The 40,620-nt window shown below is 56.3% G+C and carries 43 protein-coding genes, 2 tRNA genes and 3 pseudogenes; 15 read left to right on the forward strand and 33 right to left on the reverse strand.

The genetic code is table 11. The features are described from left to right. Positions 1-514, reverse strand: a pseudogene (locus Q0X47_RS06815) (tRNA 2-thiouridine(34) synthase MnmA); the annotation flags it as partial. A 100-nt stretch (positions 515-614) separates the two neighbouring features. Between Q0X47_RS06815 and Q0X47_RS06820 the strand changes: the two are divergent. From Q0X47_RS06820 to Q0X47_RS06855, 8 genes are all read left to right on the forward strand, one after another. Continuing rightward, positions 615-1,754, forward strand: a complete 1,140-nt coding sequence (locus Q0X47_RS06820; RefSeq protein WP_297724182.1) for a site-specific integrase — start codon at positions 615-617, stop codon at positions 1,752-1,754. 306 nt (positions 1,755-2,060) lie between these two features. Then, the gene (locus tag Q0X47_RS06825; protein WP_297724184.1) at positions 2,061-2,387 is read left to right on the forward strand and encodes a hypothetical protein; all 327 of its coding nucleotides are present in this window, start codon (positions 2,061-2,063) and stop codon (positions 2,385-2,387) included. Positions 2,388-2,479: 92 nt separating this feature from the next. Next, on the forward strand, positions 2,480-3,685 hold the full coding sequence (locus Q0X47_RS06830) for a pyridoxal phosphate-dependent aminotransferase (protein ID WP_297724186.1): 1,206 nt from the start codon (positions 2,480-2,482) through the stop codon (positions 3,683-3,685). 159 nt (positions 3,686-3,844) lie between these two features. Next, positions 3,845-3,920: transfer RNA gene (locus Q0X47_RS06835), tRNA-Trp, on the forward strand. Between the two features lie 38 nt (positions 3,921-3,958). Next, positions 3,959-5,215, forward strand: coding sequence for a CapA family protein (locus Q0X47_RS06840; protein ID WP_297724188.1), 1,257 nt, complete (start codon positions 3,959-3,961; stop codon positions 5,213-5,215). Between the two features lie 188 nt (positions 5,216-5,403). After that, positions 5,404-5,664 (forward strand): preprotein translocase subunit SecE, encoded by a 261-nt coding sequence (secE, locus tag Q0X47_RS06845; protein WP_297724190.1) that lies wholly within the window; start codon positions 5,404-5,406, stop codon positions 5,662-5,664. A gap of 47 nt (positions 5,665-5,711) precedes the next feature. Beyond that, entirely contained in the window at positions 5,712-6,554 is an 843-nt protein-coding gene (gene nusG / locus Q0X47_RS06850; protein WP_297724192.1) for a transcription termination/antitermination protein NusG, read from the forward strand. A gap of 391 nt (positions 6,555-6,945) precedes the next feature. Next, complete coding sequence (locus Q0X47_RS06855) at positions 6,946-7,740, forward strand: tyrosine-type recombinase/integrase (protein WP_297724194.1); 795 nt, start codon at positions 6,946-6,948, stop codon at positions 7,738-7,740. Here the strand turns inward: Q0X47_RS06855 and Q0X47_RS06860 are convergent. The 20 genes from Q0X47_RS06860 to Q0X47_RS06950 form a co-directional block, all read right to left on the reverse strand. Further along, positions 7,737-8,009 (reverse strand): flagellar motor protein, encoded by a 273-nt coding sequence (locus tag Q0X47_RS06860; protein WP_297724196.1) that lies wholly within the window; start codon positions 8,007-8,009, stop codon positions 7,737-7,739. The genes Q0X47_RS06855 and Q0X47_RS06860 overlap by 4 nt on opposite strands. Then, positions 8,009-8,239, reverse strand: a complete 231-nt coding sequence (locus Q0X47_RS06865; protein ID WP_297724198.1) for a hypothetical protein — start codon at positions 8,237-8,239, stop codon at positions 8,009-8,011. The genes Q0X47_RS06860 and Q0X47_RS06865 overlap by 1 nt, the downstream gene beginning before the upstream one ends. 14 nt (positions 8,240-8,253) lie before the next feature. After that, a complete protein-coding gene (locus tag Q0X47_RS06870; RefSeq protein ID WP_297724200.1) occupies positions 8,254-9,078 on the reverse strand; it encodes a CHAP domain-containing protein in 825 nt (274 codons plus the stop codon). 2 nt (positions 9,079-9,080) lie between these two features. Further along, a complete protein-coding gene (locus Q0X47_RS06875; protein WP_297724202.1) occupies positions 9,081-9,761 on the reverse strand; it encodes a hypothetical protein in 681 nt (226 codons plus the stop codon). Positions 9,762-9,764: 3 nt separating this feature from the next. Then, entirely contained in the window at positions 9,765-10,178 is a 414-nt protein-coding gene (locus tag Q0X47_RS06880) for a hypothetical protein (protein ID WP_297724204.1), read from the reverse strand. Beyond that, the gene (locus Q0X47_RS06885; RefSeq protein ID WP_297724206.1) at positions 10,159-10,380 is read right to left on the reverse strand and encodes a hypothetical protein; all 222 of its coding nucleotides are present in this window, start codon (positions 10,378-10,380) and stop codon (positions 10,159-10,161) included. Before Q0X47_RS06885 ends, Q0X47_RS06880 begins: the two co-directional genes overlap by 20 nt. Further along, a complete protein-coding gene (locus Q0X47_RS06890; protein ID WP_297724208.1) occupies positions 10,373-12,274 on the reverse strand; it encodes a hypothetical protein in 1,902 nt (633 codons plus the stop codon). Before Q0X47_RS06890 ends, Q0X47_RS06885 begins: the two co-directional genes overlap by 8 nt. Further along, entirely contained in the window at positions 12,271-14,619 is a 2,349-nt protein-coding gene (locus Q0X47_RS06895) for a hypothetical protein (protein WP_297724210.1), read from the reverse strand. Before Q0X47_RS06895 ends, Q0X47_RS06890 begins: the two co-directional genes overlap by 4 nt. Before the next feature lie 51 nt (positions 14,620-14,670). Further along, positions 14,671-15,057 carry a hypothetical protein gene (locus Q0X47_RS06900; protein WP_297724212.1) on the reverse strand — a complete coding sequence of 129 codons (387 nt, stop codon included), beginning with the start codon at positions 15,055-15,057 and terminating at the stop codon, positions 14,671-14,673. 3 nt (positions 15,058-15,060) lie between these two features. After that, positions 15,061-15,459, reverse strand: coding sequence for an HK97-gp10 family putative phage morphogenesis protein (locus Q0X47_RS06905; RefSeq protein ID WP_297724214.1), 399 nt, complete (start codon positions 15,457-15,459; stop codon positions 15,061-15,063). Next, positions 15,459-15,968: a hypothetical protein gene (locus Q0X47_RS06910; protein ID WP_297724216.1), complete on the reverse strand. Its 510-nt coding sequence runs from the start codon at positions 15,966-15,968 to the stop codon at positions 15,459-15,461. The genes Q0X47_RS06905 and Q0X47_RS06910 overlap by 1 nt, the downstream gene beginning before the upstream one ends. Continuing rightward, complete coding sequence (locus Q0X47_RS06915) at positions 15,958-16,338, reverse strand: hypothetical protein (RefSeq protein WP_297724258.1); 381 nt, start codon at positions 16,336-16,338, stop codon at positions 15,958-15,960. The genes Q0X47_RS06910 and Q0X47_RS06915 overlap by 11 nt, the downstream gene beginning before the upstream one ends. Further along, on the reverse strand, positions 16,338-16,676 hold the full coding sequence (locus Q0X47_RS06920) for a hypothetical protein (protein ID WP_297724218.1): 339 nt from the start codon (positions 16,674-16,676) through the stop codon (positions 16,338-16,340). The genes Q0X47_RS06915 and Q0X47_RS06920 overlap by 1 nt, the downstream gene beginning before the upstream one ends. After that, positions 16,676-18,247, reverse strand: coding sequence for an HK97 family phage prohead protease (locus tag Q0X47_RS06925; protein ID WP_297724220.1), 1,572 nt, complete (start codon positions 18,245-18,247; stop codon positions 16,676-16,678). The genes Q0X47_RS06920 and Q0X47_RS06925 overlap by 1 nt, the downstream gene beginning before the upstream one ends. Next, the gene (locus Q0X47_RS06930; RefSeq protein WP_297724222.1) at positions 18,240-19,328 is read right to left on the reverse strand and encodes a phage portal protein; all 1,089 of its coding nucleotides are present in this window, start codon (positions 19,326-19,328) and stop codon (positions 18,240-18,242) included. Before Q0X47_RS06930 ends, Q0X47_RS06925 begins: the two co-directional genes overlap by 8 nt. 267 nt (positions 19,329-19,595) lie before the next feature. Further along, positions 19,596-21,017, reverse strand: a complete 1,422-nt coding sequence (locus Q0X47_RS06935) for a phage terminase large subunit family protein (protein WP_297724224.1) — start codon at positions 21,015-21,017, stop codon at positions 19,596-19,598. Beyond that, the gene (locus Q0X47_RS06940; RefSeq protein ID WP_297346182.1) at positions 21,007-21,363 is read right to left on the reverse strand and encodes a hypothetical protein; all 357 of its coding nucleotides are present in this window, start codon (positions 21,361-21,363) and stop codon (positions 21,007-21,009) included. Before Q0X47_RS06940 ends, Q0X47_RS06935 begins: the two co-directional genes overlap by 11 nt. An 80-nt stretch (positions 21,364-21,443) precedes the next feature. After that, positions 21,444-21,776, reverse strand: coding sequence for an HNH endonuclease (locus Q0X47_RS08680; protein ID WP_367178290.1), 333 nt, complete (start codon positions 21,774-21,776; stop codon positions 21,444-21,446). Continuing rightward, a complete protein-coding gene (locus tag Q0X47_RS06945) occupies positions 21,773-22,639 on the reverse strand; it encodes a hypothetical protein (RefSeq protein ID WP_297724226.1) in 867 nt (288 codons plus the stop codon). The genes Q0X47_RS08680 and Q0X47_RS06945 overlap by 4 nt, the downstream gene beginning before the upstream one ends. Further along, entirely contained in the window at positions 22,636-22,974 is a 339-nt protein-coding gene (locus Q0X47_RS06950) for a helix-turn-helix transcriptional regulator (RefSeq protein ID WP_297724228.1), read from the reverse strand. Before Q0X47_RS06950 ends, Q0X47_RS06945 begins: the two co-directional genes overlap by 4 nt. 66 nt (positions 22,975-23,040) lie before the next feature. On the opposite strand from Q0X47_RS06950, the gene Q0X47_RS06955 reads away from it, so the two are divergent. Then, positions 23,041-23,406: a hypothetical protein gene (locus tag Q0X47_RS06955; protein WP_297724231.1), complete on the forward strand. Its 366-nt coding sequence runs from the start codon at positions 23,041-23,043 to the stop codon at positions 23,404-23,406. Positions 23,407-23,607: 201 nt separating this feature from the next. Here the strand turns inward: Q0X47_RS06955 and Q0X47_RS06960 are convergent, their stop codons facing one another. Together Q0X47_RS06960 and Q0X47_RS06965 are read right to left on the reverse strand one after the other, a co-directional pair. Beyond that, positions 23,608-23,829 carry a hypothetical protein gene (locus Q0X47_RS06960; RefSeq protein ID WP_297724233.1) on the reverse strand — a complete coding sequence of 74 codons (222 nt, stop codon included), beginning with the start codon at positions 23,827-23,829 and terminating at the stop codon, positions 23,608-23,610. Then, positions 23,826-24,047: a hypothetical protein gene (locus Q0X47_RS06965; RefSeq protein ID WP_279107058.1), complete on the reverse strand. Its 222-nt coding sequence runs from the start codon at positions 24,045-24,047 to the stop codon at positions 23,826-23,828. The genes Q0X47_RS06960 and Q0X47_RS06965 overlap by 4 nt, the downstream gene beginning before the upstream one ends. Before the next feature lie 103 nt (positions 24,048-24,150). On the opposite strand from Q0X47_RS06965, the gene Q0X47_RS06970 reads away from it, so the two are divergent. Then, positions 24,151-24,516 carry a helix-turn-helix transcriptional regulator gene (locus tag Q0X47_RS06970; RefSeq protein WP_297724260.1) on the forward strand — a complete coding sequence of 122 codons (366 nt, stop codon included), beginning with the start codon at positions 24,151-24,153 and terminating at the stop codon, positions 24,514-24,516. Here the strand turns inward: Q0X47_RS06970 and Q0X47_RS06975 are convergent. Beyond that, a tRNA-Lys gene (locus Q0X47_RS06975) sits at positions 24,478-24,550 on the reverse strand. The two genes, Q0X47_RS06970 and Q0X47_RS06975, sit on opposite strands and share 39 nt — an antisense overlap. Positions 24,551-24,682: 132 nt before the next feature. After that, a complete protein-coding gene (locus Q0X47_RS06980; protein WP_297724238.1) occupies positions 24,683-25,123 on the reverse strand; it encodes an HIT family protein in 441 nt (146 codons plus the stop codon). Positions 25,124-25,270: 147 nt separating this feature from the next. On the opposite strand from Q0X47_RS06980, the gene holA reads away from it, so the two are divergent. Continuing rightward, a complete protein-coding gene (gene holA / locus Q0X47_RS06985) occupies positions 25,271-26,359 on the forward strand; it encodes a DNA polymerase III subunit delta (RefSeq protein WP_297724240.1) in 1,089 nt (362 codons plus the stop codon). Between the two features lie 43 nt (positions 26,360-26,402). Here holA and Q0X47_RS08685 read toward each other — a convergent pair. Together Q0X47_RS08685 and Q0X47_RS06995 are read right to left on the reverse strand one after the other, a co-directional pair. Next, positions 26,403-27,977 (reverse strand): annotated as a pseudogene (locus Q0X47_RS08685) (ComEC/Rec2 family competence protein); the annotation flags it as partial. A gap of 9 nt (positions 27,978-27,986) precedes the next feature. Beyond that, positions 27,987-28,994 (reverse strand): ComEA family DNA-binding protein, encoded by a 1,008-nt coding sequence (locus tag Q0X47_RS06995; RefSeq protein ID WP_297724242.1) that lies wholly within the window; start codon positions 28,992-28,994, stop codon positions 27,987-27,989. 180 nt (positions 28,995-29,174) lie between these two features. Here Q0X47_RS06995 and Q0X47_RS07000 point away from each other — a divergent pair, with 180 nt between their 5' ends. Beyond that, a complete protein-coding gene (locus Q0X47_RS07000) occupies positions 29,175-30,650 on the forward strand; it encodes a hypothetical protein (protein WP_297724244.1) in 1,476 nt (491 codons plus the stop codon). A 212-nt stretch (positions 30,651-30,862) separates the two neighbouring features. Further along, on the forward strand, positions 30,863-32,626 hold the full coding sequence (locus Q0X47_RS07005) for a helicase HerA-like domain-containing protein (protein WP_297724246.1): 1,764 nt from the start codon (positions 30,863-30,865) through the stop codon (positions 32,624-32,626). Between the two features lie 167 nt (positions 32,627-32,793). Here Q0X47_RS07005 and Q0X47_RS07010 read toward each other — a convergent pair. Next, positions 32,794-33,192: pseudogene (locus Q0X47_RS07010) on the reverse strand (class I tRNA ligase family protein); the annotation flags it as partial. Between Q0X47_RS07010 and Q0X47_RS07015 the strand changes: the two are divergent. Beyond that, positions 33,155-33,391 carry a hypothetical protein gene (locus Q0X47_RS07015; RefSeq protein ID WP_297724263.1) on the forward strand — a complete coding sequence of 79 codons (237 nt, stop codon included), beginning with the start codon at positions 33,155-33,157 and terminating at the stop codon, positions 33,389-33,391. The pseudogene Q0X47_RS07010 and the gene Q0X47_RS07015 overlap by 38 nt on opposite strands. Positions 33,392-33,400: 9 nt before the next feature. On the opposite strand, the gene Q0X47_RS07020 is transcribed toward Q0X47_RS07015, so the two are convergent. From Q0X47_RS07020 to Q0X47_RS07035, 4 genes are all read right to left on the reverse strand, one after another. Beyond that, a complete protein-coding gene (locus Q0X47_RS07020; protein WP_297724248.1) occupies positions 33,401-34,294 on the reverse strand; it encodes a metal ABC transporter permease in 894 nt (297 codons plus the stop codon). Beyond that, positions 34,291-35,097, reverse strand: coding sequence for a metal ABC transporter ATP-binding protein (locus tag Q0X47_RS07025; protein ID WP_297724250.1), 807 nt, complete (start codon positions 35,095-35,097; stop codon positions 34,291-34,293). Before Q0X47_RS07025 ends, Q0X47_RS07020 begins: the two co-directional genes overlap by 4 nt. Beyond that, positions 35,094-36,032, reverse strand: coding sequence for a metal ABC transporter substrate-binding protein (locus tag Q0X47_RS07030; protein WP_297724252.1), 939 nt, complete (start codon positions 36,030-36,032; stop codon positions 35,094-35,096). Before Q0X47_RS07030 ends, Q0X47_RS07025 begins: the two co-directional genes overlap by 4 nt. An 89-nt stretch (positions 36,033-36,121) precedes the next feature. Continuing rightward, positions 36,122-39,043: a leucine--tRNA ligase gene (locus tag Q0X47_RS07035; RefSeq protein ID WP_297724254.1), complete on the reverse strand. Its 2,922-nt coding sequence runs from the start codon at positions 39,041-39,043 to the stop codon at positions 36,122-36,124. Between the two features lie 215 nt (positions 39,044-39,258). Between Q0X47_RS07035 and Q0X47_RS07040 the strand changes: the two genes are divergently transcribed. Continuing rightward, entirely contained in the window at positions 39,259-39,735 is a 477-nt protein-coding gene (locus Q0X47_RS07040) for a hypothetical protein (protein WP_297724256.1), read from the forward strand. 378 nt (positions 39,736-40,113) lie between these two features. Here the strand turns inward: Q0X47_RS07040 and rpsT are convergent, their stop codons facing one another. Continuing rightward, the gene (gene rpsT, locus Q0X47_RS07045) at positions 40,114-40,377 is read right to left on the reverse strand and encodes a 30S ribosomal protein S20 (protein ID WP_296181906.1); all 264 of its coding nucleotides are present in this window, start codon (positions 40,375-40,377) and stop codon (positions 40,114-40,116) included. Positions 40,378-40,620: the final 243 nt, after the last annotated feature.

The raw sequence follows: 40,620 nt of genomic DNA on the forward strand, positions 1-40,620 counted from the left end.
AAACGTAACTTTGGTCCTTGCCCATCGCCGACCCGCGCAGCAGGGCAAAGTCCGGAAACACGCCGTCCGCACCGGTCTGGGGAACACTCGACGGAATCAACCCCGCCTGGCCGGGACGCCAGAGTCGGGCATAGTGGCCGGTCGCGACATAATCGAAACCCTCCCGCAGGGCGCGTTCGATGACGTAACCGAACTTGATGAAACGGTTGCAATGCACGCAGGGGTTCGGGGTCAAACCGTCGCGATAAGCCTGTACAAACGAATCCATCACGACCCGGTTGAAACGCTCGGCCAAGTCCCACACCTGCAGTTCTACCCCCAAGAAATCCGCGACCCGATGCGCGTCAGCCAGGGCGTCCACCGGATTGGCGGAGGTGACAGGCCGCGACCACGGACGGGAGGGGGATTCCAACTGCATAAAGAACCCCGAAACCTCGTGACCGGCCGCTTGCAAGCGGGCGGTCGCCACGGCCGAATCCACCCCGCCGGATAATCCCACTAATATTTTCGCCAAGTTACTCCTCCTCAGTGACCTCACATTCTACCGTTTCCCATTGAGCTGGCTCTCGCCGGCCCCGACACCTCGGGAAGATACCTATCTGAAAGGGAAAACCATGGAAAATCTGTTACATACCGACCCGTGCGCCGACTTCGAACCGCACACTTTCGCTGATTTTGGCCGGATTTGGTTGGAAAGCCGGGTCGATCTCAAGCCGACCACCCGGGCTTGTTACCGTTCGATGCTGAATACGGTCAACCTGGAATTTGGGGGTCAGCCCCCGAAACAGGTCAGCTATCTGCAGGTGGTTTCCTGGGTCGCGAAGCTCGCTGAGCAGGGCGTTAGTCCCACCGGCGTGCGTCAGGCCTATCAAATCGTGGGGCAGGTGCTGGCGTTGGCTAACCGTTTGGGGGCCATCGAGAGCAACGCGGCGGCCGGGGTGCCGCTGCCGACGGTGTGCCGGGTCGGACGTCACCGCTATTTGACTGTGCTGCAGCTGGAATCCCTGGCGTTAGAGATTGGGTGGTGGCGTTTGACCCGCGAACCGTCGGGGGTCATTTTTCCCGGTGTTTCGGGGCAAATGTTTTTGCGCAAGAAGGGTCGTGGCGGGTATCTGACTCGGCGCAAGACCCGGGCGGGGGCGATTGACGTGGGGTTTGCTTCGCTGCCTCGGTCGCGCGGTGGGCAGAGCCCCGCGCTGGGCGGTAACCGGTTGGAGATTTTGGTGCGTTTGCTGGGGTACACCGGGTTGCGTATCGGAGAAGCCCTGGCGTTGACTCCCGCTGCGGTTGACCTGGAACGCCGCGTGATCCGGATTGAACGCGCGGTGTCGGAGGTGTCGGGGCGCCAAGTGTTCGGCACTCCCAAGAACGGTCGCACCAGAGTCGTGCCGATACCGGATTTCTTGCGTCGCGACTTGCGGGTGTTGACCCGGGCGGCGTGTGGAGGTGACGAATTCCTGTTTGCGACGAAACACGGCACCCCGCTGCGGGCGTCCAATCTGCGCCTACACTTCGACATGGCGGCGTTGGCGGTCGGACAGGGTGGGCTGCACATTCACGACCTGCGCCACACAGCCGCCACTTTGGCCGTCTCGGCCGGAGCGAACGTGAAAGCGGTGCAACGAATGCTGGGGCATTCCTCGGCTTCACTGACCCTCGATGTCTATGCCGATTTGTTTGAACCAGATTTGGGCGATGTCGCCGGGGCGCTGAGCCGAATGCGGCAAACGACCCTGCGCCGAGCCGCCGCCTAGCGCGAATGAGTTATACACACGGCCTGTGGAAAAAATGTGGATTGCGGGATTCTCAACAGAAAAGTGCAGGTAAAGTCCAGGTTAATAAAAGGGTGGAAAAATGGCGTGATATCAGGAAAAAATTAGCGAAAGCCCAGTTCAGAGTGGTGACGGTGGCGAGGTATTTGTTAATACAAACAGATTCACAATTTCCCCGATAAACTCCGCAAAACTGTCCCCAGCGCTTGTGGATAACCTGTGGAAACCGTGCGAACGGGGACGGACTTTCGTCCCGTTCCCGTTCGCCGGTTTTGATAGGCTGGATTCATGAGCGAAATTTTGGCGGGAACCAGCGGACTGCCCGACGATCAGCCGGCGACCGGCGAGCCTGACGAAACCACTGCCTGCAGCCCGGAGTGCCGGCCCCACAGCACTCGTGAAGAGTACAACCGTGTCGTCTTTCTGGCGCGGGTGGTGCTGGGGTTCACGGTGGTGGCGGCGGTGACGCTGACAGTCATTGCCCTTACGGCGCACCGGGACTATCCCTCCATCGTGGTCAGCATCGTGATGGTGGCGGCGGCTGTGTTCTATTACGTCAGGACGACCCGCGCGGTGAAGCGGGATTTCGATAGTCGCCCTGAACTGCAGAAATAGGGGTTTTTCGCGGCCGCGGCCGACCTCGGATCAACCGGCCGGTTCGGACGAAAATGGTGCACCGCCCTTGTGAAAAGTGCAAGAATGGGGGCATGAGTAAAAATCGTGTTTCTGCGCGCCTTGCCGCCATTGCCCCGTCCGCGACCCTCGCCGTCGATAGTAAAGCTAAAGAACTGAAAGCTGCCGGAAAGCCGGTCATCGGTTTCGGTGCTGGTGAGCCGGATTTCCCGACCCCCGATTACATCGTGGAAGCCGCCGTGGCGGCCTGTAAAGACCCCGCCAACCACCATTACACCCAAGGCAAAGGGATGCTGGTCACTCGCGAAGCCATCGCTGCCAAGACCTTGCGCGACTCCGGCTACGAAATCGACCCGAACAACGTCATTGTCACCAACGGTGGGAAACAATCCGTGTTTCAGTCTTTTGCCGCCACCGTTGACCCCGGCGACGAAGTGCTGCTGCCCGCGCCCTACTGGACCACCTATCCCGAGGCGATTCGCCTAGCTGGCGGCACTCCGGTGGAAGTTTTCGCCGGTGCTGACCAGGACTACAAAGTCACGCCCGAGGACCTGGAGGCGAAACGCACGGAGCGGACCAAAGTCCTGCTGATGTGCTCGCCGTCCAACCCGACCGGCACGGTTTACACCCCCGAGGAACTGACCGCTATCGGCCAGTGGGCTGTGGAAAAGGGTGTGTGGGTCATCAGCGATGAAATCTATGAACACCTGCTCTATGACGATGCTAAGCCCGCCCACATTCTGAAACTGGTTCCGGAACTGGCGGACACCTGCGTCATTGTCAACGGCGTGGCGAAGTCCTACGCCATGACCGGGTGGCGTCTGGGCTGGATGCACGGCCCGACCGACATCATCAAGGCCGCCACGAACCTCCAATCCCACCTGACCTCTAACGTGTGCAACATTGCCCAGCGGGCCGCCATCGCGGCGTTGAACGGTCCGTTGGACGCGGTGGAACAGATGCGTCAAGCCTTTGACAAGCGTCGTCAGACCATCGTGCGGATGCTGCGCGAAATTGACGGCTTGCAGGTACCCGTGCCGCGCGGTGCGTTCTATGTGTATCCCGATGTCACGGGGTTGTTTGGGCGTAGCTTGGACGGGGAGCGCATCGAGTCCTCCTCCCAGCTGGCGGCCATGATTTTGGACAAGGCCGAGGTCGCGGTCGTTCCCGGTGAAGCCTTCGGTCCCAGCGGGTTCATCCGTATGTCCTACGCCCTGTCCGACGCTGACCTGGTCGAAGGGGTGGGCCGGGTACAGGATTTGCTGGCAAAAGTGAAGTAGATTTTCAGATTTCATCGGGGGCGGCGTGTGGGTGCGTTGCCCCCGCTGAGATTTATGTGTCCGCGGCGCCATGGGCGCGCTTGAAAGTTAGGGCGGCTTTGCTTTATCATTGAGGACGCTGCGTTTTTCGCTTCTGCCCGGCGGGGCGAGCGCAAAACTAGGGAAGTGGCGCAATTGGTAGCGCAACGGTCTCCAAAACCGTAGGTTGCAGGTTCGAGTCCTGTCTTCCCTGCCACTTGGCTCAAACAGTTTCCAATGTTTTCGGGAGTGCCAGTGTACCGAAGCCGACCCAGTACCGCCCTGTTCCTGCTGATGTTCCTGGCGGGGATTGTCGCGCTAGTCGCTGCCGCGGCGGGTCTCAGAACGGTTAGCCAAAACCCCACGCCGGCCTCAGCGACCCAGGCCGCGACCCGCTCTGTTGCGTCAGCTGCGCCAACCACCCTGACCGTGGCGATGACCGGGGACATTTTGAGCCACAGCTGGGTCACGGCCGCGTCTCGAGAGGCGGACGGACAGTATCACTTAGAGAAACTGCTGGCAGAGGTGAAACCCTACCTGGAACGTGCCGACCTGGCCTTGTGCCATCAAGAAATTCCCTACGGAAAACCCGGGCAAGCCCCCCACGGCTACCCGGTTTTCAACGCCCCGATGGATTGGGCGAACGGCCTGGTTCAGGTCGGTTATGACGGCTGTTCCACGGCGTCAAACCACAGTTGGGACCAGGAAACCGAGGGCATTACCCACACTTTGGAAGTGCTGCAAAACGCCGGGCTGGGAACCGCCGGGACCCGCGCGAATGCCGAGCAAACCCCTTGGCAAATGTATGAAATCCGTAAGGGAGGCCGCACCGTACACGTGGCGCACCTGTCGTTTACTTACGGGCTGAATTTTGAATCCGTGCCGGAAGTGGATCGCCACCCTTACCTGGTGGAAATCAACGATGTGGAGCAAATCATCGACTACGCCCGGCAAGCACGTCAGGCCGGGGCCGACATTGTGATTGTCAGCCCTCACGGCGGCAGCGAATATGTTTATGAACCCCAGCCCCAACAGCGGCAATGGGCGCAGGCGTTGGCGCAATCCGGGGTCGTTGACGCCTATGTTGGCCACCACGCCCACGTTCCCCAGCCGATTACGCTCACACCCGGGGGAGTGAACGGCGCCGGCATGTGGACGTATTTCGGTACCGGAAACCTGCTGACCAGCCAAAACCCCGAGATGGGAATCGGCACTCAGATTGAGTCGATCGCGTGGCTGAGCTTTGACATCTCCGGGCCGGCGAAACACCCGCGGGTCACTCTCAGCAACGCCGCGTGGGTGCCGGTAGTGCTGGACCGCAGCCGACTTCACGCGGTTCCCGTCCACGATTTCGATGACGGAACCATCCCGCCCGGCTCGCGTCTCGATGCCGCTACCGTCCAGCGCTACCATGAGGAACTGGTGAAAGTGATGGGAACTGAGGCGACAGAACTGCAGTCCCCGCCTCCGGCCCCGGCTGAGCCTGCTGTCGTGACGGTTTTGCCGCGTTAGACGCCGGGCCGGTCTCGGACAGCTCCGTACACGGGCCTCGCAAGAGCGACGTACCAGCCGCGTACCAACCCCGCACGATTGGCTTTAGGTACGGTTTTCTACTATGATTTGACACATCCCCCCGTTAATTTGTTTAGGGTGAAGTGTGCCCGCGGCGGGGAAAGAATTGCCTATAGGAGGAACAGATAATGGCAGAAACCGAAGGTGCCATTCAGCCGGTGAAGAAAGCCGAGCCGACCCCTAGCGCTGATCAGAAACTTGGTTTTTTTGCGCGTATCATGCAGTTTTTCCGCCAAGTCGTGGATGAGATGAAAAAGGTCGTCTATCCCACCAGCGAAGAACTGTGGCGCTACTTCTTGGTCGTGATTGTTTTCGTGGCAATCATCATGACCGCGGTCGGATTGATGGATCTGGGCTTCGGAGCCTTCACCGACCTCATCTTTAGCTAGACCCGTTTGGTCTTTTCAACACCATTGCCCCACGAGGAATATCAGTAATGTCAGACGAAAACGAATTGCAAGAAAACGCTGTTGTGGCTGAGGAAACCCAGCCGGAACCGAACCAGGCCGCCGAGTCCGGCCAACCCGCCGAGGACGCTTCTGCGGCTGAACAGAACCTAGAGGAAGTCCCCGCCAACGTGAACCCCGAAACTGGTGAAATCATCGAGGACACCGGGAAAACCGAGGACGCCGCGGAAACCGAAACGGAGGAACTTGACCCGAAGCAGGCCCTCGAAGTCGAGCTGCGCGCTTTGCCGGGCCGGTGGTACGTGGTACACACGTACTCTTCCTACGAAAAGCGCGTGAAACAGAACATCGAACAGCGCGTGGCGAATAATCCCGGCATGGAAGATTACGTCTACCAGGTCGAGATTCCGATGGAAGAACATGTCGAAGTCAAGGCCAAGAGCCGCAAGGTGGTGCAGCGTCCGCGCATTCCCGGCTACGTTTTGGTGCGCATGGACATGGATGAGAACTCGTGGCGTCTGGTGAAAGACACCCCGGCCGTGACCGGTTTTGTGGGCAACCAGCAAGATCCGTTGCCGTTGACGTTGGCGGAAGTGGTCAATATGCTGGCCCCGACCGCCAAGGAGGCCGCGAAAGTGGCGGTGGAAGACGGTCAGGTCGAGATTTCACAAGCGACGCAGCGGACTGCTCCGGTGGCGACCGATTTCGAGGTGGGCCAGTCGGTCACTATTACGTCCGGTCCGTTCGAGACACTTTCCGCGACCATTGCCGAGGTCAACGCCGAAACTCAGAAGCTGACCGTGTTGGTCACTATCTTCGAGCGCGAGACCCCGGTGGAGTTGAACTTCAACCAGGTCACCAAAATCGACTGATTTTTGAGGCTTGACGGCGGGCGCGGGACTTCCATCCTGCGCCCGCCGGGGTTTTTAGGGCTTGTTTGGAAGCAGGGCTGGGTCATCTCATCAGCAGCCACAGTTAAACTTGGCTTATCGTCCAGCTGGCGATGCGGAACTGAACTCTCAAAGGTGGAGAGGAAGGCTTGCTGATTGCGCAGGGAATCCACGAGGGGGCGCGAGGGTGTGGAGGACGCGCTTAGTCTCTGATTTTGCGCGCGATTGAACGGGATAAAATACCGGAAACTAACGAGAGAAATTGTTGAAATCGCAATGTTCTGAGTGGTACACCACCAGGGACTCGAACCCTGAACCCACTGATTACGGATTTACTCAGTTCAAGGTAGTTTTAGCCGCGTAGTCTCGGACTATGAAATCAAACGATTGGACTACCTGCATTAACGCCTATCTACTGTCTCTGAAAGCGTCTGGAAGATCAAGCGGAACAATCGGCCTCCATCGACATTATTTAGCAAGACTACGCACGATTTCCCCATGCCCCGCCCTAGTCACACAAGCCCGACTAGAGCAATGGCTTGCTAACCATGATTGGAAAGCTGAGACCCGCCGTAGCGCGCAAGCGGTAGCCAAGGGGTTCTTTTCCTACCTCGAAAACTGCGAGGTATTAGCGAAAAATCCGGCAAAGCTATTAGCCCCTATTCACGTACCTGACGGGATACCCCGCCCCGCAACCGAAACACAAGTCAAACGCGCCCTTTCCGAGGCTGACCACCGTACCGCCTTAATGATTAAATTTGCGGCGCTTTGCGGTTTGCGGTCATGTGAAATAGCCACAATAGCGGGTAGAGACTGGAACGGCGAGGTATTGCGCGTCATGGGCAAAGGTGGCAGAGTTCGGGTTATTCCGGTGCAGGATTCCACGCTGATTTACAGCTTAGAGAGCTGTCCAGGTTGGCTATTCCCCGGGCGCATTGACGGGCATCTATCCGCTAAGTGGGTGCAAAAACTGCTTAGCCGCGCCATGCCCCGCGGCGTAACCGGCCATATGCTACGCCACCGGTTCGGAACTGTCGCGTACCGCGCAACCCACGATTTACTAGCGGTAGGGGCTGTAATGGGTCATGTAAAGACTGACACCACTAAGCGTTATATTAAGCTTGATTTGGATCCGCTGACACGGGCGGTACAGGCCGCCCAGATTTAGCGTTGGATTTTTTCGAGTTCTTTCCATAGGCGGGCGTGGGTGTCGCGGGCGTCTGTCATGAGGCTTTGTAGGTCGTCGTGTAGTTCTCCTTGACGGTGTCCGAGGCTTTTTATCCGGTCGTCCATTATGTTCACGATGTCGCGCATTGATGAGCCGTGATTTGGTTTCATTTCTTTCGAGGCTGAGCGGGCGTATATGGCGGCGATGATGGCGGCGATACCGCTGAGGATTGCGCCGATGCCTTGTAGGTCGGTGAGCCAGGTGGGCATTATTTCGCCTCCTTGGGTTGCCTGGTGGGTCGGTAGGCTAGGGCTGTGCTGGTTGCGAGGATTGCACCGGCTAGGGCGATCCATAGGGGCGCGGTTTGGTCGCTGATTACACCGTAGGCGCTTAGTAGCGGGATTAGCGCGGTTGCGATTCCGTAGAGCCAGGACCGCACGGGCGGCGGGATAAGTTCTGTAAGGGTTTCAGTTTCGGGGGTTTCTTCGTGGTTTCCCATGGGGTTGTTCCTTTCTAGTGGTTGTTTAGCCAGGTTTGCCAGGCCGTCATTGTTTGTGTTCCGGCGTAGCCGTCTGCTGGCACGCCTAAGAATTGTTGGGTTTTCGTGACTGTTTCGCGCCCGAAGTATCCGTCTGGAACCGCTCCTACATGCTTTTGCCATGCTCTTATACAGGTTGAGCCTTTCGCGCCGTGGGCGACCCATTCCCAACCGGATCCCGCGTTAGGCAAGTACGGTTTGTTCACGGCGGGTTGCGAGGAAATGACCCCATCAGCAGGAGTTCCTAGCCTGGTTTGCAGGGCGCGGATTGATTCGGGGCCAAAATATCCGTCTATGGCTATTATTTTGCGGGTTTGCGCTACGGGCGGGGCGCTGTCGTAGCGTGGCCGAAACACATTACAAACGACATTGAAAGAGCGGGTGCGTCTGCCTACCCCGCCCGATTTCCACGCGACTGTAGTGTTTCCCTCGATAGTCTGCAAGGCATTTCCGAGGTTGCGTTCCACGATTCCAACATGGTCGGAAACTCCGCCGTCCCAGTCGAAAAACACGATGTCCCCCGGTTGGGCGTTGCGTTTATTGACTTCCAGGCCGAGCTTTTTCATTGCCTTTATACCGGTAGGGCAATAGGCAAAGTCGCCGCCGGGTGGGAGTGCCCCGCATTGGCGGAATACCCACGTTATGAACATAGCGCAGTAGGGGACGCCGCTGGTGCCGTAATAGTTGCCATGCCGGCCGGCATAGTCACGCCCGTACTTGGTTCCAGGTTGCGGGTCGGTCCAACGGCTGTAGCCGATTTCAGCGGTGGCGGTCTTGATGATGTCTTTTTGGTTCAGCATGGTTAGATGTCCTTTTCAAGAATGAAAATAGGAGGTTTCTTCGGGTCAATCGGGTTTCCATCGCTCCAAATAAGTTGGCGCATGGTTGGTTCATTAGGTACTGATGACACGTATAAATTGGCAACTTTATCTAGCATATTGCTGTTCGGATATCGTTTATTAGCCAACTTGACATTGACAATATATCCGTAACCTGAACCGGTATAAACTTTATCATACCCTTCCGAACCGCTCATGGTAGTAGAAAAGTTATCTTTTATAGCACGTAAAGGCAAGCGGATGGATGAAAACAATCTACCATCATAACTAGGAATCAATACTGAAACCATTTTATAACTTGCATAAGCATATGTTATAACGGCAACATCACTAAAACTTATCGGGACGCTGTCCTTTTTTACAAGGTTTTCAAATGCCCTACGTTCCTGGGTTGCCTCGCCACCGGGGCTGTTTGCGGCGGTTTGCAAAACAGTTCCGGGGATTGCTTCAATGCTTGTTGTCCAACCTGGAAAATTAATGGCGGTTCCATTTACCACTTGCGCTCTGGCTTCACAATCAGCGATGCTACTAACATAGCCGCCTAGCTTGGTTTGCTCTGCCGTCAAGTCCATAGCACCTGAACCATTAACAAGGAATTGATTTATCTGTTCAGCGGTCAAAATTTGCCCATCAGTAAAAATCATTATTTACCCCTTAATCCGAAAATACACATCTGTTTTAAAAGGCCAATCGTTTACAATGGAATTTGTGGCGGGTATCTTAAGTTTGTTTCCACTTATAATGGTATTTGTGTTGTTAACTGTATAGCCAGGCGTGACGGCTACATATACAATTTCAATTGCATCATCAAAAATGGCCGTCCAATCTCTCAAAGAGGGTTTGGATCCCCGGTTATAGTCGTCAAAGCTGAACCGGTAAAGTTTGGCTTTGTCTTTCACGCTTGGCAAGGTTGATTGGGCGGCTTCAATCCGGGCAATCAGCGCTTGGAACTGTTCCACTATCGCGGTTGCCCCGGCATCGGGTGTGTCATCGTTCACAAGGTATTGGTTGACATCTTGGGCGGTCAACAGTTCCCCGGGTCTAAATTGCTTCGTAGTCATAAACGGGCCTTCCTCCCTTGGTGAAAATTTCGGTTGCGTTGATGGCATGGTTTAGATCAGCCATCTTGGTTTCGATTTGTTCATAAATCGGCGCCAACTGTGTTTCCAACGCGGCTTTCTTTTTCGCGTCATTATTGACCAAGTAGTTATTGATGGCTTCGGCGGTCAGAATGTCGCCGGGCTTGAAAACTGGTTTACTCATGGGCGGTTATCCTTTCTTTCGCTTCGGTTAGATACAGTCTTTGAAACCAGGTGAAGGGGGTTAGCTGGTTTTGGGTTGCGTAAACAAGGTGGTTTGTCTGTTTTTCTCGGAAAACAAGTTGGCAATAGTCGAAAAGGTCAAGGCGGGTTAACCGTTGATGATAGGTCATGGCATCGAACCTCACGGATGAAACTTGCAGGGCTGATTCTCCCGCCATTAATGGCCGCGCCAAATAGTAATCCGCCAACCGTTGCGCCCCGGTGTCGCTGGATGCAAAGGCTTTGACTGTTTTCCTCGATGTGCCATAGGCGGCAGCAATGTCCTTGTTGGTAGCGGTGAAAGTCTTGGTGTGATCACTCCAACCGTTTTCATCGCGGGTGGCAGTGTGATTTTCCACGGCAACTTCATTGAGTATTTCGGCGGAATCAAAGCCCGGTTCAAGGTCTACATAGTACATGGCACGCGGGTCGGTACTGTACCGGTCGGTAAAAAGTGGCGGGCCTTGGATTTCCGGCAAAGCAAAACCGGTTTGCGTGGTGAAATTCGAGATTAGCGCGTAATCAAGGCGGGATTGCCCAATAATAAATTGCTTATCTGTTGCCGGGTCAGCGGCGGCGGCCCCGATGTTGCCCGCGTCAAGCGGGGTTTGGCCGATAATAAACGGGTTTTCAACCTGGGCGGGTGGCTCATTTGTTGTGTCTTGAAAGTGCTGGGCACCATCGGGTGCGAGTTTCCCGCCGTCAAGCGGGGTTTTACCGATGATGAACCAAGGGATTTGGTGGAAAATTTCTACCTCATTGTTCGGATTGAAAATAACCTTGCCTTTATGGTCAACCCACCATGCCGCGCCAACGGTTGCGCAAGTCATGTCCAGGTATTCGGTCAAGGTGGCTTCAGTAACGCACGGGCCAAGACTGATGTCCAGGGCGGGCGCGATGTCCTCAATCTGATAATCCACGCCTTGCCCGTCCAAAAGCCGGGCGATTCGGGCGTTGAAAGATTCCGGGGCGTCAAGCCTTACCCCGTAACGCTTTTTGGCCGAAAGGATGCCCACGGCGTCCACAAACTCCAAGGTGGCAATATCATGTTCACCTTCGGTTTTGGCCGGTTCAAGTGAGAATGATTCCAGGGTGCCAGTAAACAGGATTTGGCGGGTCAACCGGTCATAGATTCGCGCTTTCAATCCGCGCCGAAGGTTGGCAAGGCGCGGGTCAAAGTCTTTGATTTTGATTTCGGCGGTGCCAACTTGCGCCACGGGCAACAGGGATGAACCCCCATTAGCGCCTTGCCGGAAAGCCAAGGATAAGCCCGGCCCCAAGATGTCTTTCCACACATATTCCGGGGTTGGCACCTCCAAAAAGTCCACGTCAAGGCGGGATTCACCGATGGTGAACCCGCCCGATGTGAGCGCGAAACCGCCAAGCGGGGCGGCGCCGATGTGCGATTTACCGATAATAAACCCAGGTCGGACTGTAGGGGTGAGCATATCAAAACCGATAAGGTCATAAGGGTAAGGTTTCGAGCGGTCGGGGAACCTTATTTGCAACTCAAACCCGATGACTTTGACCCGGGCGGCGCCTGTGATGGTAAGGATTGGGTCAACCGGCAAAGTGGATTCCAGGATGATTACCGCACCCCCTTCGGGGATGGCTTCGTGTTTTTCGGCAAAACTGATGGCGGGGGTTTCCCCTTCCTTGGCGGTGACATCAAGGGTGGCTTTCAGCCGGTTCACTACACCGGGGCGCAAGGGTGCAAGGTCAATCAGGATTCCGCCGGTTTCAACCGGTTCAACAATAATGTAGCCTTCAACGGTGGCGGCCCATGATGCCACGCCTTGCCATTCGGCCAAGGGCGGAAATGTCACATTGAGCCAGTCCATGTGTGTTGCCATCATGCGCCCCTCCCATTCGCTTCGGTGTAGCGTTCGAGCGCCTCAGCGACAACACGGCCTACTTCCATGGTGGGTGTGAGCGCGTTAACAGTGATGTGGATCTCAGGCTGGTGGTTTTTCTGCATGGAGTAAGACCCGCGCAAGGCTCCGAGCTCGAAACCGGGGGATTTGAACGTATTGCTTGAAATGTCGTTTGACAGGCTGTTTAACTGGTTTCGCAGGGTGACACGTTTTGATTCGATGCCGTTCATGAGGCCGTCCATGATGGCTTTGCCCGCCGGTTCGAGCAGCACCCGATCGTATTCGATTGGTCCCTTATGGCTGGCAATCCAACCGGCGAAACCGGATACTTTTTTCTTTACCGCTTCCCATCCTTTGGCAATTCCCCTCAGGAACCCGTCAAGCAGGGCTTTGCCCGGTCCAAGCAAGAGGTTGCCAAGGTTTCCTATGGCGGACCTGACGCGTCTTCCTAGACCGGATACCCATTTGACTGCATTATTAATACCTGTACGTATGGACTTGACTACAGCATTCCATGCGTCAGTTACTATCTTTTTAGCGGTATTCCAGGCTCCTTTGAAAAACGCTACAATCTTGCTCATTGTGGTTTTTACCAAGTTCCTCATAGTATTCATTACGCTGGTAAAAACTTGTTTCATGGTGTTCCATGCGGTAATAAAGAAGTTCTTGATGGCGTTCCATGTTTTTTCCCAGAACGCTTGGGTGGCTTTCATCCAATTCATGAAGAATTTTTTAATAGCATTCCAGACAGATATCGCGAAAGACTTGATAGCGTTCCAAACAGCCGTAAAGAGTGCCTTGATAGCGTTCCAGGTTTTTTTCCACAAGTTATTTAAGAAGTTTAAGAATACGCTGAAACCGGTTTTAAATAGATTCCAAGCTGTTGTTGCGAAGGCCTTTATTGCATTCCAGGTGACAGTGAAAACTGTTTGGATGATTGTCCAGACGGTCTTCCAATAGTTAACAATGAACGTCAAATAGCCTATGAAAATGGCCTTGATAATGTTCCAAACAGCAGTAAAGAAGTCTTTTATCGCGTTCCACACAGTGATGGTGGCAGATTTGATTGCGTTCCACGCGCCGATTAAGGTATCTCGGAAGGTTTTGCAGTTGTTCCAGGCATAGATAAACGCAGCCACCAGCGCGGCTATTGCTACTACTACAATCATGATTGGGTTAGCGCTCATGACCGCGTTGAGGATACCTTGAACTACTGAATAGGCCTTGGCCGCTATGGATGCGGCTTTTAGCCCCTTTGAAAATAGTGCTATACCGCCAGCAACCGCCGTGACTGCTGTGGCTATCGTGGCGAAAAGCGCGGGATGTCCAGCGATGATATTACCGAGGGCTTTCAATGCTGGGACCGCCACTGTAGATATTTGCTGTATTACAGGGGCGGTGGCTCTCCCAATCTGTACAACTATCGGGAACAGCGCGCTTAAGGTGGGGAATACGCTGGTAGCGAGAAAAGCGCCTACCTTTTCCAAGGCGGGACCTAGCTTTTTCCCAGAGGTTTCAGCCCAGCGGTCAAAAGCTGGCATAACCTTAGCATTTATAAAACTTGCTAGTTTATCCACCAGCGGGACTAACTGTTGTCCTAGCTTTTCCTTGACTTGGCTCCAAGCTACCTTCATTTTGTCGGTGCCGTTTGCTGTAGCGAGAGCTACGCCTCCTACCTGTTTCTCGATAGCAGATAGAACCAGGCCTTGTGCCTCGTGCATTTTGTTAGATTCGACAAGAGTTTTAATTTTGTCCTTTTCGGCTTGTGTGAAGGTCACACCCGACCTAGCGAGGGCGGTAATGCCTTTTATAGGGTCATTCAGGGCTTTACCGAGCTGAACCGCATTTTGTTCAGCTGTGCCAAAACCGGCTGCCCCCATGTCCACGGCAGCTTTTGTGGCGCGGTCAAAGTGGTCTCCGACTTTCCCGGCGGTAATGGCTAATTCTTTGAAGGACATTAGCTTTGCCTGGGTGAGTTTGATCTGGTTTTGGTCTACGCCCGTTTGCCTTGCTGTGACGTTAGCGAGTTTCACTAGCCTGTCAGTTACCTGTTGCGTCTGGTTGCCGAACAGCCCCATTGATTTAGCGACTTGCCCAATACGGGCGTTTGAGGTTCCGGCGGTTTCTCCTGATGTCACGAGGGTTTTAGTTAGGGCTACCGCGCCCGCTGTAGCCCCAAGCATGGCTACACCTAGCCCTTTGGCTACACCGGATATTTTTGAGAATTTGCTTTGGATTTGCCCGTGAAGTTTATCGATTTCTTTCCGAGCTTTTCCGGCGTTAGCCAAAATATCGAGTGTGATTTTAGGTCTGGAGTTCCCCGCCATTGTTTCACCTCTTTTCTGCTAATTTGATGATCTCGTTGCGTTCAGAAATAGTTAGCGAGTAATAGGTTTCGGGGCTAAATCCGAAGCTAGCGGCAAATCCTGCATAGTCTGCGTTATAGCCCCGCTGGATTCCCCCGCTGCCTCACTGTCTACTGGTGGCAAGCTGGCTACTATTGCTTCTACTACTTCAGAACGCCTAGCGATGTGCGTAGTCGGTTTCTCCAGCAGAGCAGCGATTTCTTCCATCGTCAGCTGTTCAATATCTTCTATCTTTGCTTCCGGGAAACCTCCGCGCTTAGCAAACACCAGGGCTAGCGCAATCATCATTCGAGTATCGACTTCTTCGTCTTCAGCAGCTGCCGTAATTTCACTAATTTTTCGACCAGCGTATTTTTCAATGGCAGCAATTTCGCCTATAGTCAAATTCTCAATATCCATGGCTTACTCCATTCCGTACTGTTTGAGTTTCTTCTTGATCTCTTTATTGAATACTTTTTGCGCATAAGGATATGCGGCGTTCTTAGCTTTAGTTACGAACCGTTGCGGGCGCTGATATTTTGTTCCATAGTTCACAAACGGCGCATAAAAATACTTTTTTGTACCGATTGATACACTCGCTTTTCGTGCACGCTTCAAGGTTTTTACTGTTCCCTTGAGGTGTCCCGTTCGTACTGGAACGCGTGCCTGTAATTCTCGCGCTCCATACTCAGCGATTTTACGGAGAGCGGGTTGCAGGTCTTCGAGCGAGCCAACAGCCTTTTTCATTTGGCTCATGGCTTTTCCAAGCCCGTGTACTGTGCAACCCGTCTCCGCTATCGAGGTACGGTTACCGTTACGCATTACTTACCCGTACTAGGGGAATTAGTACCGCTTCCGGCTGGCGTTGATTGCTTTCCGGCTTCCATGCCCGCGCCTTCAACGGCTCCTCCGGTGGTTACCTTGGTGGGTGTGGCGGTGCAAGGAATCTCTGTTTCGAAATCGTAGGCGCTAGAGCCAGCTCCACCGCCCAGGCCTTCACGGTTTTCGATTTTGACCTTACCGGTAAAATGCGGTTTCGCAGGGGAAGGTGTGGCGTTGCCATGTGGGGCATAGACATATTCGAGTTCTTCGCCCGTATGGTCCCAAATCCAAGACCAGAACGACGTTGGATCTGTGGATTGCACAGCGCTGATAGCGAAGTACCATTCTTGGCCTGCGTCTCCGTTAGCGGCATCAGCAAACGTGGTGGTTCCTTTGTCTGCTTTGCGGGTTTTCAGCTCGCATTTAGTGCAGTCAGCCCAATGGTCTTTGCCTCCAATTTTCAGGAGTAGACCGGTTCCATAGATACGGTCAGATGATTTATAACTCATTGTTGTTTTCCTTTCGGTAGTCAGTTGTTGCGGTTAGTTCGTAGGCTAAGAATTGTTGTCCGTCAGCCCCTTGGGCAATGAAGTGGCTCCCGGCTGATATTTCACAGGTATCTAACGTGGCTAAGAGCCTGGAAATCATGGCGTCGAGGTTATCTACTTCGATTTCGGTATCGCCCGCAGATGCAGCGATTACCACGATTTTGAAACCGATTTTGTACGTCGCGTAGGTATCTCCTGTTTCCACTATCGGGGCGGTGTCGATGATGATAGCGGGACCTTCGAGCCTGTCAGGCGGGAAGGAATACACCTGTGCGAACGGGAACCCTCCTTGAAGGGCTTCGCGTAGGTCTTTACGGGCTTTCGCTATCATCACGCCACCGCCATTTTCAGGAAAGGTGCGAGAGTAGCGCGGGCTTGTGCGAGCGGGTCGAGCCGTAGTCTTACGGTTTGCCCTCCGTCAAGGTCTGCGTAGGATTTCACACCGTTAGGGGCTGCTTTGCGTGCATAGAGATCGGCGGCAGTGTCCAACACCGCACGTTTCACGATAGCGGGCGGTGGTGGTGTGGTTTCCCTCGCGTCTACCACCAGGGTTGCCACGAGTGCCACGGCCTCATCGATGCACGCCTGTAGCGCCTGGGCGGTGGCAGTAGTACCTCCCAGGTGCTCGGATAGCTCCGACGGGCTAGGGGTTGGGATTTCAGCGCTCACTATCCGGCCAATCCAGTCACGGGTACCAGTGCTTCGGGCATTTCCGGGGCAAAAGCCGCGTAGAAATACACCGAGAAGTCTTTGCTTAGATTCAAGATGTTTTCATCTTGCAAACGAACCAAGGAAGATAGATAGCTACGGATTGCGAGGCTATTTTGGAATACGGCGCTGGCAGTTGTAGCGTCGGTGTCCAAAACTACGGGAATGTTGAGCAGTGCGCCTTTCAAGCCGGAAACGGTAACGGTTCCCAGGGTGTTTGCCCCGCCATCGTGCACAGTGAGTAGCGGTCGGCCGTCTTTGCCTTCCATCTTTGCTAAATGTTTGAATACCGTCTTGTCCACGATTAGGTTATCGATGGTCAAGCCTTGCTGCTCGAACATTAGCGCCGCTTCCACTACGGTGTCTACCCAATCGCCCCAGGCCATAGTGGCTAGGGATTTGCCGGTCAGTTTCTGGGTCGCCGCTTTCACGGTGGTGTCATAGGTCTCATGGAAAGACTGGCGGGCGGTTTGCCCGGCTGCAATCGCCATAGCCCGTAGGTGGTGGTCAAGGATACGAACATGGCCGCGTTCGATTTCTTGGCGGGATAGGGTGGTCGCGCCGCCGAAGGTCTCAATCTGGGCGGTTTTGGTTTCCACCTTGACGTTGCCCATGGCCAGGTTATCGCCTTCCTTGGCCTGTTTAGCAACCGTGACCGTATTGGTCTTGAGCTGCGCATATTCCAGGGTGAAGCCCTCGGAGGGAAGGTTCCCGGTTGCAAACAAGGAGCGGATTCCAGCGCCTTGGTCTACCAGGCGGGTCAGGTCTCCTACCCATTGCGGGGTCAGCACGGTATCGGCGCTGGTTCCACCGCTGTAGGCACGCTCATTAACACCTTTTAGGATTTCCAAATCGGCTTCGTTTCCGCTGATGGCAGATTTCAGGAAATCGGCGGCGCTACGCTGGTCTGGCGTGGCATTCGATGCCTCCCAGGGCGGCGTGGTTTTCAGGATTTCCACGGCGCGGGTCAGGTCTTCAACGTTAGCGCGAAGATCTCGCAGGTTATCGGTCTCCACGGGCACGGCCTGGGATTCTTTGGTTTCGTTGTGCATTGTTTCCTCTTTCTCTTGTTTTTGTCGGACTTTTTCTACAGTGGCGTTTTCATAAGCCGGAAAAGGCGTTAGGGACACTTCCATGACGAGCGCTTTCGTGATGGTTCGGTGGTAGCCGTCTTCTTTTTCGATTTCGTCGTATTCGAGGGCGTTGAAACCGATTGATAGGCCGGTGTACACCCCGGCGCGTGCGAGTTCTAGGGCTTCATCCCCGGCGGTAGTTTTCGCGACTTTCCCGCAGATTTCCCACCCTCGCTCAGTATCGCGCCCGGTCAGGATCCCAATAGGTTTGCGGTGTTCGGCAAGCAGTTTGCACCCGGCCTTTGGCACAGTGATAGCGCCGGGTGCTACACGTTCAAAGAATCCTGCCAAAATCTCAGTTTCATCATTGAACGGCACCCCGATGCCTGTTATTTCGCGGGCTTCGAGATTGGTAGCTCCCAGCGTGGCTGTACGGTATTCCAATTCTGTGTTAGACATTAGCGGGTTCACTTTCTGTTAGCGGTGGTAGTCCTTCGATGGCTCGGACTTCATTGGTGGTTAAGAATCCGGCGTTTATCCCGATTTGGTGCGCCTGGTATCGGCTCAGGGTGTCGGTGCGTAGCAGTGCGTCGAGATTGAAGCGGGCGGTTTGCCCGTGAGGCAGAATGTCCGTCAGAGCCGTCTCAATCTCGCGCAGATAGTCCATGAGTGTCCATTTCACGAACTGCAAATCTTCCTGCTGCGCGTTAGCATACGTTGTAGAGCTACCCTCTACAGGTGCGAGCATGAGCCGCGCTGGGATGCCGAACAGACGCGCGATTTGGGTCACATTGAAGTTTTGTGTTTCGAGAAATTGAATCTCCTCAGGTTTCAGCGAAAGCACCTGGAATTTCGTGCCTTTACCAAGTACCGCTATCCCCTTACCGATTCCCTGGGTGGCGTTCCATTCGTCACGGGTCTCTTTCGCCAAAGACGGTGAAATGGCTTGATCTGAGGTGAGGATACCCGTGGGTATCCCACCACCGTTTACCAGGCTAGAGGCATAGCCCGCGAGGTCTAACGCACCTGCTAGGCTCTGTCTCGCTGCCTGAATAGGGCCTAGTCCCTCGACTTGCCCCGCTACCGTCAGGAGCTTCAGGTGGCACATATCGCGCCGGGTGTAAAGCTTGCCTTGATAGGTATAATCAATGATTTTAGTTTGCGGGTCTTGCTTGGGCGTGACTTCCAGAGGCGGTAAAACATCCAAGGTCAGGATTTGTTCATTTGGTCCACGTGTAATAAGCCAGTAGGCATTTCCCCGTTGCGCTAGAGACGCGACTGTATCCACAATGAAACGGGACTGAGTGGAACCTATATTAGGGCGGCGAACGATAGAAGGCACGGGGTCGAGTAGGTCTTTACCCCGCCAGGCATCAATAGTGAGCTGCTTAGCGGCGGTTTCCAAGATAGAGAGCGCACGGTACACGGCTTCCAAGCCCATCGCGTTTCGCGGGGAAAGTCCTAGATATGCCTCGCGTGACGGCGGCAGCACAGCCGGGTTCACTACGGGCTTTTGTGTCGAACGCTTAAACAACCTCATGTTTTAAGTGTCCGAAGGTTAATTACCTTTCTCGTTTCTTCGGCGTGTCGTGGATGTGCTCACCGGGGCGACGCGGATCGCGCTGTCTTGCCAGACAAGAATATTTGTATGCGGCTATACGTGCGGTTTTACGCTCTGGGTGCCATCCCGCTTCGTGCTTTGCGATAGCAGCGTACGCGGCTTCTGGCGTTAGGTATATACGGCTCCATCCGCAAGTGCACATTGCTACATGAGAAATCTCTGATGAATCAATCCAGCGTGTCATGGCTACTCACTTCCTAGGAAAATTTGGGGGCGGGAATCAAAATTCAAGGCTCCATATATTGCAGCGATAGCAGCACGGGCGGTGTCCACGGGACCGGTGCAGTGCCTGGGCGAGATGGCTTGCCCTCCTGCCATCGGCTTCATTACAGCGTGTGAAAAAGCGTCTTTGATTTCGGGGGTTCCATCGTGAGCCAGACGCTTGGACGAAATGCGGGCGAAAAACTCGCTGTTCGCGCTTGCATACTCTTTCGGTTTTAGGGCGTAGATAGTAGCCCCAGCGCGTCGTAGTGATTCGATGATTGGACGGTTGTCCCCGGAATCGTCAGCCACGAGCGCGGCGGGTGCAAGGGTGTCTTGCAAGTGCTGAATTGCTATTTCTATCCAGGCCGCCCCGGCCTTCGAGATAAGCCGGTGTATATGTACTGTGTCCCCGGCTTGCCATGCGGCGTAAATGGTTGCCCCGGTGCGTCCCTCGGAAATGTCGAAAGCGATAGTTGCCCCGGCTGAAACATCTGTAGTTTCAGTAGCGAGACTGTCCCAGGTTTCCAAATCGACTAGCGATGTTTGCGCAGCAGTAGGCCAGAGGTTGAGGTAGGCGCGGCGGTAAAGATGGTCTTTCTCATCCTTACCCAAAGCCTTCAACTTCCAAAGTTCTTGCGTGTAGCCCAGCGCGGGATGAAAGGCTAGGGCTTCATCACCTCGTAGGTCTGCATCTGCTGCAGCTTCATCTGCTGACCATTCAAAATACGCCGTGGTCGCTTCGGGGTCTTCTACCCCAGCGCGCCCATCATCAACTAGAGATTTGAGCCATTCCGAGCGTGTATCCCCTGCTGTGGAAATTATCCATACCTGAGAATGGGGAATGGTCAAACCAACGGGGTTAAGCGCGGCCATTAGGTCATCGCCCTGGGCTTGGTCAAATGCCCAAGCCTCATCCACGATAGCTAGCGGTGAGGTCTTGCCATGCAGCCCGCCGGGTGTAGGCGCGAAAGGCTGTATTGTGGATTCCGTCCCAGGAAAAACAATCTTTTCGTTGCCGGTGCCTTCCAGGACCTTTACCCTGGGTTTACCGTTAGGTCCCGTCCCCATCTCCCTACGTAGCTGTTTAGCCAGTTCGCCCCATTTCTCTACTGCGTCTTTACGGGTTTGCGCCGTGTAGTAGACACCACAGCCAGGGTTAGCTTGCGCCACGGTAGCCATTAAAGCTTTGATTAGGGTTGTCTTTCCAGACTGGCGCGGAACCGTCACAACCACCCGCTGATAGCGGGCGCGTTCGGGATGCTCTGCTTGCCTCTCACAAGCAACCTCAGCTACCAGGCGTTGCCACGGCATCAGCGGGGTCTGTAGGAACCGCGCTACTAGCTCGACTTGCCCGCCGGTAGTCGGATTCGTGGGATTCCGCTTAGTGGCATACTTAGGCGACATGATTCAGGTCTGCTTCCTGATTGAGCTGATCTAGGAATACCTCGTAAGGGTCTACAGCATCGGTAATAGTCGATTCCGGCAAGGCTGCCAGCAGCTCTTTGAACTGACCAATCATTGTGACGTGGGCGATAGTCTTTCGATTAGCCGCGAAAGCCACGTCTAGCTCGTGAGCCAGCGAGTACAACAGCTGTATCTCAGCAGCAAGATTGAGAGTTTGCTCAGCGGTTAAAGCCAATGATTCTATCTTGGCTTTAACCGCCTTGACCATAGCGTTAGAAGTCATGAAGGGATCACCCAAGCCCGGCAATTCGGGTTGCCATGAATTATTCAGGTCCGTTTCACTCATAGTGTTGTCCTTTTCGTTGCTATCTCGACTTTTCCGCTTCGTTCCAAGTTTTTTTACAGGCTTTCGGGGATAAATATCAGTCAGGGGGGTCGCATTTCCCAGGGGGCGCTACTGAAAAACGAGGCCGGGAACAGCGAGGGGTCGCAGCTGGTAGGGCGGGGCGGTCGGTGCCGGTTGCCACGGTGAGAGTTACAGCCTAGGTGGCAGGGTCGGAGATTTTCGATACTGTCAGTCCCACCACGTGACCGGGGTATTAGGTGCTCAAGGCTCAGCCGTCTTGGGTGGTTATGACCATAAACAGCCTCGTTAGAGTAGTCAGCCACGATAGGCTCCTTGCAGTAGATGCAGCTTGAGCCGTACATAGAGACTGCCAATCTAGCCAGGTCTTTGACCTTCCTTCCACCCCAACTCATGACCGTACTCCAGCTCTATCTTTCTCACACTGCTGTTTCAGCCAGTCGAGACTGCTCATACCCGGATGTTCATACTGCCAAAGTTCACTGGTACGGCGGTGCTCTTCGGCGGTAAGCCTGTCTAGTTCTTGCTGGTTACGCCGTGCTCTAGCATTGCGCCAGGCTTTGCGCCGCTCTTTAGTCCACGGTTTACGGGCTGTTTCATCGTTGCGGCTGTCTTGGATTCGGTGGCAATGCGGACAATTACCGGTTTCCTTGATATAGCCGTGGTCACAAAGTAGGCAATCGTCTTCGTTCATTGTTTCGTCCTTTCCTGTTGCCCATGAGGGCGGTTCTTTCGATGGTTCAATATTTGGCGCGCCGCCGGCGCCGAAGGCGCGGCGCGCCAAATTATTGTTAAGGGGTGTACTCAGTTCCACACGGCGCGACCTGCGATTATGTTGCTCTCGTTTTTTCAGGTCTGCCAGTCGCGCCCGTGTCTCAGCCCGCCGGGCTTGCCACGCCGCGGCACCCTTAGCCCATGCCTCACGCACGAAACGCAACAGCACAGGCTTATTAACCTGAATGAACCCCGCCGTAGGGGTGCCATCTTGTAGCACGCCGCGGTTCCAGGTGATGATTCCCAGCCCCTCAAGAATGCGTAAACACCGCGCCGTCCAGCGCGTAGACAGCCCCGCCGATTGGCTGACCTGCCAAACAGTAGCGTCCATATAGCCACGCTTACCGCGTACCCGTGCCACGATAGCGGTAAGCGTGGATCTCACGCCCTGCCACTCATTGCCGCCCAACTCACCCCACCCGGCGCGTGCCATAGACTGCACCATCACCACCGCCGGGGTCTCGCCGTTAATAGTCGAGTTCATTGATTCGTCTTCCTCAATTTCTCAAAATCTTCTGTGCGTCCCCCAGCTGCGAGGAAAAGCCAATAAGCTGCCTTTTGCAGGCATTCACGAGTATCCGGGTCCGCGTGAGATGGTGATGTAGCCTCTGGCTTTTCTTCCGGTCTAAGCGGACACCCAAGATTGAGTAAAGCTGCGACCAGCTCGGGCGGCCATGGATGGCGACCAGTTAAATAATGTGTCAGCGTTCCGCGGGGTACACCCACAAGGTCAGCTAAATCAGTTTGTAAAATTTTATTGGCACGCATCCATTCACGAACAGATACAGTGAACGGTTGATTTTTATAAATGTTTTTCATAATTCCCCCCAAAATTGATTAATACTGTTGCTCATTGCTCACCCCATGAGGTTGTAGACTCAAGACGTGAGTTGTTTATTTCAGGGACATGATGGCTATGGCAATGCCTTTCACTACTGGTTTCCATGGGATGACCCTGAACAGGTGTTAGAGGCGCTGGAAGATTGTCATCACAAGATGGTGACCCGGTACAGCAATGGCACGATATCGGTGACATGGTTCGATAAGTATCGGAGCTTTTCCTTACGTGCATGTGAGGAAGTTCCCGCCGCTGTGACCGATGGGACCTGGTGCCTTGAGGTTTATGTGGATGATGAGGCCGCGCGTATTGGGATTCGTCAGATTGGGACTTACGACGAAGACGGGTACATAACCCGTGTTCATTCCACAAATGAAGTAATAAGAACCTACGAAGACCGGTTATTTTCCTAACATCAACGTCCGCAAATATGTACTTTGAGCCAGGGCGTTTCTTTGTCACATTAAAGCCCTCGACATGAATGCAAATGTCTTCCTCTCCCACGTTGTCCACGATTACGATGTCACCATCGACACGTATAACATCGCCCTGGGTCAGCGTCCTAGGATTTACAACCCGCCCCTGTAACGGTGGCTCAATAGTGATAGTAATAATCACGCCTCATCACCTGCCCAAAACTCGGACTCGTTCAAAGCGTCGATAAGAGAATCCACAGCGCCCTGGGTAAGCCCGTAAGTGTCGCCGAACCGGTCAATAGCGAGACCCCGGCAATGCGCAAGCGCTTCCTGAGCCTCCACTAAAGCCGCTCTCAAATGCCGCTCCACGCGACCCACCGCGATGGATTCGTACAACGGCGTTATCGTCGATGTCGTCATTGCTCCACCCCCTCATCGGGCTGAGAGTAGGGCGGGATGGCTATCCCATGAGCCGCCAAAACGTCTAAATCGCGTAGTGTCCAGGGGTTTCGTCCCCTCATCCGAGAATTCAAATATGACTGTTTCACGCCGATTTCACGCGCAAAGCGTGACTGATTAGATTTCCTGATAGCAAGCGCGACCGCTACGGTCTCGCTAATAACATCGCTGTAGTTCATGCAAACAGAATAATGTTCATGTCATTAGAGTAGAGTGCGACACGCCGGTGCTGTCGTGGTTTATGTGCTTGATTTTATTGCTTACGGCATTAGAATTAATCTCATGTATAAGAAAACTGCTGTTGAACCTACATCTGGAACCGCTAGCGTTGTCGCGTCTAATGTGCGAGCTGAGGCCGCACGTCAGGGCTACAGCCAGGTAAAACTCGCTAAAGCGCTAGGACTTACCCAAAACATGGTTACAAAACGATGGAAAAATGAGGTTGCTTGGCAACTTGCTGAGCTTGACCTAGTGGCTGATACTCTTGGCGTGAGTGTTATGGATTTGGTTACACCTATTAACGCGATTAAGTCGGATATTCTAGGCCAACAGATTGAAACGGTAAATAAGGCAATGGGCATCAATGCGGCAACTGCCCTGCTGAAACAGTACACCACCAGGGACTCGAACCCTGAACCCACTGATTAAGAGTCAGTTGCTCTGCCAATTGAGCTAGTGGTGCAGTGCGCTTTTGGCGCGGTTAACTATGCTAACGCTCTGGGCGGGGATTGACAAATTGAATGTGCCCCAACCCGGGTTTTAGCTAGTGCGGATTCGGCGCGCTGCCACCAGTCCGCTTTCTCGCGCAGCCCGACTATCCCAGGGATTCCAAAGATTCGGGGACGTTCGCGCCAAAGCCCAGTTCAATCAGGGCGCCGCGCAGTTTGTCGCAGCTGACTTTGATGGTGTCCGGGGAGCCCGCCGCTTTGGCATCAGGATGCAGCACCCGCATGGAATCGGTCGGAATGACATGAATATGCAGGTGGGGGACATCGAAACCGGCGACCACAATCAAGGCGCGCGACACGTTGAACGCATCGCGCCCGGCTTGTCCAATAATCTGGGCCACCTGGGAAAGGTGCGCAATCAAGGCCGGGTCGGCGTCCAGATAGTTGTCGACTTCCTCACGCGGCACCACCAGCATATGGCCGTCGCTGCGCGGTTCAATGGTGGCGAAAACGACGCATTGCTCATCTTGCCAGACAAAGTTTCCGGGGATTTCACCGTTGATAATTTTCGTAAATACGCTGGCCATAAGGTTTTCCTTTCGCTTGCAGAAGTCCGGTCGGGCGGATTTGGTGTTGAGTAAGCGCATCAGGTGGGGGCGGATAGCCCTCCCGGTGCTGCTCCGCTTTTATAGTAGGGGAATTTTTGTCTCTCGGGAGGCATGTAGAGTTAAAGCGTGGCAACAAAGAAGAATGCTCAGAGAGGCTCCCGGGCTGGTTTCGAGCCGTGGTCGCGCGCAACGCTGGCTCCGGTGGTGCTGCTGCTGGGTAAACAACGGGTTTTCGCCCAGCGCGCCATAGCCAGCCTGCGCGCTGCGGCCCTAGACGCGGCAGAAAAAGCCGGGGCTATGGAACCCCCGGAAATCACCGAGGTAAACGCCCGGACTTATGGATCATCCCGCCTGAGCCAACTGACTTCCCCCTCCCTCTTTGGGGGGATGCCGCTGGTCATCGTTTCCGGACTGGAACAGGCCAACGACGAGTTGCTCCAGGATTTAGAGGCTTACCTGACCAGCCCAGCGTCGGATGCCTACCTGGTGCTGTGGCATGCGGGGGGAAACCGCGGGAAAAAGGTCTTGGACCTGTGCAAAAAGGGAGCCGCAAAGGTTTATGCCTGCGATGAGCTGCGCTGGCCGGAGGAGAAAGCAAAGTTCCTCCAGGCTGAGGCTGGCCGGCTGGGCCGTCCCATCAGCCAAGACGCGGTAGCGGCGCTGGTGGCGGCGCTGGGTGACGAATTCGAGGAATTGCTCTCTGTGACGACCCAGCTGTTGCAAACGGTAGGGGATCCCGCGCAGCCGTTGAGTCTGGCTGAGGTCGATCAGTACCTGCAAGGGCGGGTGGAGGCGACCGGGTTTAATGTCGCCGACGCGGCCGTGACCGGTAATGTTGGCGAAGCGTTGCGCCTGTTACGCCACGCTTTAGCTACCGGGGTGGCGCCGGTGTTGATTGTTTCGGCGATGGCCACGAAAATCCGCCAGATTTTGACCTCGTTTTCTCCCCAACTGCCCCCCGCGGTCGCGCAGATGGACCTGGTGGATCCGCCTAAACCCCTGTTTGGGCGTATTGCCCAGGGAATTCATGCCGTTGCGCCGCGCTGGGACGACGAGCGGCTGGGCTTAGCTATCCTGGCGGTTGCCCGCGCGGACGAAGCGGTAAAAGGGGCTTCGCGGGATCCCGAATACGCCCTGGAAGCCATGGTTTTAGCGGTGTGCCGATACGCCAGCGGCGTGCGCGAGCCAGTTGGGACGCCACCCACGCGAGACTGAGAGCAACAATCAACAGCCCGGTCACGCCCGCCACTGGGTTTTCCAACCAGTCGACTTCCGCTCCCGGTCGACTGGCAAAGAACCTGGCCACGCCGGCAATCCACGCGGCAGCCCACCCGGTGACGTGCGCCGCGCCCTGTTCCAATAACCCCACTGACAGGGCAAAAACGGGAGCCGACCCGGCCGTAAGCCCCGCCAAGGCCGCTAGTGCGACCAGCCCCAGACCGCCCACGGTCACTATGGAGGACACCGCTCCGGTCAACAAGTTCGCCGGCAGAGAGTAAACCTGCAGTTTGCCGCGCATGACCAGCATTAGCGGTGCGCAAGCCAGCTGCGCGCTGAGGGAAACAGCCAGCGGCAGAGCAATCAGGCGCGGCAGAAACCGCGCGCACCAGGCCGCCAGGTATGGCCCGCCGGTTACGATGGCGCCAGTCGCCACTACCGACAGGGCGAAGCCCCAGGAATTGGCTTGGAACGGCTGCACCAGCAGCATTCCGATGATGGCCGCGGACAGGGAGGACACCGAGCGGGACGGACGGGCTATCCCCAGCCCTACCAGCGTCAACGCCCCCATCGCTGCCGCGCGGGTGACAGAGGCGGAGCTTTCCAGCATGGCCAGGAAAATCCCCATGATTCCCGCTGCCACTACGACTTGCACCCCGCGGCGTTTCCGAGCGGTCAGTCCCAGCGCCACGGCCAGCACAACGCTGAGGTGCATTCCAGACACGGCAGTCAGGTGTGATAGTCCCGCCACCTGCATAGATTCGCGGTCCAGGGGGTCTTGGACGGCGGTTAGCCCCAAGCTCATCGCCATAATCATTCCCGCCGTCGATTCCGAAAGTCCCGCCGTGGCCTCGCTTAGGCGCTGTCGCACTGCATTGACAAACACAAAATGCCCGGTCGGAGGCCCGATAATTTCAGGAGCGGTCGGAGATTTCGCGTACCCCAGGTACTGGGTGGACAGGTCCCGACTGGCCAGGCCGGTGCGCAGACGTACCCACGAACCGAGGGGGATACCGTCCCAGCCTGCCCCCTTGACCTGCAATAGGGCGCGGGTGGGGTAGGTTGAGCCGTGCCAAGTCAGGCGGGTCGCTCTCAAGTCAACGCGGTAACTGTCCCTCCAACTCAGTTTCGGAGTGGAGATGACCTGGGCTTTCACGTCAAAACGGGCGGTCGAGTGAGTGCCAATTACGGCCAGAGCATCACGCGAATCGAGTTCCAGGCGCAGCGCCAGCGTCCCAAAAACAACGGCAATGACCAAGGCAGTAATCATCAGCGTAGCCAGCCCGGATCCACGTGGAAACAGGCGATGGCGTCGCCGGGCGGTCGTTTCCGTGGCGCGTTTCCCCACGCGGGCGGGCATGAGCACTCCACGTCTGCCCCCACGCCCTTGTGACCGGTGCAACCACCCCAACGCACTCCCCGCTATGACCGCGACCAGGGCAAACCCAGCGCTCACCGCTAGTGCGACACGCTCCCCGCGGCTTCCCGCCGCCAACAGCACCCCCCACAGGCTCACCGCCGGAATCGCCAAGCGTAAATCCAGCGGGGCGGGGCGATAGTCCCGGTCGGTCCGCAGCCGCCGGACAATCAGCGCGGTTTCGTCCTGTGCGGTCATCACAAATCCTCACACGCACACGTGGTCGCGTAGGCGTTCCATCAGTGCCGGACCAATACCGCTAACTTCGTCGAGCTGATCCACCGAGGTGAAACGCCCGTTGGACTCGCGGTAATCCACAATGCGTTGCGCCAGGGCGGGGCCGATGCCGGAAAGGGTCTGCAAAGCGCCCAGGTCCGCGGTGTTCAGGTTAACTTTTTCGCCATCAGCCCCCGCTGATTTTGTGCCCAAGCCCGGTGCGCTGCCCGGGTTTCCTCCCGCGCTCGGCGGAGGAGTTTCCCCAGGCCGGACGACATAAATCATTTCGCCATCCGTGAGGGGACGAGCCAGGTTCAGGGTACTCAAATCTGCCTCGGGCAAGGCTCCGCCCGCCGCCTCCAAAGCATCGGCCACTCGAGACGGGTCGGCTAGGTGAACCACTCCGGGGTGGCTCACCGCTCCGGCCACGTGAACTACGACTTCGGCCCCGTTCGCGCCGGGAAGAAACAGCTGCGGTGCGGCCCCCGGCGAGGGCGAAGCACCGGCCTGGCCCGTCGCGGTACTACCGGACTTCCCCTCAGCCGCGTCCAGCGCGGCACCCGGCCCCGCGGAACTGCCCGTTTTGGAATCCGTTTTTCCCGTGGCATCCCCGGAGAGCACCCCGTCGGGAGGTGGCGTGGGCGGGGCGGCAAACACCTGCCAACCCACCACCAAAAGCCCGCTCACCAGCATAAACACCGCAATTAAAGTCGCTACTCGCGGACTGGGCGCCAAGCGTAAACGCTGCTCACGCTCGGCCACGGGCCTGACCTGGAGACTGCTTTCAAATCCCTGAACCAGGTCTTCGGCCCGACCGGCCAGGGCGCCGCGAGGCGGCGGGTTCCCATCCGCACCAAAATCGGGGGGAGGCCCGGGGCGACGCGCGGTGCGGTAATCCGGCTCGGCATCGTCCAGATAGCCTACCCCCGCGGCTCTGGCCCGCTCAAACACGCTGGCAGTGAGCCGTTCACGGTCCGTTTGTCCAAACTTATTTAGCATCCAGGCTGCCTCCTCTGTCGTGCCGGGAACTTTGCGACCCTCGCTTGTGAAACTAATCGCGACCCGCCGGGGCGGAAAGTCGAAAATGTTTTACCTGTGGAAAACCCAGAATTGCCCTCCCTTGTGGAAAACTTCTTGAAAGGCACTTTTTCGTTGCTATAGCTGGGATAAACTGAAGCAGTGAGAAAACAGAAACCGGATTTAAGCGATTCTGCGACCGCGGCGCGCCAGCCCCGCTTGGTCGAACGCATCATTGGCGCCATCATTCTGGCCCTGGCGGTGGTGGTTTTGGTGACCGCCACGATGCAGTGGTTTGGTGACACCGCACGGATTCGCAACCAGGCGGAAGTGAAAAAAATCACCACGGTCGCCCCGTTGAAAGAAGCCTGGACCCTGGCCATGCCGGCGAAAATGAAGGATCCGCGCTCGGTGCAAGTGTGGGGCTACGCCGATTCTCAAGACTCTTTGGCGGCTCAGGACGCCGCTACCGGTGTGACCGCTAAACTGGCCGAAAACGAGCAGCTCGTGCTGGTCAAAGGCACTGATGGCAAAGCTCAAACCCAGGCTATTGCGCTCGTCGACGAAACGACCGGCACCGCCAAGTGGTCGAAAACCTACGATGATCTACCCCTGGACTATTGCCTGAAACAACTGTGGCAGAGCTCGATTACCTGCGAGTCTGACGCCGCCAAAAAGGTGGTGCGGATCGACCCCAGTGGCAATGTTGCGTTGGGGGATTTGCCTAATGACATTTGGGATTTAGCGACCGGCGAGCACGTTTTGGGGGCGATTTTTGACCAGTTCCTGGTGGTGCCTATCGCAGTTGGAGAGGGGAATTCGGCCGGGGCACAGGCGGTTTACGTCACGCCGGACTTTGCGTGGAAGGGAAAGTTCCCGCTCATGGTGCCGAACGCCCAGGCCGCCCAACCTTTGCTGGTGCAAACTCGGGGGTCGGTGACTTTGCTGGGGGTGACGACTTCGAATCAAGACGGGTCTAACCGGCAAAATACCTGGAGTTATTCTCAGAATATTAATACGAAAATCGGTTCTTTCGACACCTCTAAACTTGGGTCTGAGTCACAGATTTCCATGCTGGAAGCCGGATTTTTCGCCTCTGCGGATCCGCAGAGCGCAGCTGAGGTCGATTGGCAGGTTCACGGCTCCGACGGTGCCATAGTCGGGGAGGGAAAGTGCCCCTCACTAGCGGCTCAAGCTCTGCACGCCCAACTGCGCGCTGGGCTGCGGCTGGACACTGACAGCGCTTTGGCGGCCTTGAAATCCGGGAAAGCCCCCGTGCTGATGCCCAACCGGACGTATTTCTTGGCGGATGGCAGCGATACTTGCGCGTCTTGGCCGGGCTGCGCGGCCAAAACCTGGGCCACCGGGGACGGTGTCACCATCAATCTGAAGGCTCCGGGGACCCCGCTGGCCTCTGACGGGTCAAAAGCCGTGTTCACCGAGGGTAACGGCGGGCTGCTCAGCTACGGTGTCGTTGACGGCAAGTTCCTGTGGGAAGGCATCGCCCCGCCCTTGAAAGATGCCGCCACCACCGGCGATACATTTGTTTTCGGGTCTGGATTGGGTCAGCTGGCGCAACTCGGTGACCTCAACAAGGGTAGCGCCAAGGCGGTGTTGCGCTACCTCACTCTGCCCTAGGGGCCGTTTTGAGGGCACAAGAGCGGATGGCAGCGTGACTCGCACTGCGCGGCGTGCCGTTGCCTTACGTTCGAGGTGGCTGAACGCGTAAGCCTACGGTTGTCGAGGCGGCTATACGGGCTAGAGGTGCCTTTTTCTCGCCATAGTCCACCCGCGCTCGGAGTGGTTCGTTAGACTTAAACGGGAGTGAAAGCTCAGGAAAGGAACCCAACGTGGCGGCAAAAACGCAAACAAAACAGCTTGACAAAGCGACTTTGGAAGAAATCGGGCAGGCATATCAATTCGACGGACCAACCATGACCCTGGGGGCGCTCCTGACGGACGGTACCCCGCAACCCACCACCCTGGTGAACCTGCCCTTGGGAATGCTCAACCGCCACGGCTTGGTTGCGGGCGGCACCGGCACCGGGAAAACCCGCACGGTGCAGCTGTTGGCCGAAGGGTTGAGCGCCGCCGGCGTAGCCGTGTTTCTTTCGGACGTGAAAGGCGACCTGACCGGCCTTTTGAGCCCCGGTGAACCGACCGAAAAACTGCAGCAGCGCACGCAGGAGCAGGGTCAGGACTGGGCTCCGGTCGCTTTTCCGGTGCAGCCGCTATCACTCGGTGAAACCAGCGACACCGCGCCGGGAGCGCCGATTCGAGCCACCGTCACGGATTTGGGGCCGATTCTGCTGTCGCGCGCGCTGGAGTTGAACCAGACTCAGTCCCAATCTCTGCAGCTCATCTTTTCTTGGGCGGATCAGCGCGGCCTGGAACTGGTGGACCTGAAAGACCTGAAAGCGGTCGTGTCTTGGCTGACTGACGAGGGCAAAGCGGAGCTGAAAGACCTGGGCGGGGTGTCGACCCAAACCGCCGGGGTCATTTTGCGAGCTGTCTCAACTTTGGAGGCACAAGGCGGGGACGTGTTTTTCGGAGAGCCCGCGTTTGATCCCGCCGACTTGCTGCGCGCCGCGGACGGCCGGGGAATTATCTCGATTCTGGAGATGAACGACCTGATGAACCGGCCTGCGCTGGCCTCCGCTTTTCTGATGTGGCTGCTGGCGGCCCTTTTTGAGGGGCTGCCGGAAGTCGGGGACGCGGACCGGCCTAAGCTGGTGTTTTTCTTTGATGAGGCGCACCTGCTGTTTACGGGAGCCTCCAAAGAATTCCTGGCCTCCATCGTGCAAACCGTGAAACTCATTCGTTCCAAAGGGGTGGGGATTGTGTTCATCACCCAAACCCCGAAGGATGTTCCCGCTGACGTGTTGGGCCAGCTGGGGACCCGGATTCAACACGCCCTGCGGGCATTTACCCCCGACGATAAAAAGGCCCTGCGCGCCACCGCGGACACGTTCCCCGAATCGGCTTTTGACGTGGAAGAACTGCTGACCAGCCTAGGCACCGGCGAAGCGATTGTGACCACGCTGGATCCGAAAGGATGCCCGACCCCGAGCGCGCCGACCCGGATTTGGGCTCCGGCCTCCGTGATGGGTCCGGCCGCTCCCGAGGCAGTGTCACAAGCGGTGGCGGCGTCACCGTTGCAGGCGAAGTACGGGACTCGCGTGGAGCGGGACACTGCGTTTGAGGATTTGCAGGACGGCGTTATCGGCAACCTCGGTGAGGGCAGTCCGGCCAGCGCCGGTGGTGGCCAGGGCGCCAGCGCTGAGGGCAAACCAGCCGGCCAGGCCGATGGTGCCACGAGCCAACCGGGGGATGCCACCAGCGATTCCGTTTCCGCTACCGCCCAGGACGCCCACGAAAAAGCCCGGCTAGAACTGGAAGCAAAACGCTTGGAACTGCAGATACGTCAGCAAAAAGCGAAAGAAGCGGCCGCGGCTCGCAAAGACGCTGCCGCGGCAGAACGCGCGGCCCGAGCCGAGGCGAAAGCCCGCGCGAACTCCCCGCTGAACAAGGCTTTGACATCTTTCTTACGTTCGGCGGGGACCCAGGTAGCGCGCGAAATCACCCGCGGCGTGTTCGGTTCGCGCCGACGCTAGTACGCAGCGTGCACGAATGACCGATTTCAATGCGGCATTTGCCCTTTTGACACGAAAGCCAAATACGAAACCGCAGCTAGAGCCTTTTAGGCGATTCACGCCCTACCGATGTGTCCGCGAAATAGGTCGTTGATGCAATCACGTTAGGTGCCACCGGGACTTGGCGGCTACAAAACCAGGGACACGAGCTTCGGAGCGCGCACGATAATCCGCTTCGGTTCGCGCCCGTCCAGCAACTTCACCACGGCCGGTTCCGCCAGGACTTTCGCCTGCAAATCCGCCTCGGAAATCTCGGGGTCCACCGACACTTTCGCGCGCACCTTGCCCGCCACCTGCACCACGCAAGTGACCTCGTCGGCCGCCAACAGCGACTCATCGGTCACGACCGGGAACGCGGCCCGGGCGATTCCGCCCTGGTGACCCAAACGTTCCCACAGTTCCTCCGCAATGTGCGGAGCGATGGGGGCGACCATCACGACCAGCGCTTCTGCGGCCTCACGCGGCACCTGGGACAGTCCGGTGAGGTGATTGTTCAGCACAATCATCTTGGCGATAGCCGTGTTCACGGAGGGTAACGGCGGGCTGCTCAGCTACGGGGTCGTTGACGGCAAGTTCCTGTGGGAAGGCATCGCCCCGCCCTTGAAAGATGCCGCCACCACCGGCGATACATTTGTTTTCGGGTCTGGATTGGGTCAGCTGGCGCAACTCGGTGACCTCAACAAGGGCAGCGCCAAGGCAATTTTGCGCTACCTCGGCCTGCCCTAGAGGGGTGCCTCAAGAAGCAACCTGTTGAGGTTCCGGGTCAGGGCCGGGGGCGACAGACTGCGCGCCATGATAGCGCTGCAGACGCTTTTGCCGAAGCAAATCCACCAGCCAAACGATTAGGAACAATACGCCTTCAAGCAGCACGACCGTGGCTCCTGACGCTGTATCGAACCAGTAGGAAATATAGGCTCCCAGCACGACGCAGAATACGGAAAACAAAGGAGCTATCCATAGCATAGCGTTGAACCGGTTTGTGAGCAGCCGGGCGGTTGCGCCAGGGGTAATCACCAGTGCCACGATGAGGATTGCGCCCACTGCTTGCATCGCCACCACGACTGTCAAAGACAGAGCTACCAGCAACAGAGTCGCCAACCAGCTTGTAGAGATGCCGATAGCGTGGGCGTGAGTCTTGTCGAAGGCATACAGCACCAAATCCCGTTTTTTGTATAACAACAGCACCAGAGCGAGTGGGCTCAATATCAAGACCTGCCACATATCGGCTCTGGTAATGCCGAGCATGTCGCCAAACAAAATGTGGTGCAAATCAATGTGACTGGGGAACAGACTGATTAAGACCAGACCGGAGGCAAACATTGTCGTGAATACCACCCCAATAGCCGTGTCTTCTTTGACCCGTCCGCGCCCCCGCACTGCGCCAATCAATCCCACCACCAGCAAAGCTGCCACGAGGGCTCCTATTGCGAAGGGCGTTCCCAAAAGGTAGGACGCGACGATTCCGGGAAGAATTGCGTGGGACAGGGCATCACCTAACAATGACCAGCCAATTAAGACCAGCCAGCAGGACAACACGGCACAAACTGCCGCCGCGACTCCGGTGACGATGATGCCGCGGAGCATAAACTGCTGCGTCCACATTTCGATGAAAGCTTCATAAAAATTCACTTTCCACCTCCTGACGCGGCGGGATTTAATCCAAACGCTTTCGCAAGGTTCTGCGGGTCTAAGGCGCCAGCGGGATCACCTTGATAAACTACGCGACGATACAGCAAAACCACTTCATCGCAGAGCTTTTCCAAAGAAGCCAAATCGTGGGTTGAAACCACCACCGTGGTGCCTTTTGCCGAGATTTTGCGCAGCAAATCGACGATATTGCTTTCGGAGTATTTGTCTACTCCGGCAAACGGTTCATCGAGGAGCAGGAGCGGCGCACCTTGGGCAATCGCGCGGGCGATAAACACCCTTTTCTTTTGGCCGCCACTCAACGCCCCAACTTGGCGCTGCTGTAAATCTTGCAATTCCACCATTTCTAACGCGGCTTGCACTGCTGCCACGTCTGCAGATTTGGGACGACGGGTAGATCCCATGAATCCATACCGCCCCATCATGACGACTTGGTTTACGTTAACCGGGAAGTCCCAATCGATTTCCTCGTTTTGTGCAACGTAACCAATCAGTTTCTGTTTCCGGGCTTGGTTCGCGTCAATTCCGGCAACTTTAATGCTGCCCTTTTGATACGAAACACTGTTGGTGATGGATTTGAACAGCGTTGATTTTCCCGATCCGTTCATCCCTACCAGACCACAAATTTGACCGCGCGGCACGGTTAAACTGGCACCTTCCAGTGCCACATTAGCTCCGTAACGAACATGCAAATCTGAGACTTCTAATACAGGTGGGGCTGAATTTGGGCTGGGTTCAGCTGCAGCCCCGCCTGGCTCTATGCGGTTGTCGAGAGCATCATTCATTTCTGAGTCAATCCTCGGGTAATCAAATCTGCGTCGTAGCGCAACAGATCCAGATAGGTCGGAACGTCTCCATCTGAGTCTGACAAGGAATCAACATACAATTCCCCACCGAATTTCGCACCTGTGGCTTCCACAACGGGTCGCATTTTGTCTCCCACGGTTGACTCGCAGAAAACTGCGGGAACGTGGTTTTGCTTCACGTAGTCTTCCACTTCCGCTACGCGAGAGGGAGTGAGGGCTCCTTCGGCATTTACGCCCCACAGGAATTTCTCGTTGAGGTTATAGTCACGAGTCAGATACGAGAATGCTCCCTCACAGCTGACCAAAGTACGTTGTGACGGGTCGAGCTGAGAAAGCGTGGACGTGATGTCCTCGCCGACTTTTTCAATCTTGGCGCCATACTGTTTGGCATTTTCCTGGTACTCGGAGCAGTTCTTTGCATCTAAATCGCAGAAGGCTTTTGCCATATTCTTCACGTAGAGGGCGCCGTTTTTCGGGCTCATCCAAGCGTGCGGATTGGGCTTACCCTTGTAGTCGCCTTCGGTAATCGGAATGGGCTCTACGCCCTGCGAAACATTGACCTTTTTGGCATCCAGATCGGCGGTAAACTTCGTGAACCAGCGTTCCAAATCCAGCCCGTTATTTAAAATCAGTTTCGCTTTCTGCGCCGACTTCAAGTCCGAGGGTGTGGGTTGGTAATCGTGGATTTCCGCCCCAGGTTTGGTGATAGAGCGGACTTCCAGATGGTCTCCGGCAACGTTTTGAGCCATGTCCTGCAACACGGTAAATGTGGTGAGGACCAGGGGTTTGCCTGGTGCGGCTGAATCCGAACTGGAGCTGGGAGTCCCGCTGCACGCGCTGAGAGAGGCTCCCAGGCACAAAAGCGCAGCTACGGTCAAGGTTTCTTTAATTTGCTTGTTTTTAACTCTCTTCATGGGTATAGCCTAAGTTAGGTATACCTAAGTTTGCAAGCCAGAAACCGTTGAAATCCCGTAATTTAGCGAATTTTTTGTACTGACAAATCCTACAAAACCAGGGACACGAGCTTCGGGGCACGCACGATAACTCGCTTCGGTTCGCGCCCGTCCAGCAACTTCACCACGGCCGGTTCCGCCAGGACTTTCGCCTGCAAATCCGCCTCGGAAATCTCGGGGTCCACCGACACTTTCGCGCGCACCTTGCCCGCCACCTGCACCACGCAAGTGACCTCGTCGGCCGCCAACAGCGACTCATCGGTCACGACCGGGAACGCGGCCCGGGCGATTCCGCCCTGGTGACCCAAACGTTCCCACAGTTCCTCCGCAATGTGCGGAGCGATGGGGGCGACCATCACGACCAGCGCTTCTGCGGCCTCACGCGGCACCTGGGACAGTCCGGTGAGGTGATTGTTCAGCACAATCATCTTGGCGATAGCCGTGTTCACGCGCAGATTGTCATACTCCACGGTGACATCGTGAATGGTGCGAGCCAGCACTTTTGCGGTCGCCAAATCCGGAGCGTCGTCGCTGACGGTGAGCGCGCCGGTGTTTTCATCGACGATATTGCGCCACAGCCGCTGCAGGAAACGCTGAGAACCGACCACCGCGCGAGTGTCCCACGGGCGGGACATATCCAGCGGCCCCATCGACATCTCGTAGACCCGGAACGTATCCGCACCGTAATCCGCACACATCTGATCAGGGGTGACGATGTTCTTTAGCGACTTGCCCATTTTGCCGAACTCGCGGTTGACCGGCTGGCCCTTCCAGGTAAAGCCATCCTCTTCGTTGCCCTCCACTTCGTCAGCCGGAACGTATTGCCCGCGCGAATCCGTGTAGGCGTAGGCCTCGATCATGCCTTGGTTGAACAGGCGATGGAACGGCTCTGAGCTGGACACATATCCCAAGTCGTAGAGCACTTTGTGCCAGAAACGCGCGTACAGCAGGTGCAGCACCGCGTGTTCCACGCCGCCCACGTACAAATCCGTGCCGCCGCTGAGGTTGCCGGCTTCGGGGCGCGGTCCCATCCAGTAGGCTTCGTTGTCGGGGCTGGCAAAAGCCGTGGAGTTGTCCGGGTCGGTGTAGCGCAGCTCGTACCAGCACGAGCCCGCCCAGTTCGGCATGGTGTTTTGGTCACGAGTGTAGGTCTGCTTGCCTTCGCCCAGGTCCAGCTCGACAGTCATCCAGTCCGTAGCGCGGTCCAGCGGGGATTCCGGGGTGGAGTGGGCGTCGTCGGGGTCAAAAGTCCGGGGCCGGAAGTCCGATACTTCGGGCAGCTCCAGGGGCAGCATCTCTTCCGGCAGGGCGTGAACCCGTCCGTCAGAGCCGTAAACCACGGGGAAAGGCTCGCCCCAGTAGCGTTGCCGGGAAAACAGCCAGTCACGCAGGCGGTAGGTCACGGTCTTTTCGCCCCGCCCGGTCTGAGCCAGCCAGTCGCTGATTTTTGCGATAGCCTCGGCCTTGCCCAGCCCGTTCAGGCTGATTTCACTGTTAGCGGAGTTCTCGATGACGCCGTCGCCGGTCCAGGGTTCCGTCTGTACATCCAGGCCGTCCGGGCCGGAAATAGTTTGGATAATGTCCAGGTTGAACTTCCGAGCAAAGGCGTGATCGCGCTCGTCGTGGGCGGGCACAGCCATAATCGCACCGGTTCCGTACCCCATCAAAACGTAATCCGCCACGAAAATCGGCACCCGGGAACTATTGACCGGATTCGTCCCAAAAATGCCGGTAAACACGCCGGTCTTTTCGGTGAAGTCGGTTTCCGCAGTCCGTTCGCTGTCGCTCTTTGCGCTGGCTTGTGCCCGGTAGGCCACCACCGCTTCGCGCGGGGTCGCGTATCCGCCGGTCCACTCCGGTCGGGTCCCTTCCGGCCAAGCGTCCGGCAACTGCAACTCCGCGTCCGTGCAGTCCTCGGCACCCACCAGCGGATGTTCCGGGGAAATGACCATGAAAGTCGCGCCGAATAGGGTGTCGGGCCGGGTCGTGAACACCTGCAACGTCTGCGGCTGCGGCCCTTGACCGGCCTCGACCTGGAAGTTTACGGTGGCGCCAAAGGACTTGCCGATCCAGTTGTGCTGCATAGTGCGGACCTTGTCCGGCCAATCAATCGTGGCCAGATCCGCATCCAGCCGGTCCGCGTAGCGGGTGATGCGCATCATCCACTGGCGCAGTTTCGTCTTAAACACGGGGAAGTTGCCGCGTTCGGAACGCCCCTCGGCGGTGACTTCTTCGTCCGCCAGCACCGTGCCCAATCCTGGTGCCCAGTTCACCGGCGCGTATGCCACGTAGGCCAGGCGCTCGGCGTCAATGAGTTCTGCCTGTTCCACTGCGGAAAGCTCGGCCCACGCCCGCCCGTCCGGGGTGGGGCGTGTGCCGTCCTCGTACTGCTTCACAAGGGTGGTAATCGGCCGGGCCGCGCCCTTTCCGGAGCCGTCGCGGCGCGGAGCTTCGGGGTCGTACCAGGAGTTGAAAATTTGCAGGAAAATCCACTGGGTCCACTTGAAATAGTCCGGGTCGGTCGTGGCGAAAGAGCGCCGCCGGTCGTGGGACAAGCCAATGCGAGCCAGTTGTTTGCTCATGTTGGCGATATTGTCATGCGTGGTGATGGCTGGGTGCTGGCCGGTTTGCAGGGCATATTGCTCGGCGGGCAGGCCAAAAGCGTCATAACCCATGGTGTAGAGCACGTTCTTGCCCTGGGCGCGCTGGTAGCGGGCGACCACGTCGGTGGCGATATAGCCCAGCGGGTGTCCCACGTGCAGACCTTTGCCGGAGGGGTAGGGGAACATGTCGAGGATGAAGTATTTTTCGTGTTTTGCCATGTCACCGGCCAGAGAGCCACTGGGGTTATCCGCGTTAAATGCGCCGGTTTCGTCCCAAATTCGTTGCCATTTTGCTTCCAGGTCCCCCGCCATTTCAGCCGTGTAGCGGTGTTGGGGGGTGTCTGGGGTTTCCGGGGTGTTTTCAGCCATATTCCTCTTCTTTCCGACAATCAACGTATCCAGTTTAGACCAGGGGACCTACGGGCGAAAAAGTCGTGACCCAGAGCGGATGAATTCGATAGCGAGGCGGCCACGCAATGCCGTAATCGGCGGATTTGACCCATTTACACGAAATATCTGCGTTGATAAAATTGCCGGCAAGCTAGGTTTTTCTCAACAGTTATACAGATTCTGGGAGAAATATTATGAATACATTTATTCGCAATAGTGTGTTGGGGATAGTTGCGGGGGTGGCTCTCGGATTTGGGTTGTCAGCTTGCGGTGAATCCGACACGCAGCCCGCAAATGACGCCTCGGCGGCTAGCCCGACAACGCAGCCGGCAAGCCCGTCTACCAGCGCAACTGCGGATTTCTATACCATCGTGAATGATAGGTCCAGCGATGCTTGCAATTCCGCTTTGGTAACCGGAACACTGCAGGTTGATGAGCAAGGATGTTTGGTGCTCGGAGGTGACGATGAGGTTCCCGCGATAGTACCTTTATTACCCAATGGAAGCCAGATTTCAGACAAATCCGTTACCTTGCCAGATGGAACTGTTTTAGAAATCGGCAAAAAGGTTTCCCTTGGTGGTGGCTTTACCAACGAAAAGCTATTCGTGTCCAAAGCGAGTAAACAGTGCAACACCTCTTCTGTGTACGCCGTTTGCCCTGAACAAGGCTGAGCGGCAGCTTTTACGTTGCAGTTGCCCGCGCCTGAACATCGATGAACCCTGCCCGTGTTATCGGTTGCCGGTATTTTTCAGGGCTGTTGCTCCCGCAGTTCCGTCAGCGTTCTGTTATTTATTTCCTGAATTTCAGTGCCGCTGGGCACTTGGTTTTTGGAGTAGTTGCACGAGCGACCGATTTCAACCCAGAATACGCGTCCCTGCTGACACTAGGTTTACTAAACCTGCAGTTTATGGCGATTTTAGTTTCGCAGAATCTGCACTGAGCAACGTGAAATCGGTCGTTCGCGCAAGTGCATTGGGGTCAGAGGACCAGTGGGCAAAAAGAAAACGCCCACCGAAGTGGACGTTTTCAAAATAGCTTAGAGAAACCGGTTACTGCATGGCAGCAACGCGGGTAGCCAGCTTGGACTTGCGCTGAGCCGCCTGGTTTTTGTGGATGACACCCTTGGAAGCTGCCACGTCGAGGTGACGGGTGGCCACCTTCAAGTTGGCCTCGGCTGCGGCCTTATCCCCGGCCTCGATAGCCTCGCGGGTCTTGCGCACCAGGGTCTTTAGCTCGGAGCGCACGGACAGGTTGCGCTGGCGCGCCTTTTCGTTGGTGCGAATCCGCTTTATCTGAGACTTAATATTTGCCAATGTTCTTCCCTCAAAAGTATTGATTTTCGCCGGTTTTGGCGACACACAAGGAAATATCCTACGCCATTTTGCGCCTTATTCGCAAATCGGCGGTTGCAGCGTCAGTATTACGGCCACCTCACTCCAGCCGGCAGCCTTGAGCCTAACAGGCTTGGCACCCGAAACAATAAAATAGATTGGGCAAACGTGGGAAAAATGACAAAATGGAATGTCTAGCGAGAAAGATAAGGAAGTCCATGCCCA

Origin of the sequence: uncultured Mobiluncus sp. (genome assembly GCF_947254095.1) — a bacterium.
Taxonomy (GTDB): Bacteria; Actinomycetota; Actinomycetes; order Actinomycetales; family Actinomycetaceae; genus Mobiluncus.

What these genes read in the sequence shown, in the direction of transcription:
- Q0X47_RS07040 (WP_297724256.1), top strand. Translation starts at nt 39,259, where the DNA reads ATGAATACATTTATTCGCAATAGTGTGTTGGGGATAGTTGCGGGGGTG.
- Q0X47_RS06880 (WP_297724204.1), bottom strand. Translation starts at nt 10,178, where the DNA reads ATGACTACGAAGCAATTTAGACCCGGGGAACTGTTGACCGCCCAAGAT.
- Q0X47_RS06860 (WP_297724196.1), bottom strand. Translation starts at nt 8,009, where the DNA reads ATGCCCACCTGGCTCACCGACCTACAAGGCATCGGCGCAATCCTCAGC.
- Q0X47_RS06855 (WP_297724194.1), top strand. Translation starts at nt 6,946, where the DNA reads ATGAAATCAAACGATTGGACTACCTGCATTAACGCCTATCTACTGTCT.
- Q0X47_RS06865 (WP_297724198.1), bottom strand. Translation starts at nt 8,239, where the DNA reads ATGGGAAACCACGAAGAAACCCCCGAAACTGAAACCCTTACAGAACTT.
- Q0X47_RS07030 (WP_297724252.1), bottom strand. Translation starts at nt 36,032, where the DNA reads ATGAAGAGAGTTAAAAACAAGCAAATTAAAGAAACCTTGACCGTAGCT.
- Q0X47_RS06965 (WP_279107058.1), bottom strand. Translation starts at nt 24,047, where the DNA reads ATGAACTACAGCGATGTTATTAGCGAGACCGTAGCGGTCGCGCTTGCT.
- Q0X47_RS06910 (WP_297724216.1), bottom strand. Translation starts at nt 15,968, where the DNA reads ATGAGTTATAAATCATCTGACCGTATCTATGGAACCGGTCTACTCCTG.
- Q0X47_RS06960 (WP_297724233.1), bottom strand. Translation starts at nt 23,829, where the DNA reads ATGACGACATCGACGATAACGCCGTTGTACGAATCCATCGCGGTGGGT.
- Q0X47_RS06930 (WP_297724222.1), bottom strand. Translation starts at nt 19,328, where the DNA reads ATGAGGTTGTTTAAGCGTTCGACACAAAAGCCCGTAGTGAACCCGGCT.
- Q0X47_RS06945 (WP_297724226.1), bottom strand. Translation starts at nt 22,639, where the DNA reads ATGAACTCGACTATTAACGGCGAGACCCCGGCGGTGGTGATGGTGCAG.
- Q0X47_RS06870 (WP_297724200.1), bottom strand. Translation starts at nt 9,078, where the DNA reads ATGCTGAACCAAAAAGACATCATCAAGACCGCCACCGCTGAAATCGGC.
- Q0X47_RS06875 (WP_297724202.1), bottom strand. Translation starts at nt 9,761, where the DNA reads ATGATTTTTACTGATGGGCAAATTTTGACCGCTGAACAGATAAATCAA.
- Q0X47_RS07025 (WP_297724250.1), bottom strand. Translation starts at nt 35,097, where the DNA reads ATGAATGATGCTCTCGACAACCGCATAGAGCCAGGCGGGGCTGCAGCT.
- Q0X47_RS06890 (WP_297724208.1), bottom strand. Translation starts at nt 12,274, where the DNA reads ATGATGGCAACACACATGGACTGGCTCAATGTGACATTTCCGCCCTTG.
- Q0X47_RS06820 (WP_297724182.1), top strand. Translation starts at nt 615, where the DNA reads ATGGAAAATCTGTTACATACCGACCCGTGCGCCGACTTCGAACCGCAC.
- Q0X47_RS06980 (WP_297724238.1), bottom strand. Translation starts at nt 25,123, where the DNA reads ATGGCCAGCGTATTTACGAAAATTATCAACGGTGAAATCCCCGGAAAC.
- secE (WP_297724190.1), top strand. Translation starts at nt 5,404, where the DNA reads ATGGCAGAAACCGAAGGTGCCATTCAGCCGGTGAAGAAAGCCGAGCCG.
- Q0X47_RS07035 (WP_297724254.1), bottom strand. Translation starts at nt 39,043, where the DNA reads ATGGCTGAAAACACCCCGGAAACCCCAGACACCCCCCAACACCGCTAC.
- Q0X47_RS06935 (WP_297724224.1), bottom strand. Translation starts at nt 21,017, where the DNA reads ATGTCGCCTAAGTATGCCACTAAGCGGAATCCCACGAATCCGACTACC.
- Q0X47_RS06925 (WP_297724220.1), bottom strand. Translation starts at nt 18,247, where the DNA reads ATGTCTAACACAGAATTGGAATACCGTACAGCCACGCTGGGAGCTACC.
- Q0X47_RS06950 (WP_297724228.1), bottom strand. Translation starts at nt 22,974, where the DNA reads ATGAAAAACATTTATAAAAATCAACCGTTCACTGTATCTGTTCGTGAA.
- Q0X47_RS06825 (WP_297724184.1), top strand. Translation starts at nt 2,061, where the DNA reads ATGAGCGAAATTTTGGCGGGAACCAGCGGACTGCCCGACGATCAGCCG.
- Q0X47_RS06905 (WP_297724214.1), bottom strand. Translation starts at nt 15,459, where the DNA reads ATGCGTAACGGTAACCGTACCTCGATAGCGGAGACGGGTTGCACAGTA.
- Q0X47_RS06970 (WP_297724260.1), top strand. Translation starts at nt 24,151, where the DNA reads ATGTATAAGAAAACTGCTGTTGAACCTACATCTGGAACCGCTAGCGTT.
- Q0X47_RS06915 (WP_297724258.1), bottom strand. Translation starts at nt 16,338, where the DNA reads ATGATAGCGAAAGCCCGTAAAGACCTACGCGAAGCCCTTCAAGGAGGG.
- Q0X47_RS06885 (WP_297724206.1), bottom strand. Translation starts at nt 10,380, where the DNA reads ATGAGTAAACCAGTTTTCAAGCCCGGCGACATTCTGACCGCCGAAGCC.
- Q0X47_RS06895 (WP_297724210.1), bottom strand. Translation starts at nt 14,619, where the DNA reads ATGGCGGGGAACTCCAGACCTAAAATCACACTCGATATTTTGGCTAAC.
- Q0X47_RS06830 (WP_297724186.1), top strand. Translation starts at nt 2,480, where the DNA reads ATGAGTAAAAATCGTGTTTCTGCGCGCCTTGCCGCCATTGCCCCGTCC.
- Q0X47_RS06900 (WP_297724212.1), bottom strand. Translation starts at nt 15,057, where the DNA reads ATGGATATTGAGAATTTGACTATAGGCGAAATTGCTGCCATTGAAAAA.
- nusG (WP_297724192.1), top strand. Translation starts at nt 5,712, where the DNA reads ATGTCAGACGAAAACGAATTGCAAGAAAACGCTGTTGTGGCTGAGGAA.
- Q0X47_RS08680 (WP_367178290.1), bottom strand. Translation starts at nt 21,776, where the DNA reads ATGAGTTGGGGTGGAAGGAAGGTCAAAGACCTGGCTAGATTGGCAGTC.
- Q0X47_RS06940 (WP_297346182.1), bottom strand. Translation starts at nt 21,363, where the DNA reads ATGAGTGAAACGGACCTGAATAATTCATGGCAACCCGAATTGCCGGGC.
- Q0X47_RS06995 (WP_297724242.1), bottom strand. Translation starts at nt 28,994, where the DNA reads ATGCTAAATAAGTTTGGACAAACGGACCGTGAACGGCTCACTGCCAGC.